Source organism: Rhodococcus sp. H-CA8f (assembly GCF_002501585.1).
Taxonomy (GTDB): Bacteria; Actinomycetota; Actinomycetes; order Mycobacteriales; family Mycobacteriaceae; genus Rhodococcus_F; species Rhodococcus_F erythropolis.
Genome location: NZ_CP023720.1, coordinates 687,930 through 742,653 on the forward strand (window position 1 = coordinate 687,930; position 54,724 = coordinate 742,653).

Sequence of the window (54,724 nt, forward strand, 5' to 3'; positions counted from 1 at the left end):
CCGTGGTTCGCTTATCCCAGTGTCTTGTTGCGGCCGGCGAGGGAGCCGAAGACGAGTTGCACGGCCAGCAGCACCAGCAACGCGATCAGAGGAGTCGTCCAGGAATCGACGGCGTCGTGCAGTGCACCGAAAACGAGGGGACCGGTGGCGGCCAGAAGGTATCCGACGGACTGTGCCATACCCGAGAGTGCCGCTGCTTGACCGTGATTGACAGTGCGTATTGCGAAGAAGGACAAGGCAATGACAATCGATCCGCCGATGCCGATGCCGAGGAATGCATTCCACAGCAGGGCCCAGGAGGGGAGGAGGAGTTGGCCGAGAACTGCCACTGCGGTGACCGACACCAGCCCGAGGACGGCTCCTCTCTGATCCTTGGGCAGTTTGTGCAGGAGCACTGCTGTGAGGAGGCTGCCGACGATCGAGAATATTTGCATGATGCCTTGATGCAGTCCGGCGGTAGCCGCGGTAGTGCCGTGTGATTCTTCAATGGTGGGCCACCATGTCAGAACGGTGTAGAAGAAGAGAGATTGGACGCCCATGAATATTGTGATCTGCCACCCGAGTGCTGAGCGCCAGGGGGAGCGATGGCCGCCTGGATGGGGATCCAAAGCCGCAGCGTGATCGTGTTTCGGAAGCGTGCGTCGGCGAAGTTGGGGAAGGAACACCCCAAATCCTATGAGAGCCATAGCAGCCCAGATTCCGAATGCGATCCGCCAACCGTGATCGGTGAGACCGGCGATCGGCACGGCAAGTCCGGATGCGGTTGCGGCGACGGCTGCAGAGACCGCCGAGAAGATGCCGGTCAAACGGCCGGCTTCGGTCGGGAAGTCTCGTTTGAGGAGCGCCGGCAGTAGAACGTTCATTGTTGCGATGGACATGCCGAGCGATACGGTACCGATCCACAGCGCAGGCATCCACGGAACAGAGCGGATCACGATCGCTAAGGCGAGCATGCCGAGTGCTGCTGCGAGTGTCCGTTCCATTCCCCACCGAGCTGCGATGACCGGGGCGACGGGGGAGAACACTGCGAAGCACAACAGTGGAAGGCTGATCAGCGCTGATGCTGTTGTCGACGAGATATCGAGATCGGTGCGTACCTCACCGAGTAGCGGGCCGACGACTGTGATTGAGGCTCGAAGATTGGCTGCGATGAGAAGAATGCCCGCGATAACGAGTCCTCGGCGCATTATCGGTATCGCGCTCGGGGCAGACGCCACGTTTTCGGTGTCGGAGATGACGTTAGCCATAAGTGTGCCCTTCTGAGATTGTCTGTGCGCTGAACCTCTTGTGTGTCAGCTACTTCGGCATGCTTTGTAGAAAGTTGGATCGGCTGTGGTCCATCAGTCGGACCACTGCGGCGGCTGCGCCGTCCGGATCGCGGTCACGGATGGCCGCAAGCAGATGCCGGTGTGGGTCGTCGTCGGCCCAAGGTCCGATGAATAGCTGTCGAGTCTCCTTGTCGGACTTACCTTGTGGGATACTCATGGTGTCGGAGCGATCCAGACTGCGGTAGATGTCCGTGATCAGTTGGTTCCCGCTCGCTGCGAACATCTCCAGGTGGAAGTCGAGGTCGTGCTCGACGGATTTGGCGACATCGGGCTCAGCGTCTCGGCGATCCAAAGCCCGACTCATTCGGTCGATGTCTTCGGGCAGGGCTCGTTCTGCAGCGAGTCGGGCAGCGTAGAGTTCCAAAGCTTCACGGGCTTCGAAGATTTCGAGCACGTTCTCCGCCGCTGCACGTCTTTGAAGTGCAATTTCGAGTTCGGAGCTCGCGCAGATGTAGGTTCCGTCTCCCGGGCGCGCTTCGAGGAGACCGGCATGGACTAGGCCTCGAATGGCCTCCCGGACCGTATTGCGGCTCGCGCGGGTCATTTCGACGAGTTGATGCTCGCCGGGGATCTTCTCTCCCAATTCCCAGTTGCCGGAGGTGATCTGGGAGCGTAGCTGTTCCGCGATCTGCACTGAAAGTGGGATGTTGCGTGCGGTGGGTGCGATTCGAGGATCCGGCATGCGTCAAATGTAGGACATTTGGTTGTTTGTGGGTAGGTTTACCTTTGTGATGTATGGCACTTGGGTTCGATCGGCCTGGGCTGGGACCTGATTCTGCGTGCTCTGTGTGCACGTAAGTACTCCTGCCGACCGCGTACGGGGCAGTTGACCCGACCCGGAGGGCAACTGCGATCGATTCCTCACGGAATCTCATGCCTAGCAGACCCTCACGTGTGTGTCATTGCTGCGATTCCAGCGTCCATGCGGGCTGGTCGGTCACTTCCGGGCCGTCGTGCAGCACCCAAACACACGGCTCGGAGATGTAGGTGGCAGCATCGGTGAACCAGTATGTTTCGTCGGGTGCCCAGCCCGCGATGACGCTCGCCGTGTCGGCATCGACCTCGATCGCGGTTCCTGCCGCCGCCAGGTATCCCGTCACGGTAAGGTGCACTCCCTCAAAACTTTCCGCGACCTGCACCCAGTCCGGGATGACCCACCTGCCTGATCGGCCGGTAGTCCGGTACCAAACCTGCCGCGTTTCTGCGGTGACCTCGAGTGGGAACCGTCTGCACAGCTCCGACCAGGCTCGTGCACTGTCGATCTCGTAGATGCGTGCGCCATTCGGTGGCCGCAATGCTCGCACGACGGCCCGTTCCCATCCCATGCTGTCTTCGATGAACCACAAGCCCGCCGGAGTCCCGTCGAACAGCGCCCTCGTCGAACCCTGCGTGGGTGGATTCGACCACCAATAACCTGACCAGTTCGCCGCGGGATCCACCGGGCGGTCACGTTCAGCTCTCTCTTCCGATTCCAGGGTGCTCGTGCGCCACTCGCTGAGGAGTTGTTGCGCAGCAGGCACCTCGCGTGTGTCCGGAGAGTAGTCGCCTCGGCTCATGATCGACCATTGGTCGGGCGCGGCAAGCGAGCTGCTCCACCATTGCGCCTGTTCGGATCCGGCAATGTGCTCCGCGACGCGTCGAAGCTCATCTTGCATAACCTCGGTGGCGACGAGGACGTCTTCTCCGTCGGGTTCCTGCCAGTAGCGTGCCGCATCGACGGCTTCTGCGAGGGCGGAGCGTAGATCGACGGCGGTGACGTCGGGGAGCGAGATTTCCGAGAGGCTACGCGCCACATCCTCGGCGGTGACTATTGTCCGCCGGGCCTCTTCGGCGCCCGGGCCGAACAACACTCGGGAGGTGCCTTGCCTGACGTCGAGGTGATAAGCCGCCCGGTGAGCGCTGATGCGGAACATACCGTCGCCTGGCTCGGGCCGCAGGGTGCGTTCGGCGTCGATCGCATACGCGAGCAGCATCCGGCGCCCGCGCGGTCCCGACAGCAAAATATCCGCAGTGAGCATCTGTTCTCCCGTTTTCTGGTTCAGATGACGGTAGCCGAGGTCGGCGAGATGGAGAGCTTTCTCCCGTGATGTCAGAGCTCCTGGCCGGTTCGTCGCGCACGACGTAGATCGTCACACGCTGCATTCGGCGGCGAAGGTGGACGGAAGGGAACCCCCGGCTGCTGCCAGTCGCGTGAACGCGGCCATTGTTGGTGGGCGCGACCACTGCCGTCATTGTGCAGCCATTGTTTTCGTCCATCAGTGCTCGCACTGTTCGTCTGTAGTGACAGCGCAATAGGTCCTGTTCATTGCGAAGGATGATCCCGAAGGAGAACTGAAAAGTTTGGGAGGCAGTTATTTTGGCGAGAGCAACCTTTGTGTCAGTACAGTCTCGACCGAAACCAGTGATCGAGACTGATCATGTCTATCTTGTGCATGTCGAGACCCAACTGGGCGGCAACTTTCACTGCGTCGGCGCGGGGGATAGAGCTTTGGGGCAGAGTCCAATTGGTCTCCCGCGCATGATGCTCGAGAAGGTCGATGACTGTCCGCGGGACGGGTTCGTTGACGTGAAGTGTTGAGCCGTAGCGAAATTGCTGTTCTATCGACAGCTCGTGGATAGATCGGGCGAGTAGGTCTACGTCGACAACTGACAGGACTGCGTTACCGTCGTCGATGATCGAGTCGAGTCGAGAGACAATTCGCGTCAGTGTCGGCAGAAACCATCTGTCGCCGGGTCCGTACACGAGATGGGGCCGGACGACGAGGCCTCCGGCGTCGCGCACGAACTCCTCGGCGAGGGCGCGCGTGCGGCTGGCAGGTGAGAGGGGTTTGAGAGGTGCGCCGTTGACGGGCAGGTCTCGAAACGGGCCTGGCCCGTACACCGCGGCGGTGCTGACGTAGAGCAGCCGTTCGACGCCGACGGCGGCGGCGATCGACGCAACGTTTCGTATGCCGTGTTCGTTGACGTGAACACACTGTTGTTCGTCGTCGCCCACGTACGACACGCAGCAGATGACGGTGGACGCCTGGCTCATTGCAACTCGTAGAGAGGCGCTTTCGTTGATGTCGCCGATAGTGGCGGCAATTCCGTTGCGGCTGAGTTGTTTGGCTGCGCTGTCCGTGCGCACGAAACCGATTGCAGCGTTTCCGTCCCGGGAAACCAGCTGGTTCATCACTGCTGAGCCGATGAAACCAGTGGCTCCGAGTACCAGAGTCGTCATGGTGTGTCCGTGTCGAGGGCGTTGCTGCCGGGTCTTTCGACGTATCGTTGAGATTCATTCCGTCGGCAACGAGAGCTGGGTAGATCATGCAGGAGCGTGCGGTCCTCACGCGCCAGGCCGTCATTTTGGGTGCTGCGAAGAGCTTCGAGAAGTTCGGGTACTCCGCCAGTCTGGGCACGATCTTGCAACACGGGGGCGTGTCCAAGGGTGCGATGTATTTTCATTTCGCGTCGAAGGAGGAGCTTGCGCACGCGGTCATCGCAGCGCAGCACGGAATGGCGATGGAAGGTACCCGGAGGGTTGCTGCGCATTCCGACATCGCGGTAGAAACCCTGGTGCTCGTTTCGCAGGAGATGGCTCGGCAGCTTGTGACCGAGCCCATCGCGCGAGGTGGCATGCGGTTGACGATGGAGATCGGCAGTATTCAAGGTCCCATCGAACAGCCGTACCTCGATTGGATCGAGGCTATCAAGCAGGTGGCAACCCAAGCCGCCGAAGCCGGCGATATCGTCCCGGGCACCGATATCGACGCGTTGGCTCGATTTGTGGTGGGGTCGTTCACCGGAGTGCAGATTCTCTCGGAAATGCTTACGGGCAGAACCGATCTGTACGAGCGGTTGAGTCAGATGTGGAACTTGGTGCTGCCAACGATCGTCCGCGAGGACAAGTTGGCGCACGTCATGCAACTGGCGGCGCTTGCACCGAGAGAGTGGGAGCCACCGAGCGTTTGACGTGGATGACGCGACGAGCAGAACGTGTTCGTTCCCTCTCATAATTGGTCCGCAACTGTAAGTTCAAGTTCCGCGGTGGTTTCCAGATCTTGAGTGAACCGAACTCGGTGCACATGGCCTGACGCGTCAAGGAGGGTCGTTGACACCTCGCACGGCGTTTCCCATTCAGTGAACCTCGGAAAGACCGCCGAGAGTGAGGCGATCTTGGTTGCTGGGTTGCCGATGTGGAATCGGACCGCTTGTCGGGCGGCCTCGAAAAGAATCATTCCTGGGATGTGGTCGACGGGGTGGTCGAAAAGGGAGTGGTTGCGCGGATCGGGAGTGCAGAACATCGTGTGCCGAGCAGGATCAGTGCTGATGAGCACATCTCCATCGGTTAGGCGTCCGACTCGCTCCGATCCGACCACCGCGGTTCCGGAAGGAAGGATGCGCCGGCTCGGGCGGTGGTCTTCTCGTCCTTGCCGAATGCGACGGTATCCCTCAGGGCTGACTCCTCGCGCAACAGCTTTGCATCTGGCGACGTGCCGGTTGCCCTCTCTGAGGATCCCCGACACTTCGACCCCCGAGACCGCTCCGTCGCGATGAGTGAGGTTGTCCGCTGTCATCGAGAAACTCAACGGCTCCGCGACTGGTTGCACGTCGAGCGCATCCAACATCTCGAAGCTGAATGTTTCCATGAGGAACTTGTAGTGCAGTGGAATCTCGTATCGGGTGTGGCAGAGAAGCACCACTGCCTGTCGAAATGCTTCTGCCACCCCGAGTGGATCGTGTTGCTCGCTCGATACGTCGAATATCCGGTGCGAGACCGGGAGTTGCACAGCAACCTGGTACGCCGAGTCCGATTCGATCCGGTAGTCCGTCAAGAAAACCTCGGCAACAGCATGTCTGTGGACGAGATGCCGCGGCACTGTGCGTGTGTATTCCATTGATTGAATGCACCTTTCGATGTTCGCTCGTGTCTTCGGTGTCGTGTAGGAACCAATTTTCGACGTCCGGACACGTCGTCGAATCGTCAAAATTGACGATCTTTGCGAAGGTCGAGTTCGATCAGGGGTAGCACCCATCTCAACGAGTGTGTCTGGGGCACTTCCTGCTAGAAGCGTCCGATCCGAAGTTCCAGTGGGTGTCTACGTGCGTCGTGACCAGAGCGGCGGAGCATCGCGCATGCCTCCAGTTGGGAGTGCACCCCCAGTTTCTGCAGGATGCTTCGGACGTGGGCGCGAACCGTGGTCGGTGCGATGTGGGCGGTTCGAGCAATCGAGTCGACATTCGAACCGCCGTAGAGAAGACCCACGATCTCGAATTCGCGATCGGTGAGACTGCCGATTCGTGCGGATTCTTCGGTGCGCAACCGGATGCGTTGTACGAGCGAGGACTTCTCGTGTGCAGGTTGAGTGGAATTGGGGTTGAGTGCGGCCTGCAGCTCATCGAGCAGCGATGCGAACGGGAGTTGAGAGTTGAGCACGGAGTGGGCGCCCGCAGCAAGCCCCCGAATCATGGAGCGGCCGCTACTGAGATCGCCGACCAGGACCGATCCCTCGAGTGCGGAAAGCTCCTTCACGTGCCAATCGACGCCCCCGAGTGGTAGGAGAACAAGCGCTCGACCGTGATCGCTGGTGTGGTGCCTTAACAGGCTCATGTCTGCGGTTTGTGGCGCGGAATAGGCCCTGGTGCTTATTCCGGCAGCGATTGCATTGGCGAACCCTCGATCGCTATGAGTGGTATACACCGTGACTGTGCTGGAGTGTGTCATAGCGACTACATCACCGGTGGAGGTCCAGTCCGCCCGTTTTCCGCGTTGCGAATCCAAAACCGTTGGTTTCAGCGTGGTTTCGTCAGCGGGCTCGTTATCGGAGTGACCTCTTCACTGATGCGCACGAAGGGTGACAGCGATAGCGCAGTTGTCCGTCCGCCCATGGAGACTCGTGCGTCCGACACCTGATCGTGGACCTTCGAATTATGCTAGGGCGCTGAATATTTGGGCGATGAGTATCCCGCGTAGACGAGCCATTGGACGTTCCGTCGACGACGTGAACGACTCTCCAGTGGCTCGAGGCATTCGGGCGTCTCGATCGAGTTTCCGCGAGGCCGGTGCGTCGCACTCTCAAGGTTCTGTACCCAGTCGGGTCGAGATATTGACTGTTACCGCCAGTTGCACATACCCTGTACATTGGCGCTGACCTTAGGGAACCCGGCCTGAACCGGCCGATCGTTCTCGGCCACTGCCGACGCCAGATGTAGCTTCGCGACGACCTACGAAACGAGTTTCCTCCATGACACAGCATGTCGACGTACTGATCATCGGCGCTGGCTTGTCCGGAATCGGCGCGGCTTGCCACCTCATTCGTGAGCAGACCGGAAGCACTTACGCGATCCTCGAGCGCCGCGAGAACATCGGTGGCACCTGGGACCTGTTCAAGTACCCGGGCATCCGTTCGGACTCCGACATGCTCACCTTCGGATTCGGTTTCCGTCCTTGGATCGGCACCAAAGTGCTCGCAGACGGGGCCAGTATCCGTGACTACGTCGAGGAAACCGCCAAGGAATACGGCGTCACCGACCACATCAACTTCGGCCGCAAGGTCGTGTCTATGGACTTCGACCGTACCGCCGCGCAGTGGACCGTGACCGTCCTGGTCGAGTCGACGGGGGAGACCGAGACGTGGACCGCGAACGTCCTCGTCGGCGCCTGTGGTTACTACAACTACGACAAGGGCTACCGCCCCGCCTTCCCCGGTGAGGACGACTTCCGCGGTCAGATCGTGCACCCGCAGCACTGGCCGGAGGATCTCGATTACACCGGAAAGAAGGTAGTGGTCATCGGTTCCGGTGCCACCGCGATCACGCTGATCCCGTCGATGGCCCCCACCGCTGGTCACGTCACCATGCTGCAGCGCTCGCCCACGTGGATCCAGGCGCTTCCGTCCGAGGACCCTGTTGCCAAGGGTCTCAAGCTCGCACGTGTTCCCGACCAGATTGCTTACAAGATTGGTCGAGCCCGCAATATCGCACTACAACGCGCCAGCTTTCAGCTTTCTCGCACCAACCCGAAGCTGGCCAAGAAGCTGTTCCTCGCCCAGATCCGCCTGCAGCTCGGCAAGAATGTGGACCTGCGTCACTTCACTCCCAGTTACAACCCGTGGGATCAGCGCCTGTGCGTGGTTCCCAACGGGGACCTGTTCAAGGTGCTCAAGAGCGGCAAGGCCGACATCGTCACCGACCGTATCGCCACGTTCACCGAGAAGGGCATCGTGACCGAGTCGGGCCGCGAAATCGAGGCCGACGTCATCGTCACGGCGACCGGCTTGAACGTACAGATTCTGGGCGGCGCGACCATGAGCATCGACGGCGAGCCGGTCAAGCTCAACGAGACTGTGGCCTACAAGAGCGTGCTCTACTCCGACATTCCCAACTTCCTGATGATTCTCGGCTACACCAACGCGTCGTGGACGCTCAAGGCTGACCTGGCCGCGTCCTATCTGTGTCGCGTGCTCAAGATCATGCGCGATCGCAGCTACACGACTTTCGAGGTTCACGCCGAACCCGAGGACTTCGCCGAAGAATCTCTCATGGGTGGAGCCCTGACCTCGGGCTACATCCAGCGCGGCGATGGAGAAATGCCGCGTCAGGGTGCCCGCGGCGCGTGGAAAGTGGTCAACAATTACTACCGCGACCGCAAGCTGATGCACGACGCCGAGATCGAAGACGGTGTGCTGCAGTTCAGCAAGGTCGAGACTCCCGTCGAAACTGCAGACAGGGCCGCCAGCGCCTGAGCCGGCTCCACTCGAATGAACGGGGTTGCGCCCCCTTGCCTGAATCCGTGATCTTTTCGTTTTGTCGGAGAGTCGCGGTTCGCGTTCGCTGTGTTTCGAAAGTTGCTGCAGGAAGAGCGAGTTCAGACTTCGGTCTGCCATCTGGGCGGCTGGACATGCTTGCCGCGGTCCGAAACTCGATTGAGACGGCCACCGCTCGCTGACAATATCCAGGCGTTTGCCGGCGGACGGCAATCGACGGCGGCGCGAAGGCGTCGCGACCTGCCTAACCGTGCCGTCATCGACACGAAATACTTTTGGCCGCAGCAATTTTGGCGCGAGTCGAAGGTTTGGCAGATTGGGGGAGGACGTCCTGATGGTTCGGTTATTGTCAGTCGCGCATCGCCTGTCGATTCAGCACGTCTACTTCGCAGCCCGGCGCGGCTGGATCGAAACCATGCTCGACCAGCCAGCGCACGCCTCTCAAGCTGCGCAACGACCACCACGCCTGGATGACCTCGAGGTCGACGTCAGTGCCGTAGCCCTCAACCACGTCATCGAGATGTTCCGGGTGGCCGAGGGTCAGTGTTGCGAGGTCGTACAAGGGATCGCCCTGCGCGGCTTCGGACCAGTCGATGACGCCGGCAACTTCGTCATCGGTCACGAACACATGGCAGGCTTGGAGATCGCCGTGTGTGAATACCGGTGTCCACGACCTGAGTGCAATCTCGGCAATCCGACGGTTGGATGTAATCACTCCGGTGGCAACCACCCCGCTCCTGGTCAGCCATGCACATTCGCGGTCCAGTTCTGAGGCGATGTCGTCGAGACTACGGCCGGGCCAGGGCGGCAACGGTGCGTCGTGCAGCATTCGAACGGCGGCACCCGCTGCGGCCCACGCCGCTGAAGGCGTGGTCGACGGTCTGCCTAGGCGACCGAGCGCGTTTCCCGGCAGAGCGGCGAGCGCGAGCACGGGCGGCTTGCGCCACAGAATCTGCGCTGTCGGGATTGGGGCTCGGAGCATTGCTTCGACCTCGACGTCGGTATTCGACTGATCGGCGTCGATTTTGAGGAACACCTCGCCGACGCGCAGAGTCGCGCGCTCGCTATGGGCGACGACAACCTCGACTTCTGTCACGTCGGTCAGTATGGCTGGGATGCGCCTTGGCGTCGCCGGGTTTCTCGCGTGCGGTCATTCGCGATCGGAGCGCGGTATGTTCCGCTGACCTCCCGCACCTCAAACTTTCTCAACAAACTGCCTTACTGCTCCCTTGTTTGCTGCGTGACATCATCAAGGTCCGCCAAGTCAGTCTCACTGAGATCAATTCGCGAAGCAGCAATGTTGGCTTGTAGATGAGCGATGCTCGTGGTGCCGGGCAGGGGAATGACGGTGGCCGCGACCCCGCGCCCGCGCTGATGGACCCACGCAAGAGCGACCTGGCCAGCCGTCGCTCCGACACGAGAAGCGATGCTGGCGAGGGACCGAGCGACAAGATTGCCGGTGGAGTGGTTGAGGTTGCCGTGCCCCATCGGCGAATGTGCGACCAGTGTGATCCCGAGGTCGGCGAGCGTTGGGAGAAACAGTTCAACATCTCGCCGTATAAGGGACCATTGCTCTTGCACGGCAGTGATGGGGTGTACGGCATGAGCTCGTCGGATGTCATCGAGCGTGACATTGGACAGCCCCAGAGCCCGGATCTTCCCTGCCTGGCGGAGCTCGGCCATAGCGTTGACGGTCTCCTCGATTGGTGTGTCCTCGCTGCGGTGATGCAGGTAGTAAAGATCGAGGTGATCGACGTCGAGGCGCCTGAGTGAGCCCTCGATGGCCGCGCGCACCGTTGCGGAGTCCGCCCGAACATTCCAGTCATCAGGATGACCCGACGGCCCGCGGTAGACACCGAATTTGCTGCACAACGTGATGTGTTCACGGTTGGCGCCAATTGCCCGACCAACCAGCTCTTCGTTTCCATACATCTCGGCTGTGTCGAGCATGGGCACCCCGGAGTCGATCGCGGCGCGAACCAGTGCGGCGGGGTCGCGGTCAGCATCACCCCACCCGTTGTCGGTCAATCGCATCAGGCCCAGGCCCTGGATGGGCACATCATCGAATGTTTTCGGCGCGACAGTCATGAACGAGTACATTATCGGGGTCGCTGATCAGAACCAGGTCGCCAAAGAGGCCGATTCCGGCGACTTCGACATCTCGCTGCATCGCTCGTTCAGCGCTTGACGCGGTGCAGCTGTCGATCGCTGTTCCGAAGTGGGCGTAAACAGCTGAATATCACGCTGCGAAATGCCGAGTGTCCTGACTTGCTCAGGCTGATTCTGTCCGCTTGACCCGCACGTTATGCACAACCATCGGGACAGTTATTGCCAGGACCATCGCTATCACGAACACCGATATGAAAACCCAAGGACGTTCTGTATCGGATGCTCGGACGGTCAGCACCGCCCCACTCGTAAGCAGGGGCATCCCTGCTGCCGCGAGTAGATCGACGTGCCGCGGGGCGACAGGAGGTCCGGCGAAGTATGGAACTCGAACCCCGGAGTTCTCTCGAAGCATCCGTCGCTCCGACATCGCGTAAGTGCTCGCGCCGACTGCGAAAATGACCAGTCCCAGTACGACAAGACCAATTCCCGTTCGGGTGGTGAGTGCGGCAAACATGAACACCGATGTCACTGCCGGATAGAGAACCGCCATCTTCCAGAGTGGAGTCTTGGTCCGCGTGTCGACTGCAACACTGACCGGGCGCATCGGTTCGAGAGGCTCCATCAGCTCAGCGTGCCATGCGCCACTCGGGAAACAAACTGCCTGTGCCGTTTCTGGCAGGCTGCGGCTGCCCGGATTGGATGTCGGGACCCCTCACTACGATTCTCGTCGTGACCGATTACGACGATCTCGACATGTTCGGTGGCCTCGACGCCTCCTCCCTGCCGCTCCGCCAGCAGCAGATTCTGATGACCATCCGGGATCTCGTGGCTGCCAACGGGTGCACGCCGAGCACACGGCAGATCGGAGACGCGGTTGGTCTGCGCTCGACGTCGACGGTATCCAAGCACCTCAAGAGCCTCGAAGAGAAGGGCTTCCTCCGTAGGGGAGCGGCCATGGCTCGGCAGTTGGACGTGCGGCCGTTCCTCGTGGGAGCGAAGGAACAGTCGTCGTCGAACACCGTGACGGTTCCGGTCGTCGGTGACATTGCGGCCGGCGCGCCGATCCTCGCGGAGGAGCACGCCGACGAGGTGCTGGCGCTTCCTCGCGAGCTCGTGGGCTCCGGCACGGTGTTCGGACTTCGGGTGCGCGGTGAGTCGATGGTCGACGCAGCAATCTGCGACGGCGACGTCGTCGTGGTGCGGCGCCAGGACGAGGCACACTCCGGCGAGATCGTCGCCGCGATGATCGACGGCGAGGCCACCGTGAAGGTGCTCCGACGTCGCGACGGTCACGTGTACCTCGAGCCTCGTAATCCCGCATACAGCGTCATCGACGGCGATCGCGCGGCCATCTTGGGCAAGGTTGTTTCGGTGATGCGACGTATCTGAGAGGTGTCCGGTCTCAGCGATGGTTGGCGCGGGGACCGTTGTATTCCTCATCGGTCACTTTGTCGCCCCATGTCGTTTCGGTGCTTCCGTCGCCGGGTCCTTCCCACAGCGCAAGGTGGGTCATGAAACGGTCGGGTGCCGCGCCGTGCCAGTGTTCCTCTCCTGCCGGGGTATAGATGGTCTCGCCCGGGTGAACTTCGACGATCTCGCCGCCGCGAGCTTGAACCAGCGCGGTCCCGGAGACGATGTGGAGGGTCTGCCCGAGGACATGGGAATGCCAGTCGGTTCGCGCACAAGGTGCAAAGCGAACCATGTTGGCGCGCATCCTCGACGGCTCCTGGCCGGCGTAGATGACGTCCCACCAGACGTCGCCGGTGAACCAGTCGCTGGGTGCTTTGCTGGTGGGCTGGGGCTTCAAGATTTCCATGAGGTCTCCTCGGAATCGAAAGGGGCGGTTCAGTTCTGCGTCAGCGGAACAAGTCGAATGGTGTTGGGTGCGGCGGCGCGGCCGGTGACGGAGCCGACGATCTGCGGGCCGTAGCGGTCGTACTTGGTGTGGTAGGCGGAGTCGATCGCCGAGTGCGCATCCGGTGCGGCGGACTCGAACACCACGTCCCGCTCAATTCCTCCTGCGCGGATTCGGCCCCTTCCACTTGCCGTTGCTCGGACGAACCACGGGTTGTCGGTTCCGTATGCCGAGCGCACGTACAGTTGATTGTCGGCACGGACGACCCAAATCGTGACGCACGGCCTTGCGGTGCCGTCGCGGCGGTTAGAGGAGATCTGCAATTCCTCGGCACCACCGATCTTGGTCAGTTCAGCCTCGGTCCACGAGTGCGACATCTCGGCTTCCTTTCTCCTGTTCGAATTGCTTTGTGGTACTTCGCGTTCTCGTAGCCGGGACGATCAGTGCGAGGACGATGACGAGACAAGCGGCCAGCAGGGCGGTGCCTGCGGTGAGAGCCGTTGATACGTGATCGGTGAGTGCCGTTGTGGCGTCGTCGGCAGAGGCTCCGGCGCCCGCGGAAACTGCGACGAGGATGCCGAGTCCGAGAGCACTGCCCAGTTGGTGTGCAGTGTTGACCAATCCTGATGCGGCACCGGCATCCTCGGCCTCTACCCCGGAGATACCGGCAGAAGTCAGCGGAGCGAAAGCCAACCCCTGCCCGGCGCCGATCAATATCATCGGAAGTGCTATCGCGGTGAGATACGTGCTGCCGGGATGGACCAGACTGAGCCACGCCATCCCGGCGAGGGTGACGGCAATGCCAACCGACAGAATTGCGGAATTTCCGAATCGTGGTGTCAGTCGCGGAATCAGCATCGCCACAGCAAAATTGACGATCGTCATCGGGAAGAAGGCGATGCCAGCTTGGAACGCGCTGAAGCCCATGACGCCTTGGAGTAGCTGAGTGGTGAAGTAGAAAAATCCGATCATGGCGCCCAGATAGAGCATTCGGGCGGCGTACGCGGATCGCTCCCGGCTGCGGAACAACCTCAGTGGCATGATCGGCTGTTCCGCTCTCGCTTCGTTGAGGAAGAGCAAGGTCAGTAGTATCGCCCCGGCCGCCAGTGTCGCAACAGTGATCGGTGAGGTCCACCCCGCTTCGGCCGAGTTGACGGTGCCGAAGACGAGTGCGGTCATGCCGAGTGTGGCGAGAACAGCGCCCGCCACATCGAAACGTCCGGAGTTGGGGTTCGGTTTCCGGAATGAACCGGGGCGCGAGCGCGATCATCGCGATTCCGATCGGAATGTTGATGAAAAATCCTGCGCGCCAAGACACCCAGTCGGCAAGGGCGCCGCCGATCACGAGTCCGAGGCTGGCGCCTATTCCTGCGGCAGCGCCGTACCAGGCAACAGCGCGCGTTCGCTCCGGCCCGGGCGGGAAACTGGCGGTCAGCAGTGACAGCGACGCCGGGGCCACCACTGCGGCTCCGACGCCTTGGAGAGCGCGCGCCGCGATGAGCCACCAACCGTTCGGCGCGACCCCGACGAGAAACGACGCAATCGCGAAAATTGCGAGACCGGAGACGAATACGCGACGACGGCCGAAGATATCCCCGAGACGAGCGCCCAGCAGGAGAAGGCCGCCGAACACCAGGGTGTAGGCGTCCTGGACCCAGGACAGCCCGGTTGCCGAGTAACCCAAGCTGCTTTGGATGCTGGGTAGCCCGGTGAAGATGATCGAATTGTCTAGCAGGATCATGAAATAGCTGATCAGAATGATCGCCAGGATCGCGGTGGAATTGATGCGACCGGCAACGGGACGGTTGGCAGTGTGGGTCACGCGCTTCTTCTTCGCAAGTGGTGGACGTTCGCAAGTGGTGGATTACGGGCGGACGAGGACCTTCAACGATTCACGGGAGTCCATGGCTCGATAGCCTTCCGCTACGTCGTCGAGCCCGACGGTGTGGTCGAAGACCTTGCCCGGCTCGATCTTTCCGTCGAGCACATCCGGCATCAGCTCTTCGATGTACGCGCGCACCGGAGCCGGTCCACCGGTGAGCGTGATGTTGGGTCCGAAGAGCGTCCCGAATCCGATTGGAGCTTCTTCGTATTGGGGTACTCCGACTCGGCTGATGACGCCGCCCGGTCGGACAACTCCGCGTGACTGCTCGTAGGCAGGCATGTGACCTACCGCTTCGAGGACGACATGAGTGCCGTCGCCTCCGGTCAGTTCGCGGACTTTCTCGATGCCCTCGTCCCCACGTTCGGCAACTACATCGGTGGCTCCGAACTCGAGGCCGAGGTCCGTGCGGGTCTTGTGTCGCCCCATGAGGATGATGCGCTCGGCGCCGAGGCGTTTGGCGGAGAGCACTGCCATCAGCCCCACGGCTCCATCGCCGATGACCGTGACCGTCGTGCGTTGGTTGACGCCACCCTTGACCGCCGCGTGATAGCCGGTGCCGAAGACGTCGGAGAGCGTGAGCAGTGACGGTAGGAGTTCGGAATCCTCACCGACCGGCGCCTTGACCAGGGTGCCGTCTGCCAATGGCACTCGGATGGCCTCCGCCTGCCCTCCTCCGATCCCGTTTCCGGCCCAGAATCCGCCGTGGCGGCAGGACGTCTGCAAGCCTTCGCGGCAGAAGTCGCACGTCCCGTCGGACCAGGCGAAGGGGGCGATGACGAAGTCGCCCTTCTTCAACGTGGACACCTCGCGACCGGTCTCTTCGACCACTCCGACAAATTCGTGGCCCATCGGGGAACCACCGGGTGTTGCCGGCATGTTGTGGTAAGGGTGCAGGTCAGAGCCGCAAACGCAGGCCCTGACGACCCGCACGATCGCGTCCGTCGGCTGCTGCAGTACCGGATCGGGCACGGTCTCGACCCGAACGTCTCCGGCGCCGTACATGATGGTTGCTCGCATGGTGTCCCCTCTTGCTTCTGGTGTCGAGTGCTTGGAAGTCGACGTTTCTGCGTGAACCGGTCGACTGCAGTCAGTCAACGCCGCGCCTCGCGGGCGCGGGAGTGTCTGTTGTTCCAGGTAACGGCAGTACCTCCCTCGGTCTTCGCCGCTCGAGTAACGTGAACTGCATGGACAACCGAGCCGAGATCCGCGAATTCCTCAGCTCCCGTCGTGCTCGCATCACACCCGAGCAGGCAGGGCTCCCGGCTTACGGCGGAAACCGTCGCGTCAAGGGGTTGCGCCGTGAGGAAGTCGCTCTGCTCGCCGGTGTGACCATCGACTACTACGTGCGCATGGAACGCGGAAATCTGGCGGGAGCGTCGGATTCGGTACTCGAAAGCCTTTCCCGAGCACTGCAACTCGACGAAGCCGAAACTGCCCATTTGTACGACCTCGCGAAGGCCGCCAGTGCAGGCGCACCGAGTAGAAAGCGGCCCGCCCCCAAGGGCGTGAGCCCGGCGATTCAGCAGATACTCGACGCCATCACCGACGCGCCGGCGTGGGTACGCAATGCCAGGCACGACATGCTGGCGGCCAATCGCATGGCGCGCGCGTTGTATTCGCCAGTCTTGGCTGATCCGCGTAGGCCGGCGAACAACGCCCGCTTCGTGTACCTGGACCCGGCGTCGCAGGACTTCTTCGTAGATTGGGAGCGCGCGGCAGACGACATCGCCGCGATGCTCCGTTCGGAAGCGGGGCGAAATCCCCATGACAAGGCGCTGACCGAGCTCATCGGTGAACTTGCCACTCGCAGTGAGGTATTCCGCACCCGGTGGGCGAAACACAATGTGCGCTTTCATCGGACGGGATTCAAGAAGGTTCGTCACCCCGTCGTCGGCGACCTGGAGCTGAACTTCGAGGCGATGGAACTGCCGTCCAATCCCGGGCTGACACTGCTGGTCTACACCGCGGCGCCGGGGACGCCCACGGCTGACGCACTCAAACTCTTGGCGAGTTGGGCGGCAACCCAGGATCAGTTGGATCCGGCGAACGACAGCGAAGCGGCGCTCTGAGTTCGGTCGGCAAGTAGACCTGTCGATCAGCTCAGATGCGTTACCGCCCAGGCCACCTGGTCTCCACCCCGTCGCTTGGCTCGATACATCGCGTTGTCGGCGTCGGCAAGTATCCGATCGATGGTTCCTGAAGCGTCCGGGATTGTCGAGGACAGCCACACGCTGGCTCCGACGCTCACGGAAATCGACTGCCGACCGGCGGGCCGCGATATCGAATTGTGAATGTCCACCACGGTTTGTTCGATGCGACGTGGCTCCACGGGCATGAGAATCACGAACTCGTCGCCGCCTGTCCGGGCAACCAGCCCGACCTCTCCGACCGCTGAGTTCAGACGCCGACCGACTGTCACCAGCATCCGATCACCTTCTGCGTGACCCAGTTTGTCGTTGACGCTCTTGAACGAATCGACATCGATCACCACCGCGAGGACAACGTGTCCTTGGAGTTCGCCGACACCGAACAGCTGTTGCCAGACGTTGTGCAGCCCACGTCGGTTCAGAGCAGCGGTGAGTGGATCGCGCCAAGAGTGTCGTGCATCGTCGGTCAAGTACAAGACGAGGAAATGCACGGTCATCGCGGCGGACGCGATAACACACCCGATGACGAATCCAGTGGACACCGACAGCGAAGAATCGGTATCCGGATCGGTTACAGCGCGAATTGTCAGTAGGGCAACGACGAACAGCGCGCCGACGATCTGTGCCGTGACTATTCGAGGGCTGTGGAATACCGACGAATAGTTCGCGACGACCACGAACAGAACGGCGCCGGTCAATGCCAGGAAGCTCGAATGGATTCCGGCGAGAAGTATCAAGGACAAGCAGATATTGGTGAGCGAAATGAAACGAACGGATTGGTGGTGGCTCGGCCAGGACCGTCCGAGTGACCAGCGAATCATGCAGTAGAGCGCGATCATGCATGCTGTGCCCGCCGCGAGCCGTTCAGGGAGGTCGGTTGCGCCACCCTTCACGAATTGAGCCAGTACGGCGAGTGCCACGAACACGGCGCACCAAAAGGTGACGACCACTCTGGCTGTCCCCAACATCGATCGAGCAGCCAGAAACCGAGGGAACCATTCACCGTCGTACGCAAGAGACCACCAGCGACGCAACAGTCCAGTTGTTTGACGAATGTTCTGCCCCAACCCCGCAGCGCCACTGACTCCCATGAAACCCCCTCCGAGATCTTGCGAAAATTCCCGGAAGATTCTTCGTCAAGATTTGATCCCCGAACAAGGTACCCGATAGTTGAACGATGGATTGATGCCTCGTGAGGTGTGGGCCGCTCTAAGGTGCGATCGGTGTGGTCAGGATCTTTCTGAGTGCCGGAAGATCCAGGGTTGCAGCAAGATCTGCAATCGTGACTCCCGACAGCGATGCGCGCCAGGCTTTTTCGGCGTCGGCCATGACTTTGGCAATTCCGCAGGCGGAACGGCATTGCTCCGGTGGAGCGGCGAGGATTCCTTGCTGTCGAATCTCCGTGCACCGGAACGCAGGTTCAGTGCCGTCAACCGCCTGGACGACGTCGAGAACGGTGATTTTCTCGGGAGCCCGGGTGAGGACGTACCCACCGTCTCGGCCCTCGGTCGGATTGACCAGACCGGCGTGCGCGAGCGCTCGCAGATGCTTCGCCAGGTATGTCTTCGACACCCCGTGAAGTTCGGCGAGTCTGGCTGTGGGTACCGGCCCCTCGGCCTGGCTGAGAACCACACAGCAGTGGAGTGACCACTCCACGCCTCCGGAAAGCTTCATGGTTGAACTCTATCGACGTGGTGGAACTTGATGCGGGCCTGACGTCGCTCGAGTGGTCGACGTCAGGCCTTCTCGGCAAGCCACGCGTCGTACGTTGTCGGCGCAATCCATGCGTCGGCGCCGGGTGTCGGGGTGAGTGCCGAGTTGTCGAGTTTCGCGCCGAAGTACCCGGCCTCGGGGTCGGAGATCACCGAGCGCTTGTCGCCGGTGACGACGAACAGGCGCCGGACCAGTTCGTCGATGCCCAGCGGTTCGGGCCCGGCGATCTCGACCGTGCCGTTATGCGGCGCACCGGTCACTACCTCGGCGACGTGAGAAACGACGTCCCGTGATGCGATGGGCTGCAGATGTGCCTGTGTTGCATGGACCGTGCCGTCGGTGGTTCCGGCGTCGGCGATTCCGGCGACGAACTCGAAGAACTGGGTCGATCGGACGATCGTGTATGGGGTCGGGCCGGCTTTGACCAGGTCTTCCTGGGCGACTTTGGCTCGCATGTACCCGGAATCGGGCAGTCGATCGGCGCCGACGATGGACAGGATGACGTGGTGACCGACGCCCGCCTTCTCTTCTGCGGCGAGGATATGGCTGGTTCCGTCACGGAAGAAGGCCAAGACGTCTTCGTCCGACCACGACGGAGAATTGGTCAGATCCACGACGACGTCGGCACCATCGACTGCTTCGGCGATTCCTGCGCCGGTGGTGATGTCGATCCCGTCTGCCCGACCGAGCGCCTTCACGTCGTGCCCGGCGTCAGCGAGCTTGGCGGCGACCTGGCTTCCGATCAGTCCGCTTCCGAAAATGACGATCTTCATGATTTTCTCCTTTACTCGGATAAGTCGTGTCCAAGTATACTCGGACACAACTTATCCAAGTCAAGGGTTGTCTGATCAGTCGAAGAGTTCGGCTGCCAGTGCTTCGTAGGTCGCGAGCGGATCACCCTCGGCGGGAAGTGCTTGGATCGCAACGTGATCGGCACCTGCCGCGACATGCTCCCGAAGTCGATCCGCGATGGACTTCGCGGTACCGCGCGCAACCAGAGCGTCGATGACGCGATCGTTTCCTTCGTTCGCCAACTCTTCGGGCGCAAAACCGAGGCGCTCGAGATTGCTCGTGTAGTTGCGCAGATACAGATACGGGTTGGCGACGGCGGGGCGACCGATTGCTCTGGCCTTCTCCGGATCGGTTTCCAGAACAACCTTGTGCTCGGGGGCAAGAATCTTCGAAGGGCCGAGGATTTCACGAGCTTCGGCGGTGTGTTCGGGGATGGTCAGGTACGGATGCGCGCCGGCAGCGCGATCTGCGGACAGTTTCAACACCTTCGGTCCCAGTGCGGCGAGGACGCGCCGCGATTCCGGGACCTGGGCCTCGTCGAGTTCGTCGAGGTACGACACGAGCGAGGCGTACGGCTTGGTGTAGTCGCCGGTCGCCTCCGGATGTCCGACGCCTACGCCGAGCAGGAATCGCCCCGGATGCGCGGCTTCGAGTCGGTGATAGGACTCCGCCACCTCGGCCGCAGGTGAGGACCAGATGTTGACGATTCCGGTCGCCACGGTGATGTGCTCGGTCGCGTCGAGAAGTTTCTCGGCGATCCGTAGATCGGCGCGTGGTGAGCCGCCGATCCAGATGGTGCCGAAACCGAGTTTCTCGATCGCTGTTCCCAGTTCGGGCGGCAAACCAGCCGCTCCTCGCCAGATTCCGTAGGTGCCCAGGTCAGGTGTTTTCGTAGTCTCCGTCACAGCGGGTGCAACTCGGCTGCTGCCGGGATCTATTCCTTCCGTCGTCATTTGCCCGGCGCGCGGTAGTCGGTCGGTCGCTTGACTGCCTCGTCGATCTGCTCCGGCGTGAGCAGCGTGATCGACTCCGAGCGTGCTGCGCCTGCCGCAGCCGTGCGAATGCTCAATGCGGCTGCCGCGACGTCGTCCGGCAGGTTGCCGATGACGAACATGTCGTGACCGCCCAGCGCGAAGTGGCAGGATTCGACTGTGCCACCGATGCTTTCGACCATTCGCGTTATCGCGTCGCGCCGCGCAGTGCCTCCCTCCTGCTGTAGACCGGCGGCGCCGGAGGGTGAGTACGTCACTTGCCAGAGGTATTTCGGCATTTCCACTCCTTGCTCGGGATGGGTACTTCGATCGTGTACCCGTAGGGCGCTCGGTGGCAATGGGTAGGGGACAATCACGGCATGGTTGGAACTCCGGTGATCGTGACTATCGTGTCCGTGTGTGTGGGTTTTGTGATCTTCATGCTGGCTGCCAGTGGTGCACGCGGAAAGTGGGACCGTCGCCTCGTGATCGCGTTGTTCGTCGGCGCGGTGGTGTGCCTGACCGTCGTACCGGTATCCGTCGCGCTCAGTGCCGGAGTTTGAAACACGGAGTGTCAAAACGCTCGAGTGCCGCTTAGTCTGAATCGATGGCAGATATTCGGGTAGGTATCTCCGGGTGGACGTATCCCGCGTGGCGCGGAGATTTCTATCCGAAAGGTCTTGCTCACCGCAAAGAATTATCTTATGCCGCAGAGAGATTGACGTCGATCGAGATCAACGGCTCGTTCTATGCCCTGCAGAAGCCGGAAAGCTACACCAAATGGCGCAGTGAAACTCCCGAAGATTTTGTGTTCGCGATCAAGGGCGGCCGGTACATCACGCACATGAAACGACTGCTCGACGCCCGTGACGGACTCGCCAACTTTTTCGCCGCCGGAACACTCGCCCTCGGTCCCAAGCTCGGACCGATCCTGTGGCAACTACCTCCGACGCTGCAGTTCGAACCGCAGCGGTTGACCGACTTCTTCGACGGTCTTCCCCGCACCACCCGGGCTGCCGCCGATCTGGCAGCACAGCACGACGACAAACTCACCGAAGACCGAGTGTTTGCCCAGACCGAGAGGGATGTGCCGATTCGCTACGCGGTGGAAGCGCGGCACGCCAGCTTCGAGACCGACGAAGCCGTGGACCTGATGCGCGAGCACTCCATCGGTTTTGTCGTCGCAGACACCGCCGGCAGATATCCCCGCATCACCACTCCGACTACCGATTTTGTCTACGTGCGGATGCACGGGGACAAGGAACTGTATGCGAGTGGGTACACCGACGAAGCTCTGGGCAAGTGGTCCAAGCGCTTTCGGGATTGGAGGGACGAGGGCCTCGACGTGTACGTCTACTTCGACAACGACATGAAAGGCTTTGCGCCGCACAACGCAATGTCCTTGTTGGAGCGGCTGCGCTGACGGATCGCCTGGCCTGTCGGTGGGATGTGGAAGGCTTCCGCATGAACGCGAGGACCGAGGAGATACCACGATGACGCCAGAACAGCGGACGCCAGAACAGAGCTGGCCGACGCATTGGCCGAAGGTCGCCCGTGACATCGCTGATGCCACGGCCGACGCACTCGCCGCGGTGCGGGCGGCAAATCGTGACGGACTGCTCGTGGCTGTCGAGGAACTGCGCGGGCTCTCGTTCGAGCAGGTCAGCTCGGTTCACGCGGCGATCGTGCGCGAATTGCTCGAGGACACGCATCCGGACGGCTTGTCCAGCGAGGACGTGCAGGATGCGCTGACTGCCTGCGCCAAGTCCACAATCGTGTGGCTGCCGGATCTGGACGTGCAGGCGCTCGCTGCGGTTTACACCGGGGCGCTCGGGATTTCGGATCTGGAAGACGATTCGTTCCGCATCGGGCACGGCGCGTACCTGCGTTCGGCGGTTCTGGTCATCGGAAGTCTGTCGACCGGAGTGAAGAAAGCTCAGAGCGCGTACGTCATTCGTGCAATCGACGAAATCGCACGTGCTCAGACCATCGAGATGCCCTGAGCGTCAGCTCGTAAATCGAATTAGGCTGAGGTCATGTCCAAGATCGCCAGCGCAGATCGTGTTTCGTTTGCCGAACTCCTCGAGTTCATCAGGCCGCGTCATCGGGCCACGTTCGTCACGGTGAAGAAATCCGGCGAGTTGCAGATCTCTCCGGTGACGTGCGGGGTCGACGACGAGGGTCGGATCGTCATCTCCACGTACCCGGAACGGGCCAAGGCCGCGAACGTTCGCCGCACCCCCGCGGTGTCTCTGTGTATCCACTCCGACGAGTGGAACGGTCCGTACGTCCAGGTGAACGGAACCGCGGAGTTGATCGACCTCCCGGACTCGGTGGAACCGTTGGTCGACTACTACCGATCCATCGCCGGTGATCATCCCGACTGGGATGAGTACCGCGAAGCCATGCGCAAGCAGGGCAAGAGCCTGATCCGCGTCACCGTCGACTCCTGGGGCCCGATCGCAACAGGCGGGTTTCCGCCCGGACGCTGACGCTATCGAGCAGGTGGCGAGAGTTCGACTACGTGCGCATCTCTGGCGGCCAGCGGTTCTTTGCAGTGTGCGCACACAACTTGGGCGTGCAGGATCTCACCGCAACGATGCTCGACGACGGTAGGCGGCGGACCCGTCGTCGCAAAGGTATCTCCCCATTCCATGAGTGCCATCAGGATCGGGTAGAGCGCCTTCCCTGATTCGGTGGCGACGTATTCGTAGCGCGGTGGATGGTCTTCGTAGCGACGCTTCGTGAGGACGTCGGCCTCGACGAGGGTGCGCAGACGCGCGGCGAGGATGTCGCGGCTCGCACCCGTGCCCGCGGCGATCTCGTCGAACCGTCGTTGTCCGAGGACGATTTCTCGGAGCACCAACAGTGACCACTTCTCGCCGACGACCTCCAAGGCGTTGGCGATGGAGCAGTTGCGTCCTTTTGTCGCCGTCATCTCTGAGCCCCTGTTAGTTGGAGAAGTTAGTTGGGAATTCCAACTTAGCACTTGACGGTATGTATTCGAGGGCGGAAGGTAGGTCGAGAAATCCAACGGAGCAGATGAGGGGTCGTCATGACGGAATTGAATCTCGAGGCAGCAAGCGGATTTGTCAGCGCTGCCGGATTGCAACTGGACGAGGTGTCCGGCACGAAGGTCGTCGGGCACATCGATCTGTCCGAGGCGCATCACACTCCGTGGGGTGTAGTCCACGGCGGTGTCTACACGACCGCCGTCGAGTCGGCCGCGAGTATCGGAGCCAGCACTGCAGTGGCAGATCGCGGCGAATTCGCCGTCGGCGTCCACAACGGAACGGATTTCCTGCGGGCGCGTACGGGTGGGCGCGTGGACGTCGTGGCTCTCCCGATTCAGCAGGGACGCGTTCAGCAGTTGTGGTCGGTGGTCATCACCGATCCGGAATCGGGCAAAGAGGTGGCGCGCGGTCAGGTGCGATTGCAGAACGTACCGCTGCCGAAGTAGGTCAGTCCCAGATCCCCGAGTCGATGTTGCGTGAGATTCGTTTGAGCAGTGCCGTCAACTGGGCGCGTTCGTCCTCGTCGAGTCCGGTCAGTACTTGACGGTCTCGCTCGACGCGACGGGGAAACTCTGCCTCGACCAATGCGCGACCGGCATCGGTGAGTTGAAGCAGAACCACCCGTCCGTCGTGTTCGAAACGCTGACGCTCGACAAAGCCCAGCTTGGCCAGACGGTCTGCGTGTTTTGTGGTGGCGGCGCCGCTGACCATCGTGACGGCGGTGACTTCACTCGCTCGCAGGGGACGGTCACTGCGAGCGAGTGCGCTCATCACGTCGAATTCGGCGCGAGAGACCCCGCTGGACGCCAGGGCGCGATCGAGCTGGTGAAGAGACTGCGCGTTGATGCGGGCGATCCGGCCCATCACTTCGACGGGGGCGGTGTCGAACTCCGGGTAGGCGCGCTTCCATTCGCGACGGACTTTGTCTATGAAGTCGTCTTCGGATCTGTCAGTCGCACCCATGGCCCCATCTTAGCGACAGAATTCACATTACTTCACAAGTAATTTACTGGTGAAATAAATGTATGCTGAGTCGGTGACCCGAACCGAAACCGCAGCCAGGACGCCCAGCCGTCTCACTCATTCGAGTGAGGCCATTGCACATACGGTCTCCGGGGCGACGTGGCGAGCGGCTTTTCGCGTCGGATCCGCCGACGCGACAATCGCCCCCGCGATCAGGGTCGGGCTCGCCACCGCCGTAGTCCTCGTGGTCGGCGGACTGCTCGGGCATCGGGAGTTGGCCGGCTTCGCGGCCTTGGGTGCGCTGTGCGCCGCGTTCGGTAGGTACGAGCCGTATCCCCGGTTGGCGGGCAAGCTGGCGATGGTCGGTGCCGCATTGGTGGTTTCCATCGCTTTCGGCAGCGCAATGGGTGTTGTGGGCGTTCCGATGTGGTTGCAGATCGGCATCCTGTCGTTGCTGGCCGGTGCGTCGTACTGCTTCATGTCGGGCTTCCGGATCACCGGACCAGGGCCCGTCATCCTCGTCTTCGCGGCGACCGGTGCAGCCGGATATGCCTCCAGTGTCGATGATCTGGCGAGGCTGGTGACTGCCGGTGCGCTCGGAGTTGTGGTCGGTTGGGTGGCCGCGATGCTCCCAGCGCTCGTACTGCCGATGGGGCCTGCCCGTCTGGCAGTTGCTCGTGCAGTCTCCGCGGTGGGGCGTCTCGAACAGTCCGGCACAGACGCAGTGGAACCGGCGCTCGGATCGATTGCCAACGCCCGCTTGGTCATTGCGTCGAGCGGTCGGATCAAGTCGACCGTCGATCACGGACGCGAACTGGTGGCAGTGCTCGACGAAGCAGAAGCGGCAGTACAGCAATGGCAGTTGCACGGCGACGCGACTTTGATCCGGAGTATTGCTCAGCACGAGAAGGAACTTCGGAAGCTCAAGCGCTCCAGCATGATCGAACACGACCTCGCGCCGGCGCCCACGCTTGCCGCACCCGAGGGCTATTTTCTCGAAGGATTGCGCCGACTGTATTCGCGCCCGGTTCGGATGAATGCTCTCCGCATCGTGGCGGCCTCGGCTCTGGCCGGTTGGCTCGCGGCAGGAGCCGGGTTGGAGCATCCGCTGTGGGCGTCGATGGGTGCCATCGCCGCGATGCAGGGGCTGAACTACAAGCAGACCGTCCAGCGTGGGATTCAGCGGTTGGTGGGAAATGTCGGTGGCGCCGTCGTCGCTGCTGCTCTCATCGCATTGACGCTCGGCTACTGGCAAGCGGTTGCCGTGGTCGTGATTCTGCAGACAGCTGCTGAGCTGCTCGTGATCAAGAACTATGCACTGACATCACTGGCCGTCACCCCGATGGCACTGCTCCTCATCGGTTTCAGTGCTCCGATCGGGACCGAAGCGGCAGTGGCTCGCGTCGCGGACACTCTCATCGGCGTGGTGATCGGTGTTGTCGTCGCCGCTGTGACGATCAGTCGATCGGATCGCCACCACGTCACCGTGTAACCGGTTCTGCCGTGTTTCCGGTACTGCTGTGTTTCCGGTACTGCTGTGTTTCCGGTACTGCGTAGGCTCCTGCAGGTGGAGGACAGCACGCCGGTCGACGGCCGGAAACTGCGTTACCAGCATCGCCGTGCCGAATTGCTCGAGCAGGTAACCGCGTACGTCACGGCGAACGGCGTCGGTGAACTGTCCATGCGGCCATTGGCCAAGGATCTGGGGATCAGTCATGCGACACTCATCCATCATTTCGGTTCGAAGGAACAACTGCTCACTGAAGTAGTCGCAACCCTGCGAGACAGTTCTTCTCTCGACATCTCTTCCGGGACCGACATCGTCGAGATGTTGACGAGTTACTGGAATGGGCGCACATCAGCGGAATCGTTGCCGAACTTTCGCTTGATGTTCGAGATCTACGGACAGGCGTTGTTGCATCCGGAGCGGTATCGCGAGTTTCTCGACCATGTGGTGGGGGACTGGTTGGGTGGTTTGGCGGAAGCTGCGCTCGCGCACGGATGTCCACCCGATCGCGCTGATCGCTACGCGACGATCGTGTTGGCGCAGATTCGCGGGTTGACGCTCGATCTGGTGACCACCGGTGACCGCGTCAGAATCGACGCGGCGTTCGCCGAATTCGCGGCTGCGATGGGCGCTCTGGCCAGCTCCTGGAAGGCGATCTGACGCTCCGAATGCCGTGACGCTTCAGGCGATCTGCTCGAACAGGGACACGATGATCCCTTCAGGCCCCCGGACGTAGGCCATGCGCACGCTGTTCTCGTACTCGCCGATCCCGCCGATGAGTCCGTAACCGTCCGCAGCCACCGCGTCGACCGCAATCTGGAGATCGCCCACCTCGAAAGACACGTTGCGTATCCCGATCTCGTTGGCCATCGGAGCAGGCGATCCGGGTACGTGCTCGGGCGTGACGAAGGACGAGAGCTCGAGCCGTGATCCTTCGCCCGGCGGGCGCAGCATGGCGATTTCGCACTTGGCTCCAGGGATACCGCAGACGGTTTCCACGAACTCACCCTCCACGGATCCGGTGCCCTCCACCTCGAGACCCAGACCGACGAAGAATGCCGTCGCTGATTCGAGGTCCGCGACGGTGATGCCGATGTGGTCGAAACGCTGTACGTGTGCCATGGACACATCCTCCTACTGTTTTTTCGTGCGGTTCGATGCTAGGTCGGAGTTGGGGCCGGAATCTCGACATATACCTTTCACGAAGCTGCAAGATTTTGCTTGACCGATCGGTTAAACAAAATCTACGATAACGTCCAACGAGGTCGCCCACCGCACGAACCGGAGTCGTCAGACGTGAAATTCCAGTCGAAGTCGTTTGCCCGCATATCCATCGCAGCCCTCTGTGCTGCAACGATCGGCTCCGCCGTTGCTGCGCCCATCGCGTCCGCACAGGCACCGAGCGCGTCGCAAGCCACCGGCACTGTGGTGTCGAGTGAGCCGCTACCGAAAGATCTGTGGATTCCGGGTACCGCCGACGCCAAGCGATTCACGTACTGGACCATCGGTTCCAACGGCGGGCCTGCGCTGAGCAGTGGCGCATACTACGTCCCGGCCGGTCCGGCACCGGAAGGTGGTTGGCCCGTCATTGCGTGGGCGCACGGCACCACGGGACTCGACGATTCCTGTGCCCCTTCGCTGGTCGGTCCTGGCCTGCCCGAGCGCGACTACCCCTACCTGGGGCGTTGGCTCTCCGAGGGCTACGCCGTAGTCGCCACCGACTACGTCGGTCTGGGAACACCGGGGCTGATGCCGTATCTCGACGGAAAGGTGGAGGCGCACAGCGTCGTCGACTCGGTCAAGGCTGCTCGGGTGATCGACCCCACCATCTCGAATCGGTGGGCAGTGGTCGGGCAGTCGCAGGGCGGCGGTGCGGCCATCACGACGGCGCGCTACGCCACCGAATACGGTGGGGATTCTCTCGACTATCGCGGCGGGGTGGGTACCGGAGTGCCGGCCAACATCGAGTTGACCCTCCTGCCTGCCGGTCCGGGCTTCCCTCCCATCGCCCTCGGCGGCGGATTGACGTCGTACGCGCTCTACATCCTCGCGGGCTTGCGGGAAGCGCACCCCGAGATCGACTTGAATTCCTACCTGAACGACTTGGGAAGGGAAAAGGTCGACTCGGCCGAAAAGCTCTGCGCCGCAGACCTGGACGAGGCATCCAATGATCTGGTCCTCGGTGACATCTTCTCCCGCCCGCTCAGTCAGATCCCGAACTTCCAGGGTCTGCTGAACGATTACATGGGTGTACCGACCAGTGGATACGATCGCCCCATCTTCATCGGCCAGGGCTTGCTCGACGTGGATGTCCCTGCACCGTCTGCGCTTTCGCTGGTTGCAGCGTTGGTGGCCAACGGTGAACCGGTCACGTTCAAGACATACAACACCGACCACAGCGGCGCTTTGGTCGAATCACAGGCTGACACGATTCCGTTCGTCGCGAACCTGTTCCGTTAGACATATCGAGAATCCAACTCATCCGAGGGTTGCTGTCGCACAACTGCGACAGCGACCCTCGGTCATTTCTGTGACTCCTTGATTGCGTTCAGCCGCGCCTCGAGGCCGTCGAGGACACGGTCGAGTGTGTAGCGATAGTGTTCTGCCCGTGTTGCTTCCGCAGCATCCGGTGGACCGGCGAACTTCCCGATCAGTGTCTCCATCGATGAACGAGGATCTGAGGGTCCGTCGTTACTCAGTCGTTCCAGCATCGCGCTGTGATCGGGTGAAGGCTGTCCGCTGGGAATGCGCCTGGCGTCGTTCATGGCGATCAGTGTGATTGTCGAGGTGAAGGCGACGGTGTAAGCCTGAGCGGCTTCTTCCCCGAACCCGGCGTCGATCAGCGATGCCAATCCGGCCTCCATGAGTTCCCGGCTGCGCTGGGTGGCAACTCCGTTCATCAGCAGCCACTGTGCCGCGCCTGGACACTCGATCAAGGCCTCTCGCATCTGCAAGAGCAGATGCGTCAGCCATTGACGCCAATCTTCTTGTGCAGATGGCACGTTCACGGCCGACACCGCACTGTCGACCACCGCAGCCGAGAGTGCGTCCCGATCTCCGACGAGTCGATAGACGACGGAGAACGACGTATCGAGTTCGCCGAGCAGCTGCCGCAGCGACCAGCCCTCGACTCCGTGCTCGCGACTGAGCCCGAACGCCACGGTCAGCACCGCGTCCGCAGTGATCCCGGTGTTGTAACTCCGGCGGCGCTGTGATTTCGCGGCGGACTTCTTGTCAGGTGATGGCGCAGTCATGGTCCGACCGAGCTTAGTGGCGTCGGATCGGTGTGCGTAGTCGACGCAAGCGATTGACGGATGTACTTAGGTGAGGTTTACTTGCCAAATCCGAGCAGTGCTCGGATTTATGCGAACCCCCCGATTTTTCGAAGCTGAAGGACACCATGAAGTTGAAAACGCGACCCGGTTACCTATCGAGGCTGGGTGCTTCGCTGCTGGTCAGTGTCGTTGCCCTGACTGCGGCCGCCTGTAGCTCGAGTGAGGCGGGACCGACGACGGAACCTGCCGAGGGAACGCGTGTTGTGTCCCACGAATTCGGTGAGACGTCGGTTCCGGGCGACCTCGGGCGAATTGTTTCCCTCGACGAATACGCCGCACTCGGTCTCCTTGCCGTCGGCATCACCCCTGACGTGGTCTTCACGTCGTGGGGATCGGAGATCGGCCAGGATATCTTGGCGTCAGCGGGTACCGAGGTGGTCACGGTGCCGCCGCTCGGTGCACCCCCGATCGAGCAGGTCCTCGCCCAGGATCCCGGACTGGTCATCTTCACGTCGATGGGCGATCGGAGCTACTACGACTCCCTTGCGTCGACCGTACCCACAGTGCCGGTCCCGGCCGTCACCACTCCGTGGCGTGAGAATCTTGCCTTCTTCGGACGCGCTTTTGATCGTCAGTCGGTTGCCGACAAGCTGACTGTCGCTTTGGAGGGCAAGATCGCTGACGTCTCTGCTCGGTCCGGTGGTGAAGTGAACACCGTGTCGGTGCTGATGAGCAGTTCTGGAATCCTTGCCACCACCACCGAGCAGGCGCCGCCGTCGTTGCTGTTGGCGGAGAGCGGCTTCGGGCGTCCGGAATCCCAGCGAGCGAATGCCGCTGGAGGACTGCCGTATGCGCCCCTGTCCGACGAGGCGATCCCGGCGCAGGATGCTCGGATCATAGCCGTGTTCGACGAGGGCGTGTACGAGTTCGGCAAGGTTGCCGGTGTTCCCGGGTTCTCGAGTCTTTCAGCGGTGCAGGAGAACCGAGTGGCCAAGGTCAACGGAGACATGTGGCTTGCCACTCATCCCTTCGCCACCTTCTGGATGATCGAGGACATGGATGCCATGGCTGCCGGCAATCTGACCGGCACCGGAACCGAAGCTGTTGCCGCGAAGCGCTATCAGGAATTCACGGCGCTGACGGCATGAGTTCGAGTGCGTTGAGTCGGCGCCTGGCTCTGCGATGGGGAGCGGTGACGCTCGGCTCTGCGGCTGTGGGTTCTGCGGCTTTGGGTTCTGTGGCATTGAGTGCGTGCAGCCGTGGCTCGGCGAACGAAACCAGTTCTGAGATTTCACCGTTCGACGACGAAGTTCGTGCTGCCGAACAGGCGAGATTTCATAGCGGGCGCACAGTCGAACGGAATCTGACAGCTGCACCGGCTCGGGTGAGTCTGGGCGCCAGAGAGGTCGACACATGGTCGTACGGTGCGGAAGCAGTTGGCCCGGAGCTTCGAATCTCCAAGGGAGACCGGCTCAACGTTCGGTTGCAGAACGACCTTCCGACGGAGACCTCAGTGCACTGGCACGGCATTGCGATCCGCAACGACATGGACGGCGTCCCGCCGGTCACCCAGGAACGAATCCGACCAGGTGCCGAGTTCACCTACGACTTCGTGGCCCCGGATCACGGAACATATTGGTACCACTCCCATTCAGGATTGCAGGCCGATCGAGGGCTATTCGGTGCACTCGTGGTCGAGGACCCGAACGACCGGACCGGAGCCGACGAGGACGTCGTCATCGTGATCGACGACTGGCTCGACGGGCTGGGAACAACCCCGGATGCAGTGCTTCGCGCATTGTCACCGGACGTGCAGGGAGGACACCACGGGCACGGCGGCACTCCACCGGAAGTCGATGGTGCAGAGATTGATTCTGCCGCAGAACTTCTCGGCAGTGGTCACGGAAATTCCAGGGCGCTCGGTGGAACGGCAACGCACATCACGTATCCACTGCACCTGATCAACGGATGGCCTGTGGAAGATCCCTTCGTAGTCAGTGCGACGGCCGGAACTCGGCTTCGATTGCGGGTGATCAATGCCGGGGCGGAGACTCCGTACCGTTTCTCGGTCGCCGGGCACGAGATGACCGTTGTCAGTGCTGACGGGCAGGACGTTGCCTACACAGCCGGAGACGAGATTCTGATCGCACCCGCGCAGCGATACGACGTATTGGTGACGGTGCAGTCCGGCTCGTGGCCCATCGCCGCGAAGGTGGAAGGGAAGTCAGGTGGCGTCGCGTGCCTGCTTCGGACGCCGGATTCGGTAGCGGTCGTCGACCTGACTTCGCCTGCAGTGCTGTCAGGTTCCGGCGGTCGGCTCGTTCTGGAATCGGAGCTTCGCCCGTCAGGAGCGCTGGAGCAGAGGGCACCGGATCGTGCGTATTCGGTGGATCTCATTCAGGCCGGCGATCGATACCTCTGGGGAATGGCGGGCGCCGATGCAGGTCGGTTGAGAATGAAGCAGGGCGAGCGAATACGAATCGTCATGAACAACGACACCGACATGTGGCACCCGATGCACACCCATGGGCACACCTTCTCGGTTCCCTCCTACGGCGGGCTTCGCCGAGACACCGTGATCGTACTTCCGCGTACACAAATGGCGATCGACTTCGACGCCGACAATCCAGGACGGTGGATGTTTCACTGTCACAACGCGTACCACTTCGAGGCCGGGATGACTGCCGACCTCCACTACGTTCGATGAGGAGAGCAGAATGTCATTTCGCACCGGATTGACCACATTGATCGCTGTTGCAGCGGTATTCACACTGACGTCGTGCGGCAACGATTCGACGGGATCTACCGAGCAAGCGCCGGTCGAGATCTCGGTGAAGAACCTTGCGTACTCACCGAACTCCGTCACTGTGCACACAGGACAGACGGTCACGTGGATTTTCGAGGACCAGGGAATGCCGCACGATGTCGTGTTCGCCGAGCCGGGGATCAAGAGCGATCTCCAAGGAAGCGGAACCTACAGTCAGACCTTCGACAAAGCCGGAACGTTCACCTACACGTGCACACCACATCCGAACATGACCGGCACGATCATCGTCGAAGAGTGAGTAACTCGATGGCAGTGAACTCGATGACAGTGAAGGAGACTGTGGCCTTCGAAGACTCGCCTGGTCTGGTCGACCGAGACGCTTTGGGTCGCATGATCGCTCCCGTGAGAAATCGCCTGCTCCTGGGTGCGGGTTTGTCGGCGCTGTCGGTGCCGCTACGATTCCTGCCCTACGTTTCGGTGGTCGAGATCGCGCGGGTGCTCCTGACCGACTCGTCGTTGAACCTGGTCTGGCTGTGGGCCGCAATCGGTGCAGCGGGCACAATTCTCGGTTTTGTCGTCTACAACGCAGCGCTGACCGTGTGCCACACCGCCGACGCGCATTTCAAATACTCGATCCGCTCGCGTATCGCTCGGCATCTGTCCCGAGTTCCTCTGGGGTGGTTTGCAAATGGTGGCACCGGTGAAGTGAAGCAGGCGATGACCGACGACGTGAAGCGGATGCATCTTCTCGTCGCTCACCTTCCCGCCGACGTGGTACCCGCGATCCTGTCGCCGATAGTGGCCCTGATCTATCTGGTGGCGATGGACTGGAAGTTCAGCCTGGTCCTGGTCGGCTACATCGGAGTGTGTCTCGTTCTTGCCGCGCCGTCGATGCGCAGAGCCTATCGAACGAACGTCGACTCCTGGAATCTTGCAATGTCGACATTGACCTCTGCGACAGTAGAACTGGGCGACGGTATCGAGGTCGTCAAGACGTACGGGAGTGGGAGTCGCGCATTCGCGCGCTACTCGAGCGCTGTCGATTCGATGGTTGCGGTGTGCGTGCGATGGATGTCGGGGATGGGAAGGCCGGTGGTCGCGATGTCGATCCTCCTCTCACCGGCGGTACTCATCGTGGTCATCACGGCGACGGGAACCGCAATGTTGTCCGGGGGTTGGATTACCCCGGTAGCTCTTGTTGCCTTTCTGGTCGTCGGAATCGGTGTTCCGTCGTCGGTTCTGCACATGGGAACGATGGCCAACCTATACCGCGAAGGCCAACTGGGAGCGACTCACGTCGAGAGCATCCTCGGCGAACCAGAGCTGGCCGAACCTCAGGATGCAGTGCCTGCCCGCAGCACTTTGGTCGAATTCGACAGCGTCGGCTTCGAATACACCACTGGGCAGCGCGTCCTCGAGAACATCTCCTTCGAGATGCAACCGGGCACCGTGACCGCGATCGTTGGCCCCTCCGGCTCCGGAAAGACCACTTTGGCGCGTCTACTTCCGCGGTTCTGGGACGTCACGGACGGGTCTATTCGACTGGGCGGAAGCGATTTACGAGATCAGTCCAGTCGTGAAGTCTTGAAATCGATGGCCATCGTCTTCCAGGATGTTGTGCTCTTGCGGGACAGCGTGCGCGAGAATATTCGGCTCGGTCGACCGGATGCAACGGATCTGGAAGTGGAGAGAGCGGCGAGGCGGGCGCAGATTCACGACGTGATCATGCGACTGCCGGACGGGTATGACACCGAGATCGGTGGTGGTTCGGGCAGTGAGTTGTCGGGTGGGGAGAAGCAACGCCTGACCATCGCCCGCGCCATCCTTCAGAACCCGCCGATCGTCATCCTGGACGAGGCGACTTCGCAGGCCGATCCCCACAGTGAATCGGCCGTTCAACGCGCACTGGGCGAGATCAGTGCAGACGGCGGCACCCTGATGGTGATCGCTCATCGACTGCACACCGTCCGACACGCAGATCAGATACTCGTTCTCGACGCCGGACGTATCGTGGAAAAGGGTACGCACGAACAGTTGTCGGCGCTCGGCGGAACCTACGCGCGGATGTGGGCGCTCCAGAACCCCCTCGTGGAAGACATATCTCCGCGAAAGGCGCTGCAATGATTCGAGACCTGGACGAAATCCTCGGGCGCGACAATGGGATGCGAGGTCAGATAGCAGGTTTCACGCTCGCCGGGATACTCGAGGGTGTCGTCTTTGCACTGATGATTCCGATCCTGAAAGCGGTGGTTCGCGGCGATTACGACGCCGCAGTGCCGTGGGTTGTCACGGCTGCTCTCGTGGCGGTGGCCTGTGGCGCCGTACGGTGGATCGCCGAGAATCGGGCGTACCGCATCGGAATCGAGGGTTTTGCCGGTGGAATCATGCATCGCCTCGGTGAGCACTTGGTGCAGGTTCCGCTCGGGTGGTTCAGCAAGGCGAACCGTGGGGCGTTCACTCGCCTGGTCACCGAGGGCACGGCTATCTTGATGAGCATCCCGGGAATGATCATCGCGCAACTCGTCACCGTCACGGTGACTCCAGCGACAGTGGCGATCGCTGTCTTGTTTGTGGACTGGCGACTGTCCCTCGCGATGGTCGTCTTCGTTCCACTGGGGATTCGGGCCTACCGCAACGTGCAGCGGGCGGTTGTTCCCGAATACGAGGCGATCGGCAAGAGCGAATCCGAGTTGGCATCGCGCGTCGTCGAATATGCACAGGCGCAGCAAGTTCTACGTTCGGCCGGTAAGAGTGGCGAAGGCTGGACTCGGTTGGACGAAGCTCTTGTGTCCAACCGGGACGCACACCTGCAGGAAATCGGATCGGTCGACAAGTATCTACTGCGGTTCATGATCGTCGTTCAGGTTGCCTTTCTCGCCGTGCTGGTTCTGGCGGCACTGCTGGTCACCACCGGGTCCATCGACACAGCAAGCGTGATCGTTGTTCTCGTGTTGGCCGTGAGGTTTGTGGAGCCGATGCAAATGCTCGCAGGATTCGGTGAAGGTATCTCACTGGCCCGGGTGTCGCTCGGATCTGTCCGAGAGATGATCGATGTACCGGTGCTGGCGGAGCCTGAGGTGCCGAAAGAGCCTACCTCGTATGATATTCGGTTCGATTCGGTCTCCTTCGGCTACGGCCCGGATCGCGTGATTCGTAACGTGAGCCTCGAATTCCCGGACTGCTCGGTCACTGCTCTGGTCGGTCCTTCCGGTTCCGGAAAGACAACTCTGGTTCGGCTGATCTCCAGATTCTGGGACGTCGACGAAGGTGCGGTATCCATCGGGGGAGCCGATGTTCGCGACATCGGAACGAGAGCATTGATGACTCGGATATCGACTGTCTCACAGCAGGTTTACCTGTTCGACGGAACCATCCTGGAGAACGTTCGGTTGGCGAGACCGGATGCCACCGACTCGGAGGTCCGTCAAGCAGTGGTGGATTCCAGGCTAGGCGAAGTGATCGACCGTTTGCCGAGCGGTGAGGAGACCAGGGTAGGTGAAGGCGGATCACTGCTGTCCGGCGGTGAACGTCAGCGGGTCTCGATTGCGCGGGCATTCCTCAAGGACACTCCGATTGTTCTTCTCGATGAAGCGACTTCCGCCCTCGACGGAGAGAACGAAGTCGCCATCACCGAGGCAATTCACCGATTGGCCCGTGGTCGAACGGTGGTGATCATCGCTCATCGCCTGTCGACTATTCAGGGAGCAGATCGCATCGTCTACCTCGAAGCCGGAGGGGTGGAGGAGGTCGGTTCCCACGAAGACCTGATCGCGCGAGGTGGAAAGTACTCGGGTCTGAGGGCCGAGCGCAGTGGCGCGGAGGGATGGAGGATCGACCGAGCACTCGAGCCATGAGCAAACCGTGTGGTTTGATCGACGAATGGGCGAAGCTGCTGCAGATCCAGTGAAACCGCCGCGCAAGCGCAGGTGGCCTCGTTGGGTCGCAGGCATTGCGGTGCTCGGAGCAGTTGTCTACGCGGGCTCGATCGTGTGGATCTCCGTGGCGTCGGCCGGACATACGTCAGACGCCGCCGATGCTCCCGACGCTCCGGTTGTGATCGTGCTGGGCGCGCAGATCAAGGACGGTAAGCCGATGGCTTTCCTGAAAGGGCGGCTGGACGCAGCAGTCGAACTGGTGGAAGCGGGAAAGGCTAAAGCGGTCCTGGTCTCCGGCGACGCGAACGGCGGCTCGGGTGACGAGATCGCGGCGATGACGAACTACCTGGTGGAGCAGGGAATAGATGAGCGTCGCATCGTGGGGGATCCGTACGGCCTCGACACCTATGACACCTGCTTTCGGGCCATACATACGTATGGGGTAACCAAGGCGTTGATCGTCACTCAGGGGTATCACGTGCCCCGCGCTGTTGCGTTGTGCCGAGACGTCGGCATCGACGCAGACGGTGTGAACAGCGATTGCGGGTGCGCAACTCCGACGCTGATCAAGAACGCCGCGCGGGAGTGGGTTCTTGCCAAGCCCAAGGCAGCGCTGGACATGCTGTGGAGTCGGGACGCAAAGGTGACGTCGCCGACGGAGGACTCGGTCCAGGTGGCGCTGTCGATTCCCTGACGCGGGGTGAGTGCGCACGGTTTCTGTCGAGTGAACACACGCTCCGGAGAGTCGGAGCGTGTGTTCACTCGAGGTGAAGGGTGCTAGCTCGACAGTCAGATCAGTGCTGCGGCGGCGAATGCTCCCAGTGCGATCAATGCCGCGCCGGTGACGCTCTGCACGCGACGGTCCACGACGCACATGATCGAGAGGAATCCCGGCATCGAGCCACCACGCTTGGTGTGCACGATTGCCGCGAGGCTGGGCATGCAGCGGCCAAGGGATACGACCGTGAACAGCGCCGCCCCGAGAGCCGGTGAACCCGAAGCCATGACGCCGAGTGCCAGGAGGTAGTACGCACTCGAGCGGATGAAGATCAGAAATCCCGGACCGATGATCGCGCCGAAGATCAGCGAGACTTTCCAGGGCGCCATTGTGCGGCGCAGATGGCGCGGAAGCTGTTGGCGCCGCATCGGAGTCGGCATCCTCACTGCACCCAACTCGTGCAGCCCGTACGCAACCGCGACGACGGCCCAGACGCCCAGCGCCCAGCCGATCGGGACGTACCCGGACATCGCCGCACCGAGAGCGCCGATCAATGCCCCGGTGACGGCTCCCGTCGTGACCGAACCCAGAGCGTGCCAGCCGAGTCGGCGGACGGGGGTCGAGGATCCCTTCCGATCTACCTGCTTCGGCGCGGCAACAACTCCGGCGACGGACATTCCGCAGGTCGACCAGTTCGCAGCCAGCGACGTAACCAGTCCGGCGCCGATAACAGCTGTGGTCAAAGCTGTTGTCGCAGATGGCGTGGCCACGAGTGCGAGGCCGGCACCCGCAGCAGCGCCCGCCGCGACGAGGCTGACACGGGTCGCGGTGCCGACCGAGCCTTGAAGGGTCGGCCGGATGTCAGGGACATCGGTCTGCAGTGGGCCGTGTGAGAGAACAGTAGTCATCAGATCCTCCGAAGTGTTTGTGGTTCAGGAAAAGTGTTGAGCCGAAGTCGCAGCGAAAAGTGTTGAGCCAGGTTTCACAGCACTGTGATGACGCCGATCATGTACGGGTGGACGGAGCACGAATACTCGTAGACGCCGACGCTCTCGAACGTGTGCCGGAACGTTCCGTCTCCGGTGATACCACTGTCGAACAGGCCGGGTGATTCCACATGATGCAGGAGTCCACCGTCGTCGAAGCGCCACTCGACGGTGCCGCCGTGTTCCACGGTGACGTCCATCGGGCTGAACTGAACATTGCTGATCTCGACCACCACGTCGGGGACGGGATCTTCTGTGCCGCAAGCTGGGACACACGTCGCCGCGACAGCGAGGCCGAAGCCGACGATCCACCTCCTCACTATTGAACGATCACGGTGCCCACCATCATCGGATGGGGCGTGCAGTGGTAGGTGAAGGTGCCGGCGTCGTCGAACGTGTACGAGAAGGTTCCCTCGGTGAGCAACTCGCTCTTCAGTTTCCCGTCGAGATCACCGTTGCCGACCACGTCGTGGGGGAGTCCGCTGTCGTCGAACTTCCATTCGACGGTCTGTCCCTTCTCGATGGTGACCGATGCCGGTGTGTACGCCATGTTCTTCACCTCGATCACGACTGCCGGTTCGTCCGACGACGCACCGGCATCACTACTGCAGGCGGTGAGGCTCAGGGCAGCGCACGCGGCCAGGAAAGCGGGAACGAGTTTCTTCATGAGGTGTTCTCTCCATTCTTCGACTTGTCAGCGGACGTAACGCAGATTTGCCGTCATGCCGGCCTCGAAGTGGTAGGCGTTGTGGCAGTGGAACATCCACTCGCCGGGATTGTCGGCGTCGAACTCGATGGCAAGCTCGGTGCCGGGTAGGACGTTGACGGTGTCGCGGCGAAGTCCGCCGTAATCCGGTACCGCAAACGTGTGGCCGTGGGTGTGCATGGGGTGCCACATCGTGGACGTGTTCTTCATCGTGATCCGGACCCGTTCGCCCTGTTTCATGACGAGCTTGCCCGCATCGGCTCCCGCCATTCCCCAGACGTACCGATCGCCGGCCTGGATCAATTCGATGTGGTAGTCGCGATCAGGCGACTTCGTCTCGAGCCGTGCGGATTCCGTGGGCCGGAGTTCGCTTTCGGTGACCAGTCGGCCGGCCAGTTCCGAGAGGTTTCCGCCCACATCCGGATTCGCCAGCGCCAACGCGTCGGTGCTGCGTAGGACGGTCGACGCATAACCATCTCGGCCCTCGACCTTCGCCACCACCGGCCATGTTCCCGACTTCACCGTCACCAGTACGTCATAGCGTTGGGCCATTCCGACGATGATGGTGTCGGCGGGAGTTGGTTCCACGTCGTAGCCATCGGTAGCGACGATTGTCATCTCGTGACCGGCCACCGCAAACCGGTACGGAGTTTCGGCCGCTGCGTTGATGATTCGCAGTCGAAGGGTCGAACCGGGCGCTGCAGTGACGACAGCAGGATCGTTGGGTGGCCGCCCGTTGATCAAGTGCAGTGGATACGCGATGTGTTGAGTCATCCCGCCGAGTGGTTCGGAAGAACCGTGTCCGCCGCTCACCAACTGTTGCGCGACGGACATGTCGGCTTCCGAGTGTTCCGCCGGAGTCGTTGCCCCACCGCCGTGTCCGCCGTGCCCGCCCGAAATTGCCGGGTTCAGGGCCATCAGGACCGAATCCGGTGTGGTACCCAATCCGTCGAGCCAGTCGTCGAGCACCAGAACGGCATCGGCGTCGGCCCCGGTGATGTCGTTCGGGTCCTCGACGATCATGGCGCCGAAGAGCCCCCGATCGGCTTGTAATCCGCTGTGCGAGTGGTACCAGTACGTTCCCGGATCCGGTGCGATGAAGTTGTACTCGAAACTCGAACCGGCGCCGATGGGTGCCTGCGTGGTGGGTGCCGCGCCGTCCATGTCGTTGCGGATTCGAATTCCGTGCCAGTGCAGTGTTGTTTCGGCATCGAGGCCGTTCTGGACGCTGACGTTCACCCGGTCACCGGACTTCAGACGAAGTTCCGGAGCCACCGCAGCGCCTCCGTACGTCCACGTGTCCACGCGGCGTCCGCCAAGATCTACCGTCGAGAATCCGGCGGCAAGGGCAAACGCAGCGGTGGTCCCGTTCCAGGCTCGCGCCGATTCTGCGGCGGCAACTTCGGGGTCGGCGGGCAGGATGTAGTCGAGATCGGTCGTGGGCGTCGGAGATGCTGCAGTGGAACTGCATCCGGCAATCGTCCCCATTGCGCCGAGCCCGAGTGCTCCGGCGCCGAGTGCTCCCAAACTCAGGAAGCGGCGCCGGCCCATCACCACACCGGATCCGGGACGACTCATCGGAGTACTTCTGGTGTGATCAACCCGCTGACATCCCCGACGTTGCCCGAGACATCGACGGAACTGACCTGCTCGCCGGTGCTCGCGTTGTAACCCACGATCTTCTGCGGAGCGGAGCCTTCGACCTCAGGTCCGGTACCGAGCACGTAGAACGTGGCGCCGTCGACGGAAAAGGTCATGCTCTTGATGTCTGTCAAGCCGAGGTCTGCAAGCGTCAAGCTCTTCACCGGGGAGAAGGTCGTTGCGTCGGACAAGTCGATCTTGACCAGTGAGCCTCCCCGAGCAGAGTCCGGATGAATAGCCGTGTCCGTGTACGCGATTGCGAGCCGGGTTGCGTCGGCGTTGATGACGTTCTCCGAGAATCGACCGGAGTCCTGCCCGGCGTTTCCGATCGGCTTGACACCTTCCTGAGGCAGTCCGTTGGAGAAGTCGAAGACGTACACATCGCCGTTCTCACTGACCAGCAAGGCTTTTTGTGCTTCCGATGCCCACGTGACCTTGCGGGTGGAGACAAAATCCTCGGGTAGGACCTTGCTTCGGGCGGTTTCCTTCGGAACACCGTCGTTACCGATCGTGACGTGAAGCAGTTCCCGGGTGTCCTCGCAGACGCTGTACAGCTCGTGATCGACCATCCACGTGAACGGACCGCAGCCGACTATCTGGAGTGCACCGGTCGCTTCCTTCTTCTCGAGGTCGACCACTCTGATTCCGTACAAACCGTCGTCCCACGTGACGAAGAACTTGCCGTCGGACGTCACGGCGTTCGAGCCGGCACGGGAATGTACGCGTGCGACGTCCGGAAGCCTGACCTCGGCTGGTTCCAGCAGGTTTCCGGAGTAGGTGCTGACCGTGAAATCTGCTGCGCCGCGGGAACCTCGGGGGCGCCACACCTCGGCAGCGAGCACCGCAGGATCCTCGGCGGAATCCCCGACGAATCCGTGAATGACCGGATCCCAGATACCCGGGCCGACGGTGATCCGGCTCTCGGCTACACCGGTTTTCGGATCGATGACGTTGACGCTGAGCTCGAGCTGGCCGAATCCACCTTCGACGCCCAGCAAGCGGTCAGCTGCGATCGGGATGATCGAACCGACGTGCAACGGCTCGGGAATGGTATCGCCGATTTCCTGGTCGTCGTGACCGAGGGAGATCCCCTCGCCCGGAGCAGTGAACGGAACTGTCGGATAGGTGACATCGCCTGCGCTGGAAGGTTCGTCGTTGTCGGACGAACTGCAACCGGCCAGCGCGAGTACGACGGTGAGTGGGATGACGGCAACGGCGGGGCGCGCCAGTTTTCGGGTTCGCGAACTGCTCATGATCCGGCACCGACCTTGGGGCGCTCGGCCGGTCGAGTCTGGCAGTCCTCACCGATGATGGGCGCCATCGTGCAGGTGTATGCCTGAGACTCGTCGGAGACACACCAGATGATTTCCTGGTCGTAGCTTCCGGAGACCGGGTTGTACATCACGGCCTGCATGTCCGGTTCGCCGCAGAATGCGTTGGAACACGAAGGTGCACCGCAGCAGTCGTAGTAGGCGATCAGATAGGTCTTGCCGGTATCAGGGTTGGTGCAGCATCCGACCCAGAACTCTGCGCCGGGCTTGCTGCCGGGGGCGCAGGTGGTGACACCGCCGCCGTTGCATGCGGCACAGGACGTTCCGTCCATGTTGCACCAGCGCCAGTACTCGCACTCGGCCGGATCTTTACCGTCGTAGACAGGGACAAGAGGTTCGGGGCCAGGTGCCGGCGCAGGAACCTCGGGCTCTTGGGCGAAGGCACTACGTGTCACAGGAAGTGTGCTGATCAGTGCCACTCCTGACACACCCATGGTCCACTTGCCGATCCGGCTGATCATGGACCGCCGCGAAACGCGTTCGGAGAGTTTGCGTCCGGTTCGACTGGTGAGCGAACCGCCCTGGCCCGCCATCCATTCGGCCTGGGCCTGAACTGTCGCCTCGTCGACGGGATATCGGTTCTCCGTCATGTTGTGCTGCGGGAATTCATTGTCGTCCAACGATTTTCTCCTGATTCGTGAAGAGGATCGAACTGTGCAGGAAGATCAGGCCGCGCTGCCGGATTTCGCCTGGGCATGAAGGTGCTGGAGTGAGGGGGTGCCGGATTCGAGCGCATTGAGCAGGCTTTCCACCTGAGCCATGTGATTGCACAGGCCCTTTCCTCGGATCTTGCCGTGCTCGTCGAGAATCACGCCGTACGGAGTGGTGCCCACCTGGTACGCGATACCGACGTCTCGAGCGTCGATGTAACTGAGCTCGGAACCGATCCCGCTGCCGGCCAGGAACTCGCGATGCTCTTCGGGTGTTCCGTCGGAGATGATGATCACGTCGAGATCCGATTCGGCTCGGGCCATTGCCCTTACGCCGGGAAGAAGACTCTTGCACGTCGAGCAACTCGGAGCGGTGAACAGCAGGAGTTGCGGCTTGTCGCGGTGACCACCGACTCCGACGATCCGTCCTTCCTGATCGATGAGACCGGCAAACGACGGGCCCGCCTGTTCGACCTTGGGGCCGGTATCCATCATCCGGGCACCGAGAGGTCCGAGACGTACTTGTACGCGGCCGATTTCACGAGCCAGAGCAAGAACCATCAAGAACAGTACGGCTACGGCGATCACCAGGATCACTGTCGCGACAAGGAGGAAAGTGGTCATCGTGGTAGTCCTGCCTTCGAGTTTTCAGTGGTGGGGATGTGAGTCACGAGCCGTACCGGGACGCGGCTTCGGCGGTTCGGAGGCGGATGGAGGCGCTCGACAGGTAGTCGTCGACCGGGCGTCGTCCGAGGTGGACCACCGAACGAATCTGTGCGAGAGCAACTCCAGCCAGGACGAGGAGGAATCCGAAGGTCGCCGCCACGACCTGGACGCCGATCTCAGCCTGTCCGGCGGTGACCGACAGTGCCACAGCGATCACCGCGAGTGTTCCGGCGCGAACGGCGTGGAACCATCCGATACGCGGAATCTCGCCGACTCCGAATGCAAAACATCCGCAGTCCAGATCGCGTCGCCCACGCAAGAGGTTGATCGTGAGGCCCGTGAAGAACGACGCGAACATGATGGCAGCAACCAAGGCGGCGAGGCGATGGGCCACGCCGAGAACCAGAAGGATGCCTACGACGGTTTCCGCGACGGGAAGGATGCGAGCGATCGGTACTTCGAGTCGCACCGGCAACACTTTGTATCCGCGCACCGAACGAAGGGCCCCGTCGTGGTCGTTCAGCTTGGGAATGCCGGCGAGCAGGAGAACAAATCCGATGATCGCCGAAGTGGTGGCGCTGACCAAGTCCATGCTTCCTCCGTTCCTCTCGGGTAGTGCCGGTGGTGTGTGGGACACATCCTGTACGGGCGATGCTGCGAACCCGCGTCGACCGCGCTACGCCTGGACGAGGTGCAACTGAGAGAGCAGTTGTCGTGTGAGAATCGGAGAACTAGCAGGTCAAGGTGCTCCCGGAGGGGTCGGATACCGTCGGCCGCCCTTGATCCGGCATGACGCTGGGTGGGAAACAGAGTCGGATTCTCACTTGAAAGTTCTGTGCGCGCCATCGTGGAAACTGCGCGGAAACATAAGCGGACTAACTTGACCGAATTCTGACAATTCGCTCGTAGGTTCGGGCCTGGACGCGACGGACGGTGACACATGGCCGTGAGTGCGGCACTGCGTGCAGCGATCACGCGAGCGCAGAATGCGGATCAACACAGTGAGCCCGTGTTCTCCCCGCTCCGTGGTCTCGGACGAGGACGTTTGACCCCGATCGACCTGTTGGGGCAATCACTCTCCACGATCGCTCCGGCAACGGGAATGGTGTTCATCGCCCTGTGGATGATCACCTACAGTCCCGGCTACGTCGGGTTGGCTGCGATTGCTGCGACAACTTCGGCGGTGTTTCTCGTTGCGTTCTGCATCACTCAATTCACGCGGAGACTGGCCGCAGCAGGATCGTTGTACAGCTTCGTCTTCCAAGGCTCCGGTATCCGGGCGACACTGACGGCGGGCGCCGCACTGGTACTCGGGTATCTCGGAATCTCGGTTTCGGTTTTCTCGCAGGCGGTTCCGAGTCTGCTCGATACCATCGCCATTGTCGGCCCCGACGTGCGAGGAACTGCCGCGACGGTGATCACGACGGTGGCGATTGCCCTGGCCGTCGCGTGGATTGCAGTGCGCGGCGTCCGGTTCGCCACCCGAGCGATCCTGGTCGTCGAAGCGTGCTCGTTGATTCTCATCGTCGTGGTCATGCTGGCGACGCACAGTGACACGACAACTGCTGTTGCCCTGCCGAATCCGTCGCTGAGTGCAGTTCCGTTTCTCGCGATGCTGACGGTGCTCAGCATGGCGGGCTTCGAAAGTTCGGCCTTCTTCGGCCCGGAAGCGAAGCGACCACTCATCAGCGTCACACGCACGGTTCTCATTTCGCCGATCATCTGCGGGGTCCTCTTCGTTTTTGCGGCCTGGGCGGCGATGACCGGCCACGGCGCGACGATCGTCGGAGCGTACTTCGAGGGAACGGCATCGGGGGCCAGCGCGGAGGTGGTTCTGGCAGTCAAGATCGGAATGACGTGTTCCTGGTTCGCATCCACTCTCGGTTGTGCGCAGGCGGGTTCGCGGTTGTTGTATTCGATGGGGATCGAACGGGTACTGCCTGCGCCGCTCGCTCGCGTGCACAGACGGTTCCGCACCCCGTACGTTGCGGTACTTGCGTTCGTCGCGGTAAGTGCGGCAGGCGTATTCATCTATTCGGATACGGTTCGCGACGATTCGGGATCCTTCGACGGCGTGGTGGAGACCGCGTTGGTCTGCGCTTACACGCTGGTGGCCTTTGCTTCGTGGAAGTTCTTGCGCCGAATCGGGGAACATACGTCGCTGACCCGGATATGCACCCTGTCCGTGAGTACCGCCGGTGCTGGTCTACTGGTCTACATCGTTCTCGACGGTGCGGTTCACGGGATGTGGGCACTGCCGATCGCTGCTCTTGCTGTTGCGGTGTCGGGGACAGTGTGGAGCGCATTGCTTCGAAGAGCCAGACCGGAAAGCCTTCTGATGGTCGGCGCTTTCGACAGCGTCGAGACGGCGGACCTGTTGCCCGGTGCTGGCACTCTGCTGATCGACGGTGACGGGCGAAGGCGACTCGTTCCGGATCGTGGGACCGCCGAGGGTGACTCGCCGGAGCATGGGCGGTGACCGCGGACCGTGGAACCGCTGGTCCACGATCAGGCAAACAGATCGGCGACGAGACCCACTTCAGTGGACAACAACCGCGTGCGGTTCAGAAGGCGCTGGGGATGCTCGAGGCGGTGGCTCATCTGGGACCGGGAACAACCGCGAAGGAGATCGCCACTTTTGCAGGCGTTCCATCGGCCACGGCGTACCGGATGCTGAATCTGCTGGTGGCGGAGGGCTTTCTCGTGCGGGTGCCGGACCTGTCAGGGTTCGCGTTGGGGCGTCGGACTGCCGAGCTCTCGCATGCGGCGTCGTCGAGTGGTCCGGCGCCGACGCTGCACGAGCGCGTCGAGGACATGCGGACACACACGAGGTTCGGATTGCACGTCGCGTCATTCGCCGGTGGGCGCTTGCGGTTCGTCGACAAGGATCCGGATCACGAGATCATCGGAATAGCGGCACTGGCCAAGAACCTTCACGCGAATGCGCTGGGGAAGGTTCTGTTGGCGCACGACGAGCGGTTGCTTTCGGGTTTGGAACTTCGCCGGGTCACGGAGTTCACCCTCGGTGATTTCGATGCGTTGTATGAGCAGCTGAGGTCTGTTCGCCTGCAGGGTTTTGCATTCGAGAACCAGGAATGCCGCCTGGGTCGATCCGCGGTGGCAGTACCGGTTCGAGATCACGCAGACCAGGTGGCAGGCGGGTTGTGTGTTCAGGGAGCGAGCGGGCGAGTGACGGATGAGGATCGAGAGTTGGTCGGTTTTCTACTCGATTGTGCGCGTCAGCTCACCGGATTGCTCTGACGTCACACGCGCAGGCTCAGGGGGAGTCCGGCGGTCATCAGGACCACGGACTCCGATTCACTGGCGATTCGGCTGTTCACCAGACCGAGTAGATCGCGGAACAGCCTCCCGGACTTCGTGTCCGGGACGACGCCGCTTCCCACTTCGTTCGTGACGGCGACAATCGGAACCGGACAGGCGGTCCAGGCGTCGGCCAAGACGTCGATATCTGCGTGGACGGCGCTGAGATCTTTTGTCGCCCACGCCTGATGTCGGTCCAGACGTGCGGTCAACCACGTGCCTAGGCAATCGAGCAGGATCGGTGTTGTTGCGGCCGCGAAAATCTCGGTCACGTCGGAGGTCTCTACCGTCGTCCACGTCGACGGCCTCCGCGCGCGATGCGACGCAATTCGTTCGATCCAGTCGGGATCGTCGTCCTGCGGATCCCCGGTGGCGATGTACGTGACGTTCCGGTAGCCGGCAAGCAGGCCCTCCGCGTAAGTGGACTTGCCCGAGCGGGCGCCACCGGTGACCAGAGTTCGATGGCTCTGTCCTACCCCGATCTCGAGCACAGCTCCATCCGGAACCGCTCGCGCCCCGGACACGCGAAGTGCTTCCGAGAGTTCGTTTTCGACTGGGTTGTGGTGTCCGAGGTGTACGGCGACCACATCGGTTCGATCGGCGATCGCGTCGCAGTTGCGGAGCCGCAACACCGTCTCCGCGAAACTCGACAGATCATGGTGCCCGGTGCCGTGGTCAGTTTTGTAGCCGAAGGTCTCTTCGAGAAAGACGGCGTCGAAACGGGCGTCGGCAAGTGCGTCGACAGTGGATTCGGGCAGAGGCCCGGTGTCGGTGGCCCAGAAGATTCGGGTTCCGGATGCGTCGGTGATGTCGTAGAGAAGGGTGGGTACTTCGTGCGCGGCTTCGAGTGCGCGAACACGATAGGTGCCCAACATGATCGACTGGCCGGTCTCGAGCGGTGTGAAGGTCACCGGGTCATCCGGGCCCACCCAGTCTCGGCAGAGAGCGAGCGCGTCGGGTGGTCCGAGAACCTGTAGTGGTTCGGTGCGCGAGGCCCAGGACCGGAACAGCAATGCCATCGGGCCGAGGTGATCGGGATGAGAATGCGTCAGCAGGATGTGTTCGACGTGTGCCAGCGTGCGACCGAATCGCGACGCGGCACGCGGTACTTCGGGACCACAATCCAACAGGATTCTGTTGTCCACCAGTGCAGCGGTGTGCCCGCGGATGGTTTCACTCGACAGGGCAGCCAGGCAGGAAGGGCAAGTACAGAACGGGTTCGGCCAACCGTCGGCAGCGCCGGTGCCGAGCATCACCAATTCCATCAGCGGGTGCCTTCCTGCCGAATCGGAACAACTATGGGACCGCTGGGCCGGTCCAGGATTTCGACCCGAGCGCCGTACACGCGGCCGAGGAGGTCTGCCTCCAGCACCGATGAGGGTGTGCCGTCGGCAACGACGCTGCCCTTGTCCAGCAGCACGATTCGTCGACCGTACTGACCCGCGAGAGTGAGGTCGTGCATCGCGGCGATGACCGTGATGTTGTCGGCTTCACGCAGTTCCTCCACCAAGTCGAGAACCTGCTGCTGGTGACCGATGTCGAGCGCGCTGGTGGGTTCGTCCAAGAGCAGTACCTGTGGTTCTTGGGCCAGTGCCCGAGCCAGGACCACGCGCTGCAATTCGCCGCCGGAAAGTTCGGTGGCTCGTCGATCTGCGAACTCGGTGAGGTCGAGCCTCTCGATCACCGAAGAGATCACCGAACGGTCAGTGGCGGTTTCGGTTCCGAAGCGTCGTAGATAGGGAGTGCGGCCGAGCGCAACCAGTTCCTTAACCGTTGAGCCCTCGGGTACTACCGGACGCTGAGGCATCAACGCGACGACGGCGGACATCGCCTTGCGGCTGGAATTGCGAGGACTCAGTCCCCCGACCGAGAGCTCACCGGTAGACGGAATCAATCCAGCGAGGGCATGCATCAAGGTTGTCTTGCCGGCGCCGTTCGGCCCGACCACGGCAACCCAATCGCCGGGTGTCACATCGAGATCGATGCCGTCGACGACGTCCTTGCCGCCGAGGTTGACTCGGAGGTCGCGGCACCGCACTGCGCTGTCGGTCATGCCGAGACCCGGCTGCGGCGCAGAACCAGAAGGAAGAACGGAGCGCCGATCATCGCGGTCACAACCCCGATGGGGAGTTCGGCCGGTGCCATGACCGTGCGGGCGGCAACGTCGGTGAGGACGAGAAACGCCGCTCCGAGCATGAGTGACAGGGGGAGAAGCAGTCGATGCGACGGGCCGACGACCAGTCGAACCGCATGGGGAACAACGATTCCGACAAAGCCGATGAGTCCACTTGCACTCACGACCGCCGCCGTTCCCAGAGTTGCGGCGAGCACCAGTACCAGGCGTGATCTGGCCGGGTCGACGCCGAGGCTGGCGGCTTCGACGTCACCTACGGCCATCACGTCGAGTACGCGTCGGTGTACCAGGATGACGGCAGATGCCAGCGCGACGTACGGCAGGACAACCAGAACTTCCGACCAACCGTCGGTGGATAGTCCGCCGAGCAGCCAGGAATAGACCTCGCGGAGTGAATCGTCGAACCGCTGCTGGACAAAAGTCTGCGCTGCATTCGTGAACGCCGCGACTGCGACACCGGCGAGGATGATGACTACCGCGTTCTGCGGCCCGCCAATGCTGCGGCCGAGCGAATAAGTTGCGAACACGGCCAGCACACCACCGACGAAGGCGGCCATGGGAATTCCGAACATGCCCAGCGCTCCACCCGAAACGATGGCGAGGGTTGCGCCCAGTCCGGCTCCGCTGGAAACGCCGAGGAGATACGGATCTGCCAAGGGATTTCGGAACACGCCCTGGTAGGCGGCACCGGCAACGGCCAACATTGCTCCGACCAACGCGCCCAGTACTACTCGCGGAAGCCGGATCTGCCAGAGAATCGCCTGCTGTGTCGCGGTGAGACCGGAATCGAGGTGGATGCCGGGTATTCCGTCCAGAAGTTCGAGAATGGTTCGATCAGGCGTCAAACCGGCCGGCCCCACCAGAACACCGATCAGCAAGGCAGCGCACAGAATCAGCGCGGCGCCGAGCAGAACGGCGGTCCGATGTTGGGAGATACCGGCTTTGATCATCGAGTGCTCAGGCCGCGGGAACTTGGGCAACGATGGCCGCGACGGCCTTCACCTGATCGGCGACACGAGGTCCCCAGCGGCTGGAGAGGTCTTCGTCGAGCACATGGATCTGGTTGCCGGTAACCGCTTTCATGCCGCTCCACCCGGGTCGGGCGGCGACGGATTCTGCTGTCACTCCGCAGCATTGGGAGTCTGCGAGAAAGATGAGATCGGGATTGGCCTGCACCACGAATTCGGCGGACAGCTGCGGATAGTCGCCCTGCCCCGCGGCGTCGGCGATGCTCTTCATTCCGAACAGCGAGTAGATCTGCCCGACGAAGCTCGAACTCGTGACGGTGTAGAGCGAGGAGTCGAGTTCGTGGAAGTACGTCAGCGGCTGTTGGCGCGCAGGAACACTGGCGACAGCGGCGTCGATGTCCGAGCGCATGGTGTCGACAACTTCGGTGCCCTTGTCCTCGTGGCCGGTGGCCTTCGCGACGCGCTCGATCTGGGCGTAGACGTCGTCGATGCTTGTGGCTGCCGGTAGCAGGAGTGTCGGCACCTTCGCCTTTTGCAGCCCGGAGACAAGATCGTTCATGTCATCCGATGCGATCACCAGATCCGGTGCGTAGCCGAGGATGGCTTCGACGTTCGGTTGAAAGCCCGAGAGATCGGTGACCGGGATACCGGCCGGGTAGTCGGACTGATTGTCGACGGCCTTCACCTGATCGCCCGCGCCGACGGCCCACAGGGTCTCGGTGGCGCTGGGACTGAGTGACACGATCGACTGCGGACGTGACTCGATGGTGATGTCCGTGCCGGAATCCGTGGGACCGGAAACAACAGTCACCGGGAACGAGCCGTCCGAGGCGGCTGTGGTTGCGGGTGCATCGGACGTCGAGCTACTGCAGGCACCGGCAAGCAGTGCGGTGCTCACCGTCAGTGCTGCAAGTACAGATCTGAATCTACGTGTCGGCCGAGTACTCACAGCCACCCCTCCGCTAGTGGTGAAGGGTCGCGAGCAGCGCGGCCGCGAGGCGAAGCGCCACGAGCGGTCCTTCGTCCGAGAACCATCGTGTCGCCACGAGGCCGGTGACCTGACTCGTTCGCCTCGAGTAGTGACGGGCGAATTCACAGTTGCGTCGACAGTGCCGGGGTTTCACCGAACTTCACACGAGCAGCGTGGCACCCCGGTGAACCGGGGCATCTGCACTTTACAGGGGTCGTCTGGCTTGACCCGGGAGGTCAAGGCAGGGTAAATATCTATTCCACTAATGAACTAGTGAAAGGGTTCGGATGATCGACTTCCGTATCGACCGCCGATCCGGCATTCCCACTTACGTGCAATTGGTCCTTCAGGTGAAGCAGGCGCTCAGGCTCGGTGATCTCCAAGTCGGGGATCGGCTGCCCACAGCCAAGGACGTCGTGGGAGCGCTCGCGATCAACCCGAACACAGTCCTGAAGGCCTACAAGGAACTCGAGCGCGACGGACTTGTTGCCCCGAGGCCCGGATTGGGCACGTTCGTCGTGAAGTCCCTGGCCAAGCCCGGTATGGCGGAAAGCTCTGCGCTACGTCGTGAGTTGGCGCGTTGGGTTGCAGATGCCGTGGCCGCCGGACTCGAGCGCACGGACATCGAAGCATTGGTGAGTTTGGAGCTCGAGAAGACGTTCATCGAATCGGATCCGTCCGGAAAGCAGGGGGAGACATCATGACTGCGCAAGAATCGGCACTGACGATGCAGGACGTGGACAAGCGCTTCGGCAAGAAGAAGGTGCTCGACGCCTGCACTTTCGAGGTCGCAACGGGAAGCATCACTGCCCTGGTCGGGGTGAACGGAGCGGGCAAGTCCACTCTGATGTCCTTGGCGGTCGGGTTGACGATGCCTGACCACGGTTCGATCTCCGTCCTGGGCAGCACGCCGGATCAGGACGGCATCTGCCCAGGCCTGTCGTACCTCGCTCAGCACAAGCCGCTGTATCCCAAATTCACTGTTGCAGAACTTCTTCGATTCGGCGCATACACCAACGACGAGTGGGATGCGAAGTACGCTCTGGATCTGGTGGAGCGCGCTGGGATTGCTCTCGATGCAAAGGCGAAGACTCTGTCACCAGGTCAACGAACCAGGGTTGCACTGGCTTTGGCGCTCGGGCGCAGATCGCAGTTGCTTCTACTCGACGAACCCTTGGCGGATCTTGATCCCGTGGCGCGGCGGTCCGTCGCGACCACTCTGCTCGAAGACGTTGCCGAGTACGGCACCACGGTTCTGTTGTCTTCACACATCGTTTCCGAATTGGCAGACGTCTCGGATCGACTTCTTCTGCTGGGCGGCGGAAACGCGAGATTGTCCGGTCCGTTGGATGAATTGATCGCTGCCCATTACGTATTGATCGGGGACGGCGATCCTTCGGACGTGGTCGGCGCCGGTGCGGTCATTCATACCGACAAGGGGATGCGGTCGAATTCTCATGTGGTGGAGGGAATTCGTCCGAGCCCTCAGGCCGGCTGGGTGATCGACGACGCAACTCTCGACGACGTGGTGCTCGGGCACCTGAGCGCGGAAACGGTGGTGGCGGCATGATCTGGGTTACGTGGCGGCACCACCGGACATCGCTCGTTGTGTCATTGGGATTCCTCGCGGCATTAGCAGTCATTGTCTTGTCGAGTGGTGCGATCATCAAGAGCGGCGGACAAGCCCAACTCTTCGGATCGCCTCTCAGTTGCTTCGATGACATCACCGCTATCTGCACGGCAGAGACTGCTCTCACCCTGACGACAGTGGTTGCGACGGCTCTGCCGGTGTTCCTCGGCGTGTTGATCGGTGTCACCGTGTTTTCGCGGGATATCGAACAGGGAACGCACGTATTGGGGCTTACTCAATCGGTCAGTCGGACTCGTTGGTTCTGGACCCGGGTGTTGATCGTCTTCCTGCCGATTTCTGTGGCTTCGGCATTGCTCGGATTTGCACTGCAATGGGCTCGATCTCTCCCGGACAACTCCCGGTATGCATTTGTTGCCGGGCGTTCGACTTTCGTCGAGATATCGAACCTGTCGTATCCGCTCTTTCAATCCAGCGGACTGGTCTTGGGTGCATACACATTCATGGCACTCATGCTCGGAGCAGCTCTGGCTTTGCTGGTGCGTAGTTCGATCGGCGCAATGGCGATCACGATGGTCGGTGTTGTTGCGATCCTGGCAGCATTTCAGTTGGTTGCACGACCCGATTACGCCGAGCCGAGTGTCCGAACGTCACCCGTCGCCGGATTCAGTTCCTACTATTCGAGCGATACCAGTATTCCCGCGGTCAATTGGGAACTCGCGCAGGGATATGTCGACCTCCGAGGTAACTGGGTCGACATCAAATACGACGAGTGCACGTGGGGTGGATCAGGCGGCGAGAACCCGTACGACCAGCGCCCGGAGGAGACCGGCGCCGAGTACAGCCTCCGCATGGATGTGCTCTCAGCGCAGCAGAACAGAGAGATGGAGATCTGTTTGCGGGAACACGGCGTCGACCACTACGAAGTTCGCTACCACTCAGCTGATCGGTTCTGGCGTTTCCAGTTCACGGAAGCTGCACTCGTCCTGATCCTTTCGGGCTTGTTCCTCCTGCCGGCGCTCTGGGGCCTACGACGCCTCAAGCCGTGACTCAGCGGGCGACCGGCGCGACCGTCAGCTGGTTGATGTTCGCGCCGGTCATCGAGCAACCCTTGGTGGGGTAGGCAAGGAAGACCGAGTCGTAGCTGTTGGGCGGGTAAACCCTGAGTCCCGCAACGTCGGTCACGCCGCACTGATCTGCCGGGTAGTTCTCGACGTTCGTGGCGCGCACCAAAGACGTTGCGGCAGAGCCAGGGGCAAGGGAGACGAGTGAACCGGATCCGGAGCGGCCGGCTGCAGCACCCACTTCGCTTCCGGACGCTCCCGTGACATAGGAGACGCCGGGGAAACCGTCGAGCGTGCACGTGCGGCCGCCCGTGTTGGTGAAGACCACCGGAAGCTCCACAGAACCGGCGGCGCCACTCGACTCGCCTAGGGTGACGTTCAGTTCCCCGATCGCGCAGCCTTCGGGATTGGGTGCCGTCGAGGTTGTGGTTTGGGTGTGATCGGTATGGGTCGTCGAAGGTGCGGCAGTACCGGTCTGGGTCGTCGGCGCAGAGGCGGTCGTGGTTGAGGCGGGTGCCGGTGAACTCTCGGCCGTTCCCGTTCCCGTTTCGTCCGAGCCGCAACCGCTGAGAAGGGCGAGAGCAGCAAGTGGAGCCGCCAACAAGCCGACGTTGCGCATGCGGTTGGGATTCATCGCTCTGTACTCCTCAAGTTGGTCGACAACTGGCTCCGGAACATCCGTGTCCGGTATATCCGAATCCGAGGCCGGATGTGCAGAAACGAATCAGGCTCGCCGGTGATCAGGACCTACTTCCCGGATGGATTGCTGCTGCGGATCTAGCATGAGAAATGACCTGTCCGGATCGCGACCACCGGGAGTAGCGCATGTTCACCTTCACCAGCGACGACGGAGTGGTCATTCATGTCCACGAATGGCCCACCGAGCAGGAACCTCGAGGGGTTGTTCAACTCGCGCACGGTATGGGTGAGCACGCAAAACGCTACGCACACGTTGCCGAAGCCCTGAATGCTCGCGGTTTCCACGTCTATGCGGCGGACCACCGCGGCCACGGTGAGAGCATGCACGCCGGCCCAGGCAACATCGGCGACGACGGCTGGAACCGCTTGGTGGCAGACATGGTGACCCTCACGGGCATCATCCGCGACAAACACCCCGGCCTGCCCGTCGTACTGCTCAGCCACAGTCTCGGTTCGTTCGCTTCGCAGCAGTACATCCTCGATCATTCGCACCTGATCGACGCCGTCGCACTGTCGGGGACTACCGCGGTCGATCGACTGATCGAGAGCCTCGTCAACGACGGCCCGGACGTCCTCGCCCAGTTCAACGCCGAATTCGAACCGGCCCGTACTCCGCACGACTGGCTCAGCCGTGACGAAGCGCAGGTGGATTTGTACATCAACGATCCACTGTGTGGTTTCAGCCTGGACGACGCCGGCATGGGCGGGCTTATCGCAGCTGGGCCGAGGTTCGTCGACGTCGAGGGCGTGCGACAAGACCTTCCGATCCTGGTCTTCGTCGGCACCTCGGATCCTCTCAACGCCGCGCTGAGCCGTACCGACGTCGCAGTCGAACGGTACAACTCGGCGGGGATCGAAGACGTCACCTATTACACCTATCCGGGCGCCAGGCACGAGATCTTCAACGAGACCAACCGCGACGACGTCATCAATGATCTGACGACGTGGATGGACCGCGTACTCGAAGCGTGACCGCCTCACCGGAAGGGGAACACGATGTCCGCAGTTCCGGCCGCACGACCCGATCCAGACCCGCGAGATGTCAAGCGCTGGAGACGATACCTCGCCGACGAACAAGCCGAGGCCGCCGTCTACCGCGACCTCGCGGGTAGGCGCAGCGGCGAGGAGCGCGAAATCCTTCTCGCCCTGGCCGACGCGGAGGGCCGACACGAGGCGCACTGGCGAGCGCTTCTCGGCGATCACGTCGGCAAACCACTTCGCGGTGATATCCGCACTCGGATACTGGGCTTTCTGGCCAGACGCTTCGGCTCCGTCTTCGTGCTCGCTCTTGCGCAGCGCGCGGAAACACGATCCCCCTATCCGAACGATGCCGACG

The 54,724-nt window shown here is 61.8% G+C and carries 60 protein-coding genes and 1 pseudogene (1 of these 61 running past the window's edge); 25 read left to right on the forward strand and 36 right to left on the reverse strand.

Annotated features, from left to right (window positions below; all coding sequences use genetic code 11):
* Positions 1–11 precede the first annotated feature (11 nt).
* From CPI83_RS03245 to CPI83_RS03260, 4 genes are all read right to left on the reverse strand, one after another.
* Positions 12–1,247, reverse strand: a complete 1,236-nt coding sequence (locus CPI83_RS03245; protein ID WP_097386764.1) for an MFS transporter — start codon at positions 1,245–1,247, stop codon at positions 12–14.
* Positions 1,248–1,296: 49 nt separating this feature from the next.
* Positions 1,297–2,010, reverse strand: coding sequence for an FCD domain-containing protein (locus CPI83_RS03250; RefSeq protein ID WP_097386765.1), 714 nt, complete (start codon positions 2,008–2,010; stop codon positions 1,297–1,299).
* Positions 2,011–2,227: 217 nt separating this feature from the next.
* On the reverse strand, positions 2,228–3,346 hold the full coding sequence (locus tag CPI83_RS03255; RefSeq protein WP_069145480.1) for a hypothetical protein: 1,119 nt from the start codon (positions 3,344–3,346) through the stop codon (positions 2,228–2,230).
* 359 nt (positions 3,347–3,705) lie between these two features.
* Positions 3,706–4,548 carry an NAD-dependent epimerase/dehydratase family protein gene (locus tag CPI83_RS03260; RefSeq protein ID WP_097386766.1) on the reverse strand — a complete coding sequence of 281 codons (843 nt, stop codon included), beginning with the start codon at positions 4,546–4,548 and terminating at the stop codon, positions 3,706–3,708.
* A gap of 86 nt (positions 4,549–4,634) precedes the next feature.
* Here CPI83_RS03260 and CPI83_RS03265 point away from each other — a divergent pair, with 86 nt between their 5' ends.
* A complete protein-coding gene (locus CPI83_RS03265) occupies positions 4,635–5,279 on the forward strand; it encodes a ScbR family autoregulator-binding transcription factor (RefSeq protein WP_019745609.1) in 645 nt (214 codons plus the stop codon).
* Positions 5,280–5,317: 38 nt separating this feature from the next.
* Here CPI83_RS03265 and CPI83_RS03270 read toward each other — a convergent pair whose 3' ends face one another.
* Together CPI83_RS03270 and CPI83_RS03275 are read right to left on the reverse strand one after the other, a co-directional pair.
* Positions 5,318–6,205: a ScbA/BarX family gamma-butyrolactone biosynthesis protein gene (locus CPI83_RS03270; protein ID WP_020909369.1), complete on the reverse strand. Its 888-nt coding sequence runs from the start codon at positions 6,203–6,205 to the stop codon at positions 5,318–5,320.
* A 167-nt stretch (positions 6,206–6,372) separates the two neighbouring features.
* On the reverse strand, positions 6,373–6,918 hold the full coding sequence (locus CPI83_RS03275; protein ID WP_232816853.1) for a LuxR C-terminal-related transcriptional regulator: 546 nt from the start codon (positions 6,916–6,918) through the stop codon (positions 6,373–6,375).
* Positions 6,919–7,552: 634 nt separating this feature from the next.
* On the opposite strand from CPI83_RS03275, the gene CPI83_RS03280 reads away from it, so the two are divergent.
* Complete coding sequence (locus tag CPI83_RS03280) at positions 7,553–9,052, forward strand: NAD(P)/FAD-dependent oxidoreductase (protein ID WP_097386768.1); 1,500 nt, start codon at positions 7,553–7,555, stop codon at positions 9,050–9,052.
* A gap of 370 nt (positions 9,053–9,422) precedes the next feature.
* Here CPI83_RS03280 and CPI83_RS03285 read toward each other — a convergent pair whose 3' ends face one another.
* The 3 genes from CPI83_RS03285 to CPI83_RS03295 form a co-directional block, all read right to left on the reverse strand.
* Entirely contained in the window at positions 9,423–10,169 is a 747-nt protein-coding gene (locus CPI83_RS03285; protein WP_097386769.1) for a phosphotransferase, read from the reverse strand.
* A gap of 122 nt (positions 10,170–10,291) precedes the next feature.
* Complete coding sequence (locus CPI83_RS03290; RefSeq protein WP_198586335.1) at positions 10,292–11,161, reverse strand: aldo/keto reductase; 870 nt, start codon at positions 11,159–11,161, stop codon at positions 10,292–10,294.
* A 184-nt stretch (positions 11,162–11,345) separates the two neighbouring features.
* Complete coding sequence (locus CPI83_RS03295) at positions 11,346–11,804, reverse strand: hypothetical protein (RefSeq protein WP_060937878.1); 459 nt, start codon at positions 11,802–11,804, stop codon at positions 11,346–11,348.
* Positions 11,805–11,881: 77 nt separating this feature from the next.
* On the opposite strand from CPI83_RS03295, the gene lexA reads away from it, so the two are divergent.
* On the forward strand, positions 11,882–12,571 hold the full coding sequence (lexA, locus tag CPI83_RS03300; protein WP_020909365.1) for a transcriptional repressor LexA: 690 nt from the start codon (positions 11,882–11,884) through the stop codon (positions 12,569–12,571).
* A 13-nt stretch (positions 12,572–12,584) separates the two neighbouring features.
* On the opposite strand, the gene CPI83_RS03305 is transcribed toward lexA, so the two are convergent.
* The 5 genes and pseudogenes from CPI83_RS03305 to CPI83_RS03320 all read right to left on the reverse strand — a co-directional run bounded on the left by CPI83_RS03305 (position 12,585) and on the right by CPI83_RS03320 (position 15,939).
* Entirely contained in the window at positions 12,585–12,998 is a 414-nt protein-coding gene (locus CPI83_RS03305) for a cupin domain-containing protein (RefSeq protein WP_019745603.1), read from the reverse strand.
* Between the two features lie 29 nt (positions 12,999–13,027).
* Positions 13,028–13,414 (reverse strand): DUF2255 family protein, encoded by a 387-nt coding sequence (locus tag CPI83_RS03310; RefSeq protein WP_029256419.1) that lies wholly within the window; start codon positions 13,412–13,414, stop codon positions 13,028–13,030.
* The gene (locus tag CPI83_RS31140; RefSeq protein WP_232816854.1) at positions 13,389–14,216 is read right to left on the reverse strand and encodes an MFS transporter; all 828 of its coding nucleotides are present in this window, start codon (positions 14,214–14,216) and stop codon (positions 13,389–13,391) included. Before CPI83_RS31140 ends, CPI83_RS03310 begins: the two co-directional genes overlap by 26 nt.
* A gap of 94 nt (positions 14,217–14,310) precedes the next feature.
* Positions 14,311–14,778 (reverse strand): annotated as a pseudogene (locus CPI83_RS31145) (MFS transporter); the annotation flags it as partial.
* A gap of 123 nt (positions 14,779–14,901) precedes the next feature.
* Positions 14,902–15,939: a zinc-dependent alcohol dehydrogenase family protein gene (locus CPI83_RS03320; protein WP_097386770.1), complete on the reverse strand. Its 1,038-nt coding sequence runs from the start codon at positions 15,937–15,939 to the stop codon at positions 14,902–14,904.
* A gap of 167 nt (positions 15,940–16,106) precedes the next feature.
* On the opposite strand from CPI83_RS03320, the gene CPI83_RS03325 reads away from it, so the two are divergent.
* On the forward strand, positions 16,107–16,991 hold the full coding sequence (locus CPI83_RS03325) for a helix-turn-helix transcriptional regulator (protein WP_097386771.1): 885 nt from the start codon (positions 16,107–16,109) through the stop codon (positions 16,989–16,991).
* A 26-nt stretch (positions 16,992–17,017) separates the two neighbouring features.
* Here CPI83_RS03325 and CPI83_RS03330 read toward each other — a convergent pair whose 3' ends face one another.
* The 5 genes from CPI83_RS03330 to CPI83_RS03350 all read right to left on the reverse strand — a co-directional run bounded on the left by CPI83_RS03330 (position 17,018) and on the right by CPI83_RS03350 (position 20,844).
* On the reverse strand, positions 17,018–18,160 hold the full coding sequence (locus CPI83_RS03330) for a GGDEF domain-containing protein (RefSeq protein WP_020909360.1): 1,143 nt from the start codon (positions 18,158–18,160) through the stop codon (positions 17,018–17,020).
* Positions 18,161–18,278: 118 nt separating this feature from the next.
* A complete protein-coding gene (locus CPI83_RS03335; RefSeq protein WP_020909359.1) occupies positions 18,279–18,743 on the reverse strand; it encodes an Rrf2 family transcriptional regulator in 465 nt (154 codons plus the stop codon).
* A gap of 62 nt (positions 18,744–18,805) precedes the next feature.
* The gene (locus CPI83_RS03340) at positions 18,806–19,555 is read right to left on the reverse strand and encodes an NAD(P)H-binding protein (protein WP_097386772.1); all 750 of its coding nucleotides are present in this window, start codon (positions 19,553–19,555) and stop codon (positions 18,806–18,808) included.
* 75 nt (positions 19,556–19,630) lie between these two features.
* Positions 19,631–20,479 (reverse strand): LLM class F420-dependent oxidoreductase, encoded by an 849-nt coding sequence (locus CPI83_RS03345; RefSeq protein WP_172932658.1) that lies wholly within the window; start codon positions 20,477–20,479, stop codon positions 19,631–19,633.
* 44 nt (positions 20,480–20,523) lie between these two features.
* Positions 20,524–20,844: a GYD domain-containing protein gene (locus CPI83_RS03350; protein WP_007729728.1), complete on the reverse strand. Its 321-nt coding sequence runs from the start codon at positions 20,842–20,844 to the stop codon at positions 20,524–20,526.
* An 81-nt stretch (positions 20,845–20,925) separates the two neighbouring features.
* On the opposite strand from CPI83_RS03350, the gene CPI83_RS03355 reads away from it, so the two are divergent.
* The 4 genes from CPI83_RS03355 (at position 20,926) to CPI83_RS03370 (ending at position 23,037) form a co-directional block, all read left to right on the forward strand.
* Positions 20,926–21,108 carry a hypothetical protein gene (locus CPI83_RS03355; RefSeq protein WP_007729726.1) on the forward strand — a complete coding sequence of 61 codons (183 nt, stop codon included), beginning with the start codon at positions 20,926–20,928 and terminating at the stop codon, positions 21,106–21,108.
* 44 nt (positions 21,109–21,152) lie between these two features.
* The gene (locus tag CPI83_RS03360; RefSeq protein ID WP_097386774.1) at positions 21,153–21,968 is read left to right on the forward strand and encodes a DUF72 domain-containing protein; all 816 of its coding nucleotides are present in this window, start codon (positions 21,153–21,155) and stop codon (positions 21,966–21,968) included.
* A gap of 70 nt (positions 21,969–22,038) precedes the next feature.
* Complete coding sequence (locus CPI83_RS03365) at positions 22,039–22,548, forward strand: hypothetical protein (protein ID WP_097386775.1); 510 nt, start codon at positions 22,039–22,041, stop codon at positions 22,546–22,548.
* A 33-nt stretch (positions 22,549–22,581) separates the two neighbouring features.
* A complete protein-coding gene (locus CPI83_RS03370) occupies positions 22,582–23,037 on the forward strand; it encodes a PPOX class F420-dependent oxidoreductase (RefSeq protein ID WP_007729721.1) in 456 nt (151 codons plus the stop codon).
* 2 nt (positions 23,038–23,039) lie between these two features.
* Here CPI83_RS03370 and CPI83_RS03375 read toward each other — a convergent pair whose 3' ends face one another.
* The gene (locus tag CPI83_RS03375; protein WP_019745592.1) at positions 23,040–23,483 is read right to left on the reverse strand and encodes a helix-turn-helix domain-containing protein; all 444 of its coding nucleotides are present in this window, start codon (positions 23,481–23,483) and stop codon (positions 23,040–23,042) included.
* A 117-nt stretch (positions 23,484–23,600) separates the two neighbouring features.
* Here CPI83_RS03375 and CPI83_RS03380 point away from each other — a divergent pair, with 117 nt between their 5' ends.
* Positions 23,601–24,005 carry a PaaI family thioesterase gene (locus CPI83_RS03380; protein WP_069145498.1) on the forward strand — a complete coding sequence of 135 codons (405 nt, stop codon included), beginning with the start codon at positions 23,601–23,603 and terminating at the stop codon, positions 24,003–24,005.
* Between the two features lies 1 nt (position 24,006).
* Here CPI83_RS03380 and CPI83_RS03385 read toward each other — a convergent pair whose 3' ends face one another.
* Positions 24,007–24,522: a MarR family transcriptional regulator gene (locus CPI83_RS03385; RefSeq protein ID WP_019745590.1), complete on the reverse strand. Its 516-nt coding sequence runs from the start codon at positions 24,520–24,522 to the stop codon at positions 24,007–24,009.
* Between the two features lie 58 nt (positions 24,523–24,580).
* On the opposite strand from CPI83_RS03385, the gene CPI83_RS03390 reads away from it, so the two are divergent.
* Both CPI83_RS03390 and CPI83_RS03395 read left to right on the forward strand, forming a co-directional pair.
* Positions 24,581–26,014: an FUSC family protein gene (locus tag CPI83_RS03390; RefSeq protein ID WP_097386776.1), complete on the forward strand. Its 1,434-nt coding sequence runs from the start codon at positions 24,581–24,583 to the stop codon at positions 26,012–26,014.
* A 75-nt stretch (positions 26,015–26,089) separates the two neighbouring features.
* A complete protein-coding gene (locus CPI83_RS03395; RefSeq protein ID WP_030536496.1) occupies positions 26,090–26,689 on the forward strand; it encodes a TetR/AcrR family transcriptional regulator in 600 nt (199 codons plus the stop codon).
* A gap of 21 nt (positions 26,690–26,710) precedes the next feature.
* On the opposite strand, the gene CPI83_RS03400 is transcribed toward CPI83_RS03395, so the two are convergent.
* Positions 26,711–27,151 (reverse strand): VOC family protein, encoded by a 441-nt coding sequence (locus tag CPI83_RS03400; RefSeq protein WP_065454933.1) that lies wholly within the window; start codon positions 27,149–27,151, stop codon positions 26,711–26,713.
* Between the two features lie 174 nt (positions 27,152–27,325).
* On the opposite strand from CPI83_RS03400, the gene CPI83_RS03405 reads away from it, so the two are divergent.
* Complete coding sequence (locus tag CPI83_RS03405; protein ID WP_097386777.1) at positions 27,326–28,489, forward strand: lipase family protein; 1,164 nt, start codon at positions 27,326–27,328, stop codon at positions 28,487–28,489.
* Between the two features lie 62 nt (positions 28,490–28,551).
* Here CPI83_RS03405 and CPI83_RS03410 read toward each other — a convergent pair whose 3' ends face one another.
* Entirely contained in the window at positions 28,552–29,283 is a 732-nt protein-coding gene (locus tag CPI83_RS03410) for a TetR/AcrR family transcriptional regulator C-terminal domain-containing protein (protein ID WP_030536498.1), read from the reverse strand.
* Between the two features lie 284 nt (positions 29,284–29,567).
* On the opposite strand from CPI83_RS03410, the gene CPI83_RS03415 reads away from it, so the two are divergent.
* From CPI83_RS03415 to CPI83_RS03440, 6 genes are read left to right on the forward strand one after another with little or no spacing between them, the layout of a single operon-like run.
* Positions 29,568–30,452 carry an ABC transporter substrate-binding protein gene (locus CPI83_RS03415; RefSeq protein WP_232816855.1) on the forward strand — a complete coding sequence of 295 codons (885 nt, stop codon included), beginning with the start codon at positions 29,568–29,570 and terminating at the stop codon, positions 30,450–30,452.
* Entirely contained in the window at positions 30,449–32,011 is a 1,563-nt protein-coding gene (locus CPI83_RS03420; RefSeq protein ID WP_065351488.1) for a multicopper oxidase family protein, read from the forward strand. The genes CPI83_RS03415 and CPI83_RS03420 overlap by 4 nt, the downstream gene beginning before the upstream one ends.
* 10 nt (positions 32,012–32,021) lie before the next feature.
* Positions 32,022–32,369, forward strand: a complete 348-nt coding sequence (locus tag CPI83_RS03425) for a plastocyanin/azurin family copper-binding protein (RefSeq protein WP_097386778.1) — start codon at positions 32,022–32,024, stop codon at positions 32,367–32,369.
* Positions 32,366–34,195, forward strand: a complete 1,830-nt coding sequence (locus CPI83_RS03430; RefSeq protein ID WP_232816856.1) for an ABC transporter ATP-binding protein — start codon at positions 32,366–32,368, stop codon at positions 34,193–34,195. The genes CPI83_RS03425 and CPI83_RS03430 overlap by 4 nt, the downstream gene beginning before the upstream one ends.
* Entirely contained in the window at positions 34,192–35,925 is a 1,734-nt protein-coding gene (locus CPI83_RS03435; RefSeq protein ID WP_097386780.1) for an ABC transporter ATP-binding protein, read from the forward strand. The genes CPI83_RS03430 and CPI83_RS03435 overlap by 4 nt, the downstream gene beginning before the upstream one ends.
* Before the next feature lie 25 nt (positions 35,926–35,950).
* Positions 35,951–36,640 (forward strand): YdcF family protein, encoded by a 690-nt coding sequence (locus CPI83_RS03440; RefSeq protein ID WP_097386781.1) that lies wholly within the window; start codon positions 35,951–35,953, stop codon positions 36,638–36,640.
* A 95-nt stretch (positions 36,641–36,735) separates the two neighbouring features.
* Here CPI83_RS03440 and CPI83_RS03445 read toward each other — a convergent pair whose 3' ends face one another.
* The 8 genes from CPI83_RS03445 to CPI83_RS03480 form a co-directional block, all read right to left on the reverse strand.
* Positions 36,736–37,572: a hypothetical protein gene (locus tag CPI83_RS03445; protein WP_019745579.1), complete on the reverse strand. Its 837-nt coding sequence runs from the start codon at positions 37,570–37,572 to the stop codon at positions 36,736–36,738.
* Between the two features lie 74 nt (positions 37,573–37,646).
* Complete coding sequence (locus CPI83_RS03450; RefSeq protein WP_019745578.1) at positions 37,647–37,970, reverse strand: cupredoxin domain-containing protein; 324 nt, start codon at positions 37,968–37,970, stop codon at positions 37,647–37,649.
* Positions 37,970–38,317 carry a plastocyanin/azurin family copper-binding protein gene (locus CPI83_RS03455; protein WP_003940240.1) on the reverse strand — a complete coding sequence of 116 codons (348 nt, stop codon included), beginning with the start codon at positions 38,315–38,317 and terminating at the stop codon, positions 37,970–37,972. The genes CPI83_RS03450 and CPI83_RS03455 overlap by 1 nt, the downstream gene beginning before the upstream one ends.
* 27 nt (positions 38,318–38,344) lie before the next feature.
* Positions 38,345–39,934 (reverse strand): multicopper oxidase family protein, encoded by a 1,590-nt coding sequence (locus CPI83_RS03460; protein ID WP_097386782.1) that lies wholly within the window; start codon positions 39,932–39,934, stop codon positions 38,345–38,347.
* Positions 39,931–41,250, reverse strand: a complete 1,320-nt coding sequence (locus CPI83_RS03465; RefSeq protein ID WP_097386783.1) for a hypothetical protein — start codon at positions 41,248–41,250, stop codon at positions 39,931–39,933. Before CPI83_RS03465 ends, CPI83_RS03460 begins: the two co-directional genes overlap by 4 nt.
* Complete coding sequence (locus CPI83_RS03470) at positions 41,247–41,918, reverse strand: methylamine dehydrogenase light chain (protein ID WP_029256402.1); 672 nt, start codon at positions 41,916–41,918, stop codon at positions 41,247–41,249. The genes CPI83_RS03465 and CPI83_RS03470 overlap by 4 nt, the downstream gene beginning before the upstream one ends.
* Before the next feature lie 75 nt (positions 41,919–41,993).
* A complete protein-coding gene (locus CPI83_RS03475) occupies positions 41,994–42,602 on the reverse strand; it encodes a redoxin domain-containing protein (protein ID WP_021345728.1) in 609 nt (202 codons plus the stop codon).
* 43 nt (positions 42,603–42,645) lie between these two features.
* Positions 42,646–43,236, reverse strand: a complete 591-nt coding sequence (locus CPI83_RS03480; RefSeq protein ID WP_097386784.1) for a MauE/DoxX family redox-associated membrane protein — start codon at positions 43,234–43,236, stop codon at positions 42,646–42,648.
* A 348-nt stretch (positions 43,237–43,584) separates the two neighbouring features.
* Between CPI83_RS03480 and CPI83_RS03485 the strand changes: the two genes are divergently transcribed.
* Both CPI83_RS03485 and CPI83_RS03490 read left to right on the forward strand, forming a co-directional pair.
* The gene (locus tag CPI83_RS03485; RefSeq protein WP_020970987.1) at positions 43,585–45,123 is read left to right on the forward strand and encodes an APC family permease; all 1,539 of its coding nucleotides are present in this window, start codon (positions 43,585–43,587) and stop codon (positions 45,121–45,123) included.
* On the forward strand, positions 45,120–45,905 hold the full coding sequence (locus tag CPI83_RS03490; protein WP_097386785.1) for an IclR family transcriptional regulator: 786 nt from the start codon (positions 45,120–45,122) through the stop codon (positions 45,903–45,905). The genes CPI83_RS03485 and CPI83_RS03490 overlap by 4 nt, the downstream gene beginning before the upstream one ends.
* 2 nt (positions 45,906–45,907) lie before the next feature.
* Here the strand turns inward: CPI83_RS03490 and CPI83_RS03495 are convergent, their stop codons facing one another.
* The 4 genes from CPI83_RS03495 to CPI83_RS03510 are packed head-to-tail and all read right to left on the reverse strand — an operon-like array spanning position 45,908 to position 50,016.
* Positions 45,908–47,230, reverse strand: coding sequence for a bifunctional adenosylcobinamide kinase/adenosylcobinamide-phosphate guanylyltransferase (locus CPI83_RS03495; RefSeq protein WP_097386786.1), 1,323 nt, complete (start codon positions 47,228–47,230; stop codon positions 45,908–45,910).
* On the reverse strand, positions 47,230–48,018 hold the full coding sequence (locus CPI83_RS03500; RefSeq protein ID WP_050657036.1) for an ABC transporter ATP-binding protein: 789 nt from the start codon (positions 48,016–48,018) through the stop codon (positions 47,230–47,232). Before CPI83_RS03500 ends, CPI83_RS03495 begins: the two co-directional genes overlap by 1 nt.
* Positions 48,015–49,049, reverse strand: a complete 1,035-nt coding sequence (locus CPI83_RS03505; RefSeq protein ID WP_019745569.1) for an iron ABC transporter permease — start codon at positions 49,047–49,049, stop codon at positions 48,015–48,017. Before CPI83_RS03505 ends, CPI83_RS03500 begins: the two co-directional genes overlap by 4 nt.
* Positions 49,050–49,056: 7 nt before the next feature.
* Positions 49,057–50,016, reverse strand: a complete 960-nt coding sequence (locus CPI83_RS03510) for an ABC transporter substrate-binding protein (protein ID WP_020970983.1) — start codon at positions 50,014–50,016, stop codon at positions 49,057–49,059.
* A gap of 308 nt (positions 50,017–50,324) precedes the next feature.
* Between CPI83_RS03510 and CPI83_RS03515 the strand changes: the two genes are divergently transcribed.
* Genes CPI83_RS03515 through CPI83_RS03525 form a run of 3 tightly spaced genes read left to right on the forward strand, consistent with a single transcriptional unit; the run spans position 50,325 to position 52,674 of the window.
* A complete protein-coding gene (locus CPI83_RS03515; RefSeq protein WP_007729675.1) occupies positions 50,325–50,741 on the forward strand; it encodes a GntR family transcriptional regulator in 417 nt (138 codons plus the stop codon).
* The gene (locus CPI83_RS03520) at positions 50,738–51,607 is read left to right on the forward strand and encodes an ABC transporter ATP-binding protein (protein WP_097386787.1); all 870 of its coding nucleotides are present in this window, start codon (positions 50,738–50,740) and stop codon (positions 51,605–51,607) included. Before CPI83_RS03515 ends, CPI83_RS03520 begins: the two co-directional genes overlap by 4 nt.
* Positions 51,604–52,674, forward strand: coding sequence for an ABC transporter permease (locus CPI83_RS03525; RefSeq protein ID WP_070795593.1), 1,071 nt, complete (start codon positions 51,604–51,606; stop codon positions 52,672–52,674). Before CPI83_RS03520 ends, CPI83_RS03525 begins: the two co-directional genes overlap by 4 nt.
* Position 52,675: 1 nt before the next feature.
* Here the strand turns inward: CPI83_RS03525 and CPI83_RS03530 are convergent, their stop codons facing one another.
* On the reverse strand, positions 52,676–53,323 hold the full coding sequence (locus CPI83_RS03530; protein WP_084325411.1) for a DUF4232 domain-containing protein: 648 nt from the start codon (positions 53,321–53,323) through the stop codon (positions 52,676–52,678).
* A 191-nt stretch (positions 53,324–53,514) separates the two neighbouring features.
* Between CPI83_RS03530 and CPI83_RS03535 the strand changes: the two genes are divergently transcribed.
* On the forward strand, positions 53,515–54,360 hold the full coding sequence (locus CPI83_RS03535; protein WP_097386788.1) for an alpha/beta hydrolase: 846 nt from the start codon (positions 53,515–53,517) through the stop codon (positions 54,358–54,360).
* Positions 54,361–54,384: 24 nt separating this feature from the next.
* On the forward strand, positions 54,385–54,724 hold the start of the coding sequence (locus CPI83_RS03540) for a VIT1/CCC1 family protein (protein WP_084325410.1). Its footprint extends 734 nt past the window's final position; 340 of the gene's 1,074 nt are visible here — the first part of the coding sequence; its start codon is at positions 54,385–54,387; its stop codon lies off the right edge, out of view.

Bases quoted from the DNA above. Each gene is read 5' to 3' on its own strand.
- CPI83_RS03245 (WP_097386764.1), bottom strand. From the start codon at position 1,247: ATGGCTAACGTCATCTCCGACACCGAAAACGTGGCGTCTGCCCCGAGC.
- CPI83_RS03250 (WP_097386765.1), bottom strand. From the start codon at position 2,010: ATGCCGGATCCTCGAATCGCACCCACCGCACGCAACATCCCACTTTCA.
- CPI83_RS03255 (WP_069145480.1), bottom strand. From the start codon at position 3,346: ATGCTCACTGCGGATATTTTGCTGTCGGGACCGCGCGGGCGCCGGATG.
- CPI83_RS03260 (WP_097386766.1), bottom strand. From the start codon at position 4,548: ATGACGACTCTGGTACTCGGAGCCACTGGTTTCATCGGCTCAGCAGTG.
- CPI83_RS03265 (WP_019745609.1), top strand. From the start codon at position 4,635: ATGCAGGAGCGTGCGGTCCTCACGCGCCAGGCCGTCATTTTGGGTGCT.
- CPI83_RS03270 (WP_020909369.1), bottom strand. From the start codon at position 6,205: ATGGAATACACACGCACAGTGCCGCGGCATCTCGTCCACAGACATGCT.
- CPI83_RS03275 (WP_232816853.1), bottom strand. From the start codon at position 6,918: ATGAGCCTGTTAAGGCACCACACCAGCGATCACGGTCGAGCGCTTGTT.
- CPI83_RS03280 (WP_097386768.1), top strand. From the start codon at position 7,553: ATGACACAGCATGTCGACGTACTGATCATCGGCGCTGGCTTGTCCGGA.
- CPI83_RS03290 (WP_198586335.1), bottom strand. From the start codon at position 11,161: ATGACTGTCGCGCCGAAAACATTCGATGATGTGCCCATCCAGGGCCTG.
- CPI83_RS03295 (WP_060937878.1), bottom strand. From the start codon at position 11,804: ATGGAGCCTCTCGAACCGATGCGCCCGGTCAGTGTTGCAGTCGACACG.
- lexA (WP_020909365.1), top strand. From the start codon at position 11,882: ATGTCGGGACCCCTCACTACGATTCTCGTCGTGACCGATTACGACGAT.
- CPI83_RS03305 (WP_019745603.1), bottom strand. From the start codon at position 12,998: ATGGAAATCTTGAAGCCCCAGCCCACCAGCAAAGCACCCAGCGACTGG.
- CPI83_RS03310 (WP_029256419.1), bottom strand. From the start codon at position 13,414: ATGTCGCACTCGTGGACCGAGGCTGAACTGACCAAGATCGGTGGTGCC.
- CPI83_RS31140 (WP_232816854.1), bottom strand. From the start codon at position 14,216: ATGACCGCACTCGTCTTCGGCACCGTCAACTCGGCCGAAGCGGGGTGG.
- CPI83_RS03320 (WP_097386770.1), bottom strand. From the start codon at position 15,939: ATGCGAGCAACCATCATGTACGGCGCCGGAGACGTTCGGGTCGAGACC.
- CPI83_RS03325 (WP_097386771.1), top strand. From the start codon at position 16,107: ATGGACAACCGAGCCGAGATCCGCGAATTCCTCAGCTCCCGTCGTGCT.
- CPI83_RS03330 (WP_020909360.1), bottom strand. From the start codon at position 18,160: ATGGGAGTCAGTGGCGCTGCGGGGTTGGGGCAGAACATTCGTCAAACA.
- CPI83_RS03335 (WP_020909359.1), bottom strand. From the start codon at position 18,743: ATGAAGCTTTCCGGAGGCGTGGAGTGGTCACTCCACTGCTGTGTGGTT.
- CPI83_RS03340 (WP_097386772.1), bottom strand. From the start codon at position 19,555: ATGAAGATCGTCATTTTCGGAAGCGGACTGATCGGAAGCCAGGTCGCC.
- CPI83_RS03350 (WP_007729728.1), bottom strand. From the start codon at position 20,844: ATGCCGAAATACCTCTGGCAAGTGACGTACTCACCCTCCGGCGCCGCC.
- CPI83_RS03355 (WP_007729726.1), top strand. From the start codon at position 20,926: ATGGTTGGAACTCCGGTGATCGTGACTATCGTGTCCGTGTGTGTGGGT.
- CPI83_RS03360 (WP_097386774.1), top strand. From the start codon at position 21,153: ATGGCAGATATTCGGGTAGGTATCTCCGGGTGGACGTATCCCGCGTGG.
- CPI83_RS03365 (WP_097386775.1), top strand. From the start codon at position 22,039: ATGACGCCAGAACAGCGGACGCCAGAACAGAGCTGGCCGACGCATTGG.
- CPI83_RS03370 (WP_007729721.1), top strand. From the start codon at position 22,582: ATGTCCAAGATCGCCAGCGCAGATCGTGTTTCGTTTGCCGAACTCCTC.
- CPI83_RS03375 (WP_019745592.1), bottom strand. From the start codon at position 23,483: ATGACGGCGACAAAAGGACGCAACTGCTCCATCGCCAACGCCTTGGAG.
- CPI83_RS03380 (WP_069145498.1), top strand. From the start codon at position 23,601: ATGACGGAATTGAATCTCGAGGCAGCAAGCGGATTTGTCAGCGCTGCC.
- CPI83_RS03385 (WP_019745590.1), bottom strand. From the start codon at position 24,522: ATGGGTGCGACTGACAGATCCGAAGACGACTTCATAGACAAAGTCCGT.
- CPI83_RS03390 (WP_097386776.1), top strand. From the start codon at position 24,581: ATGTATGCTGAGTCGGTGACCCGAACCGAAACCGCAGCCAGGACGCCC.
- CPI83_RS03400 (WP_065454933.1), bottom strand. From the start codon at position 27,151: ATGGCACACGTACAGCGTTTCGACCACATCGGCATCACCGTCGCGGAC.
- CPI83_RS03410 (WP_030536498.1), bottom strand. From the start codon at position 29,283: ATGACTGCGCCATCACCTGACAAGAAGTCCGCCGCGAAATCACAGCGC.
- CPI83_RS03420 (WP_065351488.1), top strand. From the start codon at position 30,449: ATGAGTTCGAGTGCGTTGAGTCGGCGCCTGGCTCTGCGATGGGGAGCG.
- CPI83_RS03425 (WP_097386778.1), top strand. From the start codon at position 32,022: ATGTCATTTCGCACCGGATTGACCACATTGATCGCTGTTGCAGCGGTA.
- CPI83_RS03435 (WP_097386780.1), top strand. From the start codon at position 34,192: ATGATTCGAGACCTGGACGAAATCCTCGGGCGCGACAATGGGATGCGA.
- CPI83_RS03440 (WP_097386781.1), top strand. From the start codon at position 35,951: ATGGGCGAAGCTGCTGCAGATCCAGTGAAACCGCCGCGCAAGCGCAGG.
- CPI83_RS03445 (WP_019745579.1), bottom strand. From the start codon at position 37,572: ATGACTACTGTTCTCTCACACGGCCCACTGCAGACCGATGTCCCTGAC.
- CPI83_RS03455 (WP_003940240.1), bottom strand. From the start codon at position 38,317: ATGAAGAAACTCGTTCCCGCTTTCCTGGCCGCGTGCGCTGCCCTGAGC.
- CPI83_RS03460 (WP_097386782.1), bottom strand. From the start codon at position 39,934: ATGAGTCGTCCCGGATCCGGTGTGGTGATGGGCCGGCGCCGCTTCCTG.
- CPI83_RS03465 (WP_097386783.1), bottom strand. From the start codon at position 41,250: ATGAGCAGTTCGCGAACCCGAAAACTGGCGCGCCCCGCCGTTGCCGTC.
- CPI83_RS03470 (WP_029256402.1), bottom strand. From the start codon at position 41,918: ATGACGGAGAACCGATATCCCGTCGACGAGGCGACAGTTCAGGCCCAG.
- CPI83_RS03475 (WP_021345728.1), bottom strand. From the start codon at position 42,602: ATGACCACTTTCCTCCTTGTCGCGACAGTGATCCTGGTGATCGCCGTA.
- CPI83_RS03480 (WP_097386784.1), bottom strand. From the start codon at position 43,236: ATGGACTTGGTCAGCGCCACCACTTCGGCGATCATCGGATTTGTTCTC.
- CPI83_RS03485 (WP_020970987.1), top strand. From the start codon at position 43,585: ATGGCCGTGAGTGCGGCACTGCGTGCAGCGATCACGCGAGCGCAGAAT.
- CPI83_RS03495 (WP_097386786.1), bottom strand. From the start codon at position 47,230: ATGGAATTGGTGATGCTCGGCACCGGCGCTGCCGACGGTTGGCCGAAC.
- CPI83_RS03500 (WP_050657036.1), bottom strand. From the start codon at position 48,018: ATGACCGACAGCGCAGTGCGGTGCCGCGACCTCCGAGTCAACCTCGGC.
- CPI83_RS03505 (WP_019745569.1), bottom strand. From the start codon at position 49,049: ATGATCAAAGCCGGTATCTCCCAACATCGGACCGCCGTTCTGCTCGGC.
- CPI83_RS03515 (WP_007729675.1), top strand. From the start codon at position 50,325: ATGATCGACTTCCGTATCGACCGCCGATCCGGCATTCCCACTTACGTG.
- CPI83_RS03520 (WP_097386787.1), top strand. From the start codon at position 50,738: ATGACTGCGCAAGAATCGGCACTGACGATGCAGGACGTGGACAAGCGC.
- CPI83_RS03525 (WP_070795593.1), top strand. From the start codon at position 51,604: ATGATCTGGGTTACGTGGCGGCACCACCGGACATCGCTCGTTGTGTCA.
- CPI83_RS03530 (WP_084325411.1), bottom strand. From the start codon at position 53,323: ATGAATCCCAACCGCATGCGCAACGTCGGCTTGTTGGCGGCTCCACTT.
- CPI83_RS03535 (WP_097386788.1), top strand. From the start codon at position 53,515: ATGTTCACCTTCACCAGCGACGACGGAGTGGTCATTCATGTCCACGAA.